Origin of the sequence: Bacillus sp. LBA3-1-1.1 (assembly GCF_040676495.1) — a bacterium.
Lineage (GTDB): Bacteria > Bacillota > Bacilli > Bacillales > Bacillaceae_G > Bacillus_A > Bacillus_A nitratireducens.
Map to the genome: position 1 here is coordinate 1 of NZ_JBEGIB010000012.1, position 57,671 is coordinate 57,671.

Below are 57,671 nucleotides of genomic sequence, written 5' to 3' on the forward strand. Positions count from 1 at the left end.
CCGGTAGCGCCAGTAGCACCACGAAGTCCTTGAGGTCCAGTAGCACCGGTAGCGCCAGTAGCACCACGAAGTCCTTGAGGTCCAGTAGCACCGGTAGCGCCAGTAACGCCACGAAGTCCTTGAGGTCCAGTAGCGCCAGTAACGCCACGAGGTCCTTGAGGTCCAGTAGCGCCGGTAGCACCAGTAGCACCACGAGGTCCTTGAGGTCCAGTAGCGCCGGTAGCACCAGTAGCACCAGTAGCGCCTCCACCAAGGCAACCAGAGCCATATTTAACTAAAATGGTTTGGATTTCTATAATCAGCTTAATAAGTTTGTCTATAGTACAGCAATTAACTTTAAATAACTTAGCGATATACAGTAAAAAATTAAGCAGGCTTTGTAGTTCAACGTATAATGCTCCGCACGAGAAAGGTTTTGTTTTTAGAATAGTTAATAGGTGAGTAATAATAGAAGTTCCGATTTTTTCTTGTGCAGGTGATAAGTCTAAACATTTGAGGAATTTTTGTAGATTATCTAGGGTAGCTATAAGTTTATCAATATTACTTTGGGAAGGATTTTGGAATATATCTTTAATATTTTGTCCAAGAGCTTGAAGGATTTTAATAAATTCTTTAAGTTCAGATTTAGAGATGTTAATAAAACTACAAGCACGGACTTCGCAACAATCGTTACCGAAGAATACTTTCCCTCTATTTTTATTGTTCATCTTTTCATTCCTTTCTTTTATAGAATAAATAGTCTCAATATAATAAAATGAAAATAAAACTAAATTCGTGATGGACAAACTACTATTTCAAAAAAATAAGGGTTTTACCTACTTAGTAAGGGGAATTAAAGAGATTGAAGGATTTCTATCTAGCAAAAGGCTGATTAGTTAGGGTTAATAAGCAGTAGGAGATGCAAAAAACGCTGATTAAAGTTTCATTTTGTATAGTTTTTTAGGAAAATGATGAGTTAAACAAAAACAGTGGGGGCAGTTTTTAACTGCCCCCACTGTTTTTGTTTATCGACACTTTAATTATCTCTTTTGGGCAACGAGGGGATAGATATTGTAAAAGTTGTCCCACTGAGATCACTAGAAACTTTTAATGTGCCGTTATGATTTTGAATAATTTTCTTCGTTACTGATAATCCCAGTCCCGTTCCTGAGTCTTTTGTAGAGAAAAACGGATCAAATATATATTCTTGAATAGCTGGAGGAATGCCGGTTCCATTATCTTTGAAAGTAATACGAACAAAATTATCTAAGCGATAACTAGTAATTTGAATAGAAAGAGGTTCTTCACCTTGAGCATCGACAGCATTTTGAAATAAATTTAAAAAAACTTGCACGAGTTCATGGCGATCAATATTGACGAGTACGCCATCTAATTCCGTAGAAAAATCATAGTCAATAGAAATGTTGTGCAAAAAAACTTCACTAGCAAGTAGTTGTTGAATATATTCGCGTAAAAACGTATTGATCCGAAAAGGTTCTCTAGTAAATTCACGCGTTTTTGAAATGGCTAAAAATTTTGTGATAATACTATTTGCACGATCTAGTTCAGGAATGAGTAGACTTTTAAACAATTCTTTATTGGATGGAGAAACGCTATCTTGTAGAAATTGCAAGTACCCACGTACCGTTGTAAGGGGATTTCGTACTTCATGAGCAATCCCAGCTGCGATTCGTCCTGCTAATGAAAATTTTTCTGCATCACGTTCTGTGTTTAAATAATGGAAGACACTAATAACTCTAAAAATCTCTCCGTTATAATCCCGAATAATTCGATTGTTTAAAATACCATAGTTTTTGTCTAACACTTCTTCATTATATATTTCTGTTCCTGTTCTTAATGTTTCAATCGCTTTAATTTGTTCTTCTGGCAAGTTTAGTAATTGTTGAATTGGCTTTCCAATTATATCATTTCGTACTACACCAAAATCATCTGCTGCAGCTTGATTACATAAAGTTATATTTCCTTTACTATCAACAAAGGTGACGTGATGTGAAAAAGCATCAAAAATATGAACAAAGTATGTTTCAAGTTGTTCAAATAAAAATAATGAATCGCAAGTAAGTTGGAAATCAGCCTTTTTATTCTCTTTTTGTATGTTTTGAATAGAATGAGTCGTTCTCGTTTTCTTTATTTGTAAACCAATATGTGGATTTTTGTATGTGAAATGATGTGGTAATTGATTCACAAGCTCTTCATATAACCGCACTTTATTTTCTAGTTCTTCTATTCGTTTTTCATAAGATACAATACCATCGTTTGGAAGCATAAATAAATAACCCCTCAATTTAAAAATTCTTCCATTTAGTATATCATATTTTTATACGGATACTCTTAAAGAAAGAGCTACTTTGTGAAATTGGTCGGATGGTATTTTTGTGAAGTAATATAGAATGAGTGTAGGCTGAAGTTGAGAAGGGAGGAATTCGTTTGCTTTTTATTGGAGTAACGGGATGGGGAGATCATGATTCTTTATATATAAATCCCTATGAAAATAGAAATAAATTGCGAACTTATAGTGAACATTTTCCCATTGTGGAAGTAGATAGTTCATTTTATGCGATGCAACCTGCGCGGAATTATACAAAATGGGCGATGGAAACGCCGAAAGATTTTTCTTTTATAGTAAAAGCCTATCAAGGAATGACAGGACATATGAAAGGGGAAATCCCTTTTTCTACGTTCGATGAGATGTTTGATGTGTATAAACAATCCATTCTTCCTTTAATAGAAGCGAATAAATTAAAAATGATTTTATTTCAATATCCACCATGGTTTGATTGTAAAGTGAAGAATGTAGATTTACTTCGATACACGAAAGAAAAAATGGAAGATTTACCGTGTGCAATAGAATTTCGAAATCAAACATGGTTTTATCCAGAAATGAGAGATAAGACGTTACAGTTTTTAGAAAAAGAAAAATGGATTCATACAATTTGCGATGAGCCTCAGGCAGGAATAGGATCAGTACCACTTGTATTAGAGGCAACAAACTCGGACATGGCGTTATTACGTTTTCATGGCCGAAATGTTCATGGTTGGCTGGATAAAGGGGAAAATTGGAGAGCGGTTCGCTGTTTATATCGCTACAACAATAAAGAACTAGAAGAATGGGTAGAGAGACTAGAGCAATTAAAAAAGAAGACAAAGGGCATATATGTACTATTTAACAATAATTCGGGCGGAGATGCAGCGGATAATGCGAAACAGCTTATGAAAATGATGAACATTACATATGGTGAGCCGAAGCCTGAGCAATTAAATTTGTTTGAATGATGATAAACAAGAAAGGCACTGTACAAACAGGGGGAATGTACAGTGCCTTTCTATATGAAAAAGAGGGGTAACAATGTTACTGAGCGTTTGGTTGATTCATCAATTGTTGGCTTCGTAATAAATGATAATGGTTATCATTATCATTGTCAATGGTTTTTCGGAAAATAAGTAAAAAACTTTTTATCCTGCTATTTGTGGGCAGTAAAACTCCTACCTCAAAATTCGGCTGGAGCAAAGAAGTTAGGTGGGAGCCCTGCTGCCCGTAAACGCCTTCACTTTATATTTTAAATAGTAATAAAAAAAGAACAGCAATTACTGCTGTTCTTTTCCATTGATGATTTGTTGTAAATCAAAAGGAGTTATCGCTTGGATAAATTCCTTTGAGATAAGTGTTTGAACGAGAGTGCTTTCAGAAATAGTAGCACCCGTTTTCTTTTGATAAGCTTTCTTTAATAAATCAAGTTTTTCAGCCGTTTCTTTCGGTAATTCAATTGTTAATGTGTTCATAATTTCTCCCCCTTACTATTAGAGTACCACTACAGTATAGGAGAGACAAGAAAAGAGAATATGAAACATAAAAAAGGTTACCAGATTTATAAATGGTAACCTTTTTTATGTATAAGAGTTATTAAGCAATACCGATATACTTTAAAGTTTTTGATGGAGTACTGTGGTCAAAGAAGTGTTGTAAAAATGCGATATCAACACCTGATTTGTATGCACAATAGCCCCAAGTTTTTCGAAGTGTATGTGAGCTAATCCCTTCTAATCCAACTTCTTTTGCAGCTTTGTTTAAAATGTACCATGCATGCTGTCTCGTAATAGACTTTGTCCCTTTTTGAGACTTTAATAATGGCTCATTACGTTTCCAAGTTTTACGTTCTTTCATGTAGTCTTCGATTGCGTGCTGTAAGTCTTCATTTACAGCAAACCATTTATGTTTCTTTACTTTTTCATTGTAAAATAAAATGGAATGGCGAACATTTTCGTCTTCATCAATTACATCACTAACTTTTAATTGTAAGATTTCACTTACTTTCAAGCCAGAATTTACAGCTAATACGAATAATAAGCCATCACGTTTCGAAGATTGTAAAAGTATATTTTTGATAGTTTCTAATTGTTTTTCGTTTTGAATTGGTTGTCCTGCTTGTTTCATTTCACGCACTCTCCTCTTTTGTATGTGTAAAGGAAAGGATTAACTTGTTTCTAACTATAAAGGGAGAGTGTGAATTTCATGTGAACTCCTAGTGAAATTAAGACAAATTATTTGACTTCTTTTACTTTTTGTAAATTAAAATAAAATACAACACTATTAGTTGTATTATACACACCGTATTCAGCGCGGTGTAAGTCTAAAATGTTTTTTACAATAGATAACCCAAGGCCGGTACCTCCAGTATGACGGCTACGAGAAGCATCTAAACGGTAGAAGCGATCCCAAATTTTTTCAAGACTTTCTTCTGGAATAGGATTGCCTGTGTTTTCAATTTCGATTTTCACTGTATCTTCCGTTTCTACAACAGAGACGTGTATTCTTTCACCATCTGGAGTATATCGAATTGCATTGCTAAGCAAGTTCACAACTACTTGCTCAATACGGCTACGATTTGCTTTAACAAATAGAGAAGAGTCAGCGTGGATGTCCACTTGTAAATGTTTTTCCTCCATGCTAAATAATAATTTTGTATAGACTTGTTGAATTAATTCACCGATTGAGAATGTCGACATTTCTAGTTTGTACGTACCAGATTCAAGTTTTGCTAATTCTAACATTTCAACAATAAGCCTGTTCATATTTTCTGTTTCTTCTAAAATAACATTTGTATAATATGTCGTATCTTTACTTACGCCATCTTGTATACCTTCAGCGAAGCTACGAATAACACTAAGCGGTGTTTTTAATTCATGAGATACACCAGAAATGAATTCTTTTCTCGTTTTTTCCAATTGACGTTCACGTTCAATATCTTGTTGTAATTTTGTATTGGCAACATTTAATCGGTCGATTCGATCTTTTAAATTTACAGAGAGTGTATTAATACTACTTGATAATCCACCAATTTCATCATCTGCTGCAACAGGTAACTTCTCGCTAAAATCAAAGTTGGCCATTTTTTTTGTAACTCGATTTATCTTAATTAATGGTTTAACGATGATTTTTGAGTAGTAGAAGGATAACAAAATAATAACGAGAAACACGATAATTAAGGCATAGACATAATAATCTTTTAAAACGAGCATCGCTTCATTAACAGGTTGTAAAGATGCTATCGCAAAAGCGTATTCCTTAATTTCTCCGTTTTTCATAATAGGCTTTACAAAGACACTGTTTTTTATATTTTCCCCACTATCTAAAATATACGTGTTTAATTGATTTGAATTAGAAGTACCTTGCCTAATAGTTCTTGCAAAATATTGAACAGCTTGTAATGTTTCAAAATCCTTTGCAAGACGAATCTCAGTCTTGGAAGGTAGCTGTAATTTAGATATTATCCCAGTGAACTCGATTGGAGAACCCGTATTATCATATCGATTTTTAAGTTTATTTTTAGATGGATTACCACTAATGGATTGAAAATCTGAATTGAATTGTTCATTTACCCATCTAGTATTATTAGTTATTAATTCTTGAGGTGTTATTATATCATTCGGTCGGAGTAGTCCGTTTACATAAATTATTCCATCTTTTTTTAATCCTAAGTTTACGAATTTATTATATTCTTCAGGTGTTAAAAGGTTGTTAAGGGGGATGGAATAGGTTTTATTATTTTTAGGGTTAATCACATCAATGGAAAAACTGTAATCACTTTTAATAATCCCGTTAGAATCTAAAAATTGGATTTCAGCATTTGTTTTATCATGAAATTCTTGTTTTAATTTTCTAGTGTCCTCAAAGTCTTGGGCGCTTTTTTCGTAATTATCTACGAATTTTTCAAAAGCCGTTTGAACGGTTTTTACTTTCTTATTAATATAAAATTTCTCTAAAAATAGAGATTGTCCAAGGAAAAAAAGGAGAAATATAATTGTAAATAAAGTTGACGTTAATAAAAATAGTTTAAAGACGATGCTTCTGTTCTTCACTGTTTCACCTCGTATGAAAAATACTGTAATTTAAATGATTTCTTAATTATAACAAAGGTTACAAAAAAGTAGAGGGGAGAAATCTGTCTCTCTCTAAAGTAGTTTTTTATAGAAAGTCACATAAAGAGAAGGTGCGGTGACTGTCGAAGTATTGTAGCATAAAAAGAACTCGCCAGACGTATGACGAGTTCTTTAGTGTACTATTGCTGAATTGCTGCATCTAAAGCGATTTCAATCATTTCGTTAAATGTAGTTTGACGCTCTTCAGATGTTGTTTCTTCACCAGTGAAGATATGGTCGCTTACCGTTAATACAGATAATGCATTTACACCGTATTTAGCTGCTAATGTGTAAAGAGCAGTTGTTTCCATTTCTACTGCTAGTACACCGTAATCTCCAAGTTTTTTAACCATGTCCATGCTTTCACGGTAAAATACATCTGCTGTTAAAACGTTACCAACACGAACGTGTAAGCCTTTTTCAGTTCCAGCATCGTAAGCTTTCTTTAAAAGGTCAAAGTTTGCAGCTGGTGCAAAATCAAAACCAGGGAATGTTAAACGGTTCATATTAGAATCCGTACAAGCCGTCATCGCAATAATAACGTCACGTACTTTTACGTCTTTTTGAATGGCACCGCAAGTTCCAACGCGAATTAAATTTTTAACTCCGTAGCTTTGGATTAATTCGTTTACATAAATAGAAATAGAAGGAACACCCATACCTGTACCTTGAACAGATACACGTTTTCCTTTATAAGTTCCAGTGAAACCTAACATACCACGCACGTTATTATAGCAAGTAACGTCCTCTAAAAATGTTTCAGCAATGTATTTTGCACGTAATGGATCACCAGGTAATAGAATAGATTCAGCGATTTCGCCTTGTTTTGCTTCAATATGTACACTCATGAAAAGTCCTCCTTATTATGTATTGATAGAAATCAATATCATTTGCATTATACACTACGAATCCTGTCAATCAAAACCTTTTTAATATTTGTAATGTGTACAAAATAGGAGGATTTCATGAATCATCACCTAGAATATATACTTAAGAGGTTTTGCATGGATAGAGACAATAAAAATGGTAGGTGATATTTTGAAAAATCTTGTCATTGGGCTTATTGCACTAGTACTTATTGTGGCAGGAGGATTTTACATAAAAAAATATCAAGAAACTGTAGAAACGACCGGAGATGTTCAAGAAGTGAAATGGGATGTGAAAAATAAAAAGGGAAATGAAAAAGCCGATATTTCGTTTCAATTGCTAAATAAAATGAATAATGAAGTTCGTGGTGTGAACGATCAAATTCGAGCAGTGATAGTAGATGGGAATTTGAAAAACATACAACAAACGAAGCCTATATTTGCTGGAAATGGATCGTATAAGCTTTCTTCAGATGTAGCGAAAGGTGAAGAGTACACGATATTTTTGTATGAAGATGAAAACAAGTCCGTAGAATCATTTTCTAAGAAAGATTTTGGTGAAGAAAAAAAGGAGAAAAACAAGGACAAGAATAAAAAGAAACTACCTGTTGATACTGTGCTTACAAAAAATATAGGCGAGCATCAAGTGTCTCTTTTATTTGGTGCATTACACCCGAATGAGGCAACAACATTAACATTTCAGTTTCAAGCGAAAAAGGGAGAAAAGCTGAAATTAAATTCAGGGAGAGGTGAAGTCAACGCTCTTTATATCGTTGAGGAGACGAGGGAGCATTTTTTATACGCCATTCCTGTTGATACGGATGAACAATTACAATATAGAATTACATTTCCTGAAGAAGGAACATATAAAATATGGGGAGATTTCTATATAAATGGTAAGAAGTATACAAAAGAGTTTAGTATACAAGTGCAAAAAAGAAAAAACAGCTAAGTACTTAGCTGTTTTTTCTTTTTCCTATTAATTTTGTTACAGAGAGCATTGTAATTGGTAAAGAATGATTCTTTCGAAATGCTAAATATTTTCCACTCCATGCAGGTTTGTATTTTTCTTTGAAATGTCGTAAACCGCTGAAGCTATATGTGTAACGAACGTTATTAAATATTGCAGCGGCAACTCGTTCAGACCAGAACGATTGCGTTGATAAACCGACATTTGAGAGTGGTGCCATACCAATATTAAAGGAATGGTATTCATTTTCTTTTGCCCAGTGGAACAAGTGGATAAAAATTGCATCCATGATGCCGCTAGGAGCGTCTGGATAATAACGCATTAAATCAACAGATAATATGCCATTTTGATATACTGGCATAAAGGTTGTAAAGGCAATTATTTTACCTTCTGCATCAGATAAAGTAGCGATAGGGGCACGGCTAATATACTCACGATCGAAGTACCCAAGTGAAAATCCTTTTTCTTTTTTTCCGCCAAGCCAAGCATCAGACACTTTCTTTAATTCCTCGTATAATTCGTCTGAGAATGGTGGCTCATGAATAGAGAATGTATAACCTTCTCGTTCAAAACGGTTGAAAGTAGCTCGCATACCAGCACGTTTTTTCCCTGTTATTGTAAACGTATTTAAATCAACGACAGCCTCTTCGCCAAGTTTAAAGAAGTTATAGCCGAAATCGTGGTATAAGCTCATCCATTTACTTTCAATTTGATAAAATACGCAAATATACCCAAATCGATCAGCTTCAGCTAAAAATTCTTGTAACACAGTACGGTAGGAGGATGGATCACCAATTGGATCACCAAGTACAACAAGACGTTTCCCAGTAATTGAAAAGAGAAGAAGTGCTTTTCCATCACTACTAAAGAAGAACTGTTTATCTCCTAAAAAACCTAAATGACTAAGTACATTCCCGCCATGTCCCTCTAAGAAGTTTTCTAACCTTTTATCATTAGCTGGTTGCCCGGGAAATTCACTACGATAACGATTGGCAATTAGTGAACCGATAAGTAAAAAAGTGGGAACGAAAAAGGCGGCTGCTAATGCACTTCGTTTAACCTGTGTAATATTTCGAACGACAAAATCGGGTTGGAATGCTTCTTTTGCGCCTGCAAATAAAATGCCTAAGTTTTTATATAAATATAACGTAAGCAATAAGAAGATAAATACTTTTACGATATCAGAAAGAGAGACTTCCATTTTCTCGCGTACAAATCTTTTACGAAGCATATACAACACAGCAAGTACGATTAATAAAATAAAGGTTTCTTCAATATCAATTCCTTTTAGGGTATTAAAGATTGCTGCTCCAATTAAAGAAACAATCGTCATATAGTAAGAACGCTTTGTTCCGTAATATATTCCTCGCGAAAGAATCAGGAGGAGAATACCGAATGTTAATGATAAGCTAAAAGAAAATTGAATAAGGTGCTTGGGAGCTAAAATATGTAAGGCGTGAGCTCGGTTAATACTAGTTGGTAATATTGTTGATAGAATAACCATCAAGCCAGCGAAGACTGTCAAAGCGGCGGATGCCCATGAACCTAATTTTCCTAGAAAATCACGCTGTAAAGTCCAAATTACACCAGTTGTTTCTAATGCAGGTGCAATAAATGGTTTATCTTCAATTTTTTTAATGGCTGCTCCTGTCATTTCAAAGGCTGCAAAAATGAGACCAAGGCAGAATGGTAAGATGTAATAGACAAGGCGATATAATAACATAGCAGGTAGTAATACACCTGTATCAATGCCGTATTGTCCGAGTCCAGTTAAGAAAACAAGATCAAATGAACCAAGGCCACCAGGAACAAGACTTACGACACCGGCTAAAGCTGCAATTACATAAACACCTAAAAACTTTTGAAATTCAATATCAATTCCAAACAATATTAAAATGACGTACATAACGATACCAGCAGATACCCACTCAACTAATGAAACTAATGAATATAATACAGTTGGATTTTTCTCTTCTTCTTCATCCTCTTGTCCGTCTAGCTGTTTTGTTTTTCTATTTTTAATTTTAGAAAATCCAATATATATAGGAACGAAAAGAGCAAAGAAGATAAGAACAGGCCATAACCACGGTTTTTCATGCAGAATAAAACTAGTGTCTAATATTCCAATAAGGCCGAGGAATGAAAGAATGGCTAATCCGTTAATAAAAGCGGTTGTCATCCAAGCGATGCTTTTAATAAGTTTTCCATTATCTTTTATATGCGGACGATATAACATTGTACGTACACCAGCACCAACAAGACCACCAAAACCGATAAATCCATTTAAAGTGTTTGCAATCCATGAGATGCGGAAAATCTTTTGTACAGGTATATCGGCTTTTAAGTAACGAAGCATAACAAAGTCATAAAAGAACATTGTTGAAACGGCAAATGCACCGAGTGTAATCGCTAAAAATACTCCACCAGTTGGAATGTTTTTAATTGTTTCAATCGCTTCTAAAAAAGAAATGCCTGCTAATTCTTTTTTGGCCTGAAAGAAAACAATTGTTAAGACAACAAATGGGAAGAGTATTTTCCCGATTTGTAAGAAACGTTTCCATGAAAACGACATAAATACAACTCTCCTTGTGTAAGAAAACTGAGACAATAATATTATTATGACAAACTTCAAGAAAAATAAAAAGGTAAATTCCTGTATAGGGAAGCTATTTTTTATATAGGTTATACTTAAAAGAATATTTCGTTTATCAGAAAATTAGGTTAAAATAAGGTGGAAGAAGGAAGAGAGGGGAAGTTGATGATTATAATAGGTTATGCAGGATATGAGTTAGAAAAAGCAAAACCGAATACATCAGAAGATTTTTTTAATAGATCTGAAGTGACATATGTATTAAATAATCAAGAGAAAACCTTTTCTGTCTTATATGTTAGATATTTTGAAGAAATATTACAAGAAATTACCCCTTTTGAAGGAAATCCAGTTTATAAAGTAGAAGAACAAGACGTATATTTACGAGATATTGTAGCAATCGCTTGTTTAGTGAACAATAAAGAGCTACGCGCGCAGAAGCGCTTGTATCTCAATGAAGTAACAGACTTTCAACGATACTTTGACGAAGGAACAGTGGTGAAAGTACAAGAAATATTAGCTGAATTACATAAAAATAAAAGAGTAGAAATAGCGTAAAACGGCAAAGGAGAGAGAAGCCATGTCTAATTTGATGGTTGAAAATCAAACAGAACAAGTTTCTATATTTTTAGAAGATGTTATTTCCTTAATAACTAATTATGTAAATTATCATACGTTACCTTCTTTATTGGAGGAAACACCAACAGGAAACGAGCAATATTATAAAGGGATATTAGGGTCAATAAGAAGACTTCTTGTTTTTTGTGAAGAAGGACTTGATGCGTGTTTTGTTTTGCTGAATAGCCAGCCATTTCGAAAGACAGCAGCTGAAAAAGTTTTATATAAGATTTATCATCAAGTAATTGCAGAGTTTTTTTCGCCAAAGAATGATCATTGGTATGAAAATAGTCGTTCCGCTTATACAGGGAAAAATTCTATTGTTTTTCAGCAAACACCACCTGGATCTATAGAACGAATGATGAAGGATTTAGAAGGGAAATTTCAATTGATGCGTGAAGAACTAGAATATTATGAGACAGATTATCAAACAAAAATGCTGCACAAATATTAATTAAGGAAAAGAAGCTAAGGATACTTAGCTTCTTTTCCTTTTGTCCAGTTATATAAGGGATTTTAATTGAATATAGTTAAAGTGGATAGCAACAAGGAGGTGTGACATGAGTCAGCAAGGTGTATTTACAGATTACTTTCATGAAGTAGAAAGCTGGTGTGAAAGTGTTCTTCAAGTATTAGATAGCCGTGCAATGGAAGTGTATGATGTCCATATGCTTGCTTATAAAATTCAAACGTTATTAGAGCGTATGAAAGAGCATGAATACGACACAGATGCCGAGTTTATGTATGAAATAAGTGATGATGTAGAACATATTCAACACCATTTACAGGAAGTATTTGTGCAAGAAGGAGAGGAATATGAACTATGTGAAAGAGGGGATAGCGAACGAGCTGTTCCGATTGGGGGGCATACACTCCCGCCATTACCTTATCCATATAATGCGTTAGAACCGTACATTTCACGAGAAATTATGATGTTACACCATGATAAACATCATCGTAGTTACGTGGAAGGATTAAATAAAGCAGAGAAGATGATGGAAGAAGCGAGAAAAACAAATCAATTTGATTTAATTAAGCATTGGGAAAGGGAAGCCGCTTTTCATGGATCAGGTCATTACTTACACACGATATTTTGGAATAACATGAAAAAAGATGGTGGTGGAAGTCCGAGAGGGGCTTTTTCACAACAAATTGAGCAAGATTTCGGAAGTTTTTTACGTTTTCAAAAGCATTTCACGGAAGCCGCTTCTAAAGTGGAAGGTTCAGGATGGGCGATTCTTGTATGGGTACCCCGTTCAGGAAGGTTAGAAATTTTGCAAAGCACGCTTCATCAATTGTTTACACAGTGGGATACGATACCACTCCTTGTACTTGATGTATGGGAACATGCGTATTATTTACAATATCAAAATCGAAAAGATGAATATATTAAAAATTGGTGGAATGTTGTAAATTGGCCTGATGTAGAAAAGAGATTTGAAAGTGCAAAGCAAATTGAATGGACGCCGTATTAGACGCATATCCCATGCGTCTTTTTTATTGGAGGTGGAAGGAAGATTTCGTTCATATTTTAAAAGGCCAAGCATACACTTGTACAAAAAGTGCCAAAAGGACGTGGGGGGGAAATATGAGACGAATTTGTATAATAATTACGCTAATTATAATGTACGCAAGTGTTATGCCGATTCCTACATATGCAAAATTGAACGGTGGTGTCAGTGCTCGTAACGCAGTTTTAATGGAACAGCAATCTGGTCGTGTACTTTATGGGAAATTAGAACATGAGCCACAAAAAATTGCTAGTATAACAAAAATTATGACAGCATTGTTAGCTGCTGAATCAGGAAAAATGAAAGAACTAGTATCGGTTAGTAATGAAGCGGTACGAGTAGAAGGATCAGCAATTTATTTAAAACCTGGACAAAAAGTGAAGTTAGAAGATTTAGTCTACGGGTTAATGCTTAGATCAGGTAATGATGCAGCACAAGTAATTGCTGAAAATGTGGGAGGGAGTATAGAAGGCTTCGTATATTTAATGAATGAAAAAGCGAAAGAAATCGGAATGAAAGATACGCACTTCTCAAACCCGCATGGCTTGGATGGGGATGGATCGCATTATTCGTCGGCTTATGATATGGCATTATTAACGAAATATGCAATGGGGAACGAGACCTTTAAGAAAATTTTTGGAACAAAAACGTATAAATCAGATTCTTGGGATTATCCATGGAAAAATAAACATAAGCTTGTGACATCTTATTATGAATTTGCAACAGGAGGAAAGACAGGTTTTACGAAGAAAGCAGGACGGACACTTGTTACAACAGCTTCAAAAGATGGACTAGATTTAATTGTCGTAACTTTGAGTGCTTCTAGTGATTGGGATGATCATATGAATTTGTTTGACAAAGGTTTTGAACATTTCAAGCAAACTACAGTTTTAGGACAAGGAGCGTTAGCTGAAATAAATGAAAAGAAATACGCCAATCATGTTTATACGAAAAATAGTTTTTCTGTTCCTTTAACTGAAGAGGAAAGAAAAAGCGTGTTATTAAAAGTTGAGCTCGATAAAAGTGCAAAACTTACGGATGGGGTAAAGATTGGAAAGACCGAAATTTATGTAGGAAATGAAAAAGTTGGAGAACGTAATTTGTTTTACAGTAAACGAAAGTTAGTAGCTACAACGGGAATGTATTGGAATAACGTAAAAGAAATCTTTTCTTATATGATAGGTGTTGGGATAGATGGTTAATCTCGTCTGGGCAGCGATGGCGGTCATAGGGATTGTGTATGCCATGATAAACGGAACGATGGAAGAAGTAACTAAAGCTGTATTTGAAGGGTCAAAAGATGCGGTAACGATTTGTATTGGACTTATTAGCGTTTTAGTATTTTGGCTTGGCTTAATGAAAATTGCAGAGGAAGCAGGGTTGTTAAAAAAGTTAGTTACACTTTTTATGCCGATAGTAAAAAGATTGTTTCCAGAAATACCGAAGGATCATCCGTCAATGGGATTTATTCTATCAAATATGATGGCGAACTTTTTTGGACTAGGTAATGCAGCAACCCCTCTTGGTATTAAAGCGATGGAACAATTGAAAGAGTTAAATGGAGGGAAGGATTCGGCCAGTCGCTCTATGGTGACGTTTCTAGCATTAAATACATCAGCTATTACTTTAATTCCTACTACCGTCATTTCGATTCGAATGACTTATGAATCAGCAAATCCTACTGAAATTGTTGGCGTAACATTTATAGCACAAGTGTTATCGATGATCGGAGCAATTTGGATTGACCGCTATTTTTACCGAAGAAGGAGTAGAAAGGGGCGGAAAAAATGAGTATTGTAAATACAATTTCATTATGGGTAATTCCTTGTGTAATTGGTTTTATCCTTTTATATGGCACGATAAAGAAAGTTCCGACGTATGAATCGTTCGTAGAGGGCGGAAAAGAAGGAATTCAAATTGCAGTTTCCATTTTGCCATTTATGGTAGGAATGCTTGTATCTATTTCTATTTTCCGGGCATCGGGTGCTCTAGATGCGATGATATCGGTAATGAAGCCGATGTTAGATTTAATTCATGTACCAGCCGAAATTGTCCCACTTGCACTTATTCGTCCGATTTCTGGCTCTGCTGGTTTAAGTATTACGACTGATTTAATCGCTACATATGGGCCAGATTCGTTTATTGGAAGATTAGCTTCAACGATGCAAGGTAGCACAGATACGACCTTTTATATTTTAACAGTATACTTTGGGGCTGTTGGTATTAGAAAAATGGGAGATGCATTAAAGGTAGGACTTTTTGCAGATTTAATCGGAATTATTTGCTCGATTGTGTTTGTTTCTCTATTGTTTCAGTAATGCTATTCATTTTTTGCGCTATTTCGCTTATAATACGTATACGACCACTATTAACGTGTAGTTTAATAGTGGTTTTTTTATGCGGTATTTTTGACAAAATGATGAACTTTTATTGTGAGAAATATGAAAAATATGGACAATAATAAAGGGTAAAAACATGATTTGCCCTTTATATGTTTATTATCATCGCTATGTTGTTTAAGTGAGAAGGAGCGAATAGCCGTAAAGCGTATGCGGTTGCCAAGTCTTTCTAATGTAAGGTAAGATAAATTCGAGGTGAAAAAAAGAAATGGAACGATTACAAAAAGTGATTGCGCAAGCAGGTATTGCATCGAGAAGAAAGGCTGAGGAATTAATTCAGCAAGGGAAAGTGAAAGTTAATGGGAAAATAGTGAAGGAGTTAGGAACAAAAGTAACTCCTCAAGATAAAGTAGAAGTAAATAACATCCCTCTTGAGAAAGAAGAACCTATTTATTTTTTACTATATAAACCAACTGGTGTAATTTCGAGTGTATCAGATGATAAAGGAAGAAGTGTTGTAACAGACTTTTTCCCTGAAATCAGACAACGTTTATTCCCAATCGGGCGTTTAGATTATGATACGTCTGGCGTATTATTGATGACAAACGATGGAGATTTCGCCAATGTATTAATGCACCCGAGATATAAAGTTGAAAAAACATATGTTGCAAAAATTAAAGGGCCATTAACAGGTGAGAAAATTCGCATGTTAGAACGAGGTGTTATGTTAGAAGACGGGAAAACAGCACCAGCAAATGTGAAAATTACTTCTTGGGACAAGCGTAAAGAGACGGCAATTGTACAATTAACGATTCATGAAGGACGTAACCGTCAAGTACGTCGTATGTTTGAAGCGTTAGACTGTAAAGTAGTAAAATTAAAGCGTGAACGTTATGCTTTCTTAGAAGTAGGAAGTCTGCGACCTGGTGATGCGAGAGAATTGACACCTCATGAGGTGAAACAATTACGCGCACTTGCTTCTACAAAGCCAAGATAAGTTATAGAGTTAAAATTTCACCAGTGGAGTACTCTGCTGGTGATTTATTCAATACAACATTTACAGAAGAGAATACATATCATTTACCGAGGAGAGGAGAGGTAATATGAAAAAAAATCGCTTATTATTTCGCGTTATTATTCTGCTCATTTTAAGCGGTGCTGTAGGATTTACACTTTATCAAGGATTCTTTGCTGATAAAGAGAAAATGCAAATTGGAAAAGAAGCACCCAACTTTGTTGTGACAGATTTAGAAGGAAAGAAAATTGAATTAAAAGATTTAAAGGGAAAAGGTGTATTTTTAAACTTTTGGGGCACTTGGTGTAAACCTTGTGAGAAAGAAATGCCTTATATGAATGAACTATATCCAAAGTATAAAGAAAAAGGCGTTGAAATTATTGCGTTAGATGCAGATGAAACGGATATTGCTGTTAAGAACTTTGTGAAACAATATGATTTGAAATTCCCAGTTGCTATTGATAAAGGAACAAAAATCATAGGCACATATGGGGTAGGACCATTACCGACAAGCTTTTTGATTGATAAAGATGGAATAGTAGTCGAACAAATTATAGGTGAACAAACGAAAGAACAGTTAGAAGGATATTTAAAGAAGATTACTCCGTAATAAAGAAAGCCTTTACATAAGAGGTGCTTACCTATAGCGCCTTCGGTTTAAAAATTCTGAGTATTGCGGTAACTTGAGGTTAGAATATACAATAGTACATATAGATACAGGGGCGGTGAGAGTGTTGAAAGAAATTAAGTGTGAATGTGGACATGTTAATCCAATAGGAACTGTTTTTTGTGAAGCTTGTGGGAAACCATTTGAAAGCAATGAAAATATAAAACTATTGGATATGCGCTATGAGGGGAGTGCTCGGAGATCTCTCACGCAAACAAAAACGATAGTTGATAAAATTTGGAGCTTTTTCTCTTCTGTAAAAGTGGGTGTATGGCTCATTGTAATTACTTTAGCTGCATCGGCGATTGGAACTATTTTTCCGCAAGAAATGTACATAACTCCAGGGATTGCACCAGCTGAATATTATAAACAAGAATACGGATTTTTAGGGCAATTGTACTATCAATTAGGATTTAATAATTTATACGGTTCATGGTGGTATATGATTTTAATTGCTTCAATTGGTATTTCACTTGTGATATGTAGTTTAGATCGTGTCATTCCCCTTTATAAAGCTTTAAAGAAGCAAGGGGTGAAAAGACACCCTAGCTTTTTAAAGAGGCAGAGATTATACGGCACTGGTACACCGCAAGATGGTGATTTGGAAAGAGTCCAAATGAATTTAAAGAAAACGAACTATAATGTGAAAGTGGAAGACGGAAACATTTTAGCTGAAAAGGGACGGTTTTCACGCTGGGGTCCATATGTGAATCATATAGGTCTCATTATCTTTTTATTCGGTGCAATGCTCCGTTTTTTACCGAGTATGTACGTAGACGAAGCGCTTTGGTTACGTGATGGCGAAACGAAAGAAATACCGGGAACGCATGGTCAATACTATTTAAAAAACGAGAAATTTATAAAGGAAGTTTATGATAAAAGTAAGGACAAGGAAGTTTTTGATGAAGCAATTGACCGTGTAGGTGATAAAATGATTGCGAAAAATTTCCAAACAAATGCTGTATTGTATAAAGCAGTCGGCGAGAATATAGCAGGACAAAAACCGAAACTGGAAAAAGTAAAAGAAGCGGAAATTCGAGTGAATGAACCACTGAAATTTGATCAATTTGCTGTTTATCAGGTGGATTACAAAGAAAGTGAATTTAAAAGCATGTCCTTCCATTTGCAAAACAAAGATAATAATCAAAAGTGGGGACCAATTAAAGTGAATTTAGCAGACCCTACAGAAAAATACGATTTAGGAAATGGGTATTCTCTAGAACTATTAAGCTATTTCCCAGATTTTTATTTTGATGAGAATGGAAGACCAAATACAAAAACGAAATTACCAAACAATCCTGCATTTGTGTTTAAAATGTTTACGCCAGAAACACCAGATGGTGAAGTGAGTTTTGTTGGAATTCAGCAAAATATAGAACCTGATGGAAATAATAAATATAAAATGTCCTTTGCAGGTGTGGAAATGCAAAATGCAACAGCGCTTACTGTAAGGAAAGATTTAACGCTTTGGATTCTTGGTATAGGTGGATTTATATTTATGGTTGGTGTGATTCAAGGTATGTATTGGAATCATCGCCGTATTTGGATACAACGTGTTAATGATGAATGGTGGATTGCAGGCCATACGAATAAAAATTGGTTCAGTTTAAAGAAAGATATTGAAAGAGTACTAGAAGGAACAGCGATTCCACAACCAAACGATAAAATGAATGATAAAAAAATTAGTTAAGGTGGGGAAACGATATGGTGCAAATAAGTAGTAATTTTCTGTTCGCTGCGTTCATCTTATATTTAATTGCAACTTTATTTTTTGGAGGAGCAATTAAAGAAAAGGGTAATAAATGGGCAAATATAGGAATAACGATTACAATTTTAGGGTTTATTGCACAAACAGTATATTTTGTTACAAGATGGATTGCATCAGGGCATGCGCCAGTTAGTAACTTTTTTGAATTCGGTACATTTTTCGGCATGATGCTTGTCGGAGCATTTATTGTCATGTATTTTATGTACCGTGTAAGTATAATCGGATTATTTGCATTACCAGTTGCTCTTTTATTAATTGCTTATGCGAGTATGTTTCCAAGGGAAATATCTCCGCTTATTCCATCTTTAAAAAGTAATTGGTTACATATTCACGTGACGACGGCGGCAGCAGGACAAGCGATTTTAGCAATTAGTTTTATTACGGGCGTAATGTACTTACTGAAGAATGTAGATCAATCGACAAGAAGTAAGCGAACTTTTTGGTTAGAGACAGTAGTATATACGCTTGTTTGTACAGTTGGATTTATTGCAATCACAACGGTATTCTCTAGTATGAAATATGAAGCGAATTTTCAATGGATTGATAAAAATGAACAACAAGTGGAGATGAAGTACAATCTTCCGGCTTTAGTTGGACCGCATGAAGGGAAATTAATGACAGAAAATAAATTAGAGCCAACAGTTGAAGTCCCTGCGATTGTAAATGCGAAAAAATTAAATACTGTTATTTGGTCAGTGTTAGTCGGAACACTACTTTATATTGTATTAAGACTTGTTTTACGTAAGCGAGTATCAGCGGCACTTCAGCCGTTAGTAAAGAATACGAATAGTGATTTACTAGATGAAATCGGATATCGTTCTATTGCGATAGGGTTCCCAGTGTTTACGTTAGGAGCGTTAATCTTTGCAATGATCTGGGCTCAAATTGCTTGGACGCGCTTTTGGGGTTGGGATCCCAAAGAAGTTTGGGCACTTATTACATGGCTCTTTTATGCTGCGGTATTACATTTACGTTTATCTAAAGGATGGCATGGAGAAAAGTCTGCTTGGCTTGCAGTAATTGGTTTTGCAATCATTATGTTTAACTTTATTGTAGTAAACTTAATTATTGCGGGTTTACATTCATATGCATAGAGAAATAAAATAGGAGAGTGTATGTCACTTTCCTATTTTATTTTTGTCAACTTTTCTTCTTTTTTGAGAAAAACATGACAAAGTAGCGGTCGATTTTGTAAAATGATGTCGAGGACCAAATAGACTGTTCAAAAAAAATACATAGTTTTGGAAAAAAAATGAACAAACTTTATTATTCTTGTGAAGCATAATATGGAAAGTGAAACGTTTAAAAAAATATTTTGTTAAATGAGAATAAGTGCAACATTATATTGTAGAAGGGTAGGTGTGAACCGTTGCGCTAAAATGCGTAGCGGGTAGAAATGGAAAATGAATCAAGAATATTAATTGTAGACGATGAGGATCGTATTCGTCGCTTATTGAAAATGTATTTAGAAAGAGAGCAATACACAATTGAAGAAGCAGATAATGGTGATACAGCTTTAGAAATGGCCTTACAAAATGATTATGATTTAATCTTATTAGATCTTATGATGCCTGGTAAAGATGGTATCGAAGTGTGCAAAGGGGTTCGTGAGAAGAAAGCGACACCAATTATTATGCTGACAGCAAAAGGTGAAGAAGTAAATCGGGTACAAGGGTTTGAGGTAGGAACTGATGATTATATCGTGAAACCATTTAGCCCTCGTGAAGTAGTGCTTCGTGTGAAAGCAGTATTACGCCGTGCTGTACCAACAACATTCTTTACACAAGATACAACGACAAAAGATGTTACTGTGTTCCCTCATTTAACAATTGATAATGATGCACACCGTGTTACAGCAGATGGTAATGAAGTGAATTTAACACCGAAAGAGTATGAATTACTATTATTTTTAGCGAAAGCTCCAGATAAAGTGTTTGACCGTGAGCAATTGTTAAAAGAAGTATGGCAATACGAATTCTTCGGAGATTTACGTACAGTTGATACGCATGTAAAGCGTTTACGTGAGAAGTTAAGTAAAAAATCACCAGATGCTGCGAAGATGATTGTTACCGTTTGGGGCGTTGGTTACAAGTTTGAGGTTGTGAACGACTGATGCTTTGGAGAAGTGTAGTAGGGAAGTTATGGATGACCATATTACTTCTCGTTTCGTTTGTTCTTGGATTTGTTGCGATTTTACTTTCGCAGTTTTTTAGAACATATTATGTTGATATGAGTGAAGCTAGGCTTCAAAAAGTTGCAACTAGTGTTTCAGAGTTAATTGAAGAAGGTGCGGATGTAAAAACGATTGAGAATATCGCGTACAAATTCTCTGATCCACTTTCAAGAATCATTATTGTAGAAGATGGTAAGGAGATTTCCTCTTCACCGAAACAAGAAGGGTTAGTTACTCTAACAATAGATGATTTAAAAGAAGATAAAGAATTAGCTGCTGTATTTAAAGACAAAAAAGAAATAAAAAATAACATTAGAAAAGCTTCTAATAGTAGGAAGAATAAAAATACTGAAAATGATATTATGATCGTCGGAAAACCGGTGCAATCAAAAAATCAAAGTGCAGTGTTCGTATATGAATCATTGCAAGTGCCGATACAAGGTATGGAGAGAACGACTGATTTTATTTTCTTATCGGCTGGGATTGCGATTATATTAACAACCTTCTTTGCGTTCTTCTTATCTACTCGAATTACAGCACCGCTTCGTAAAATGCGTGAGGTTGCTTTTGAGGTGGCACGTGGGAAGTTTGATGCAAAGGCTCCTATGGTTTCTCAGGATGAAATTGGTGAGCTTGCAACGGCCTTAAATCAAATGGGGAAACAGTTGAAGTTTAATATGAATGCTTTGCAGCAAGAAAAAGAACAGTTAGCTAGTATTTTGAGTAGTATGGCAGATGGGGTTATTACGTTAAATCAAGAAGGAGAAGTCGTAGTTATTAATCCACCGGCCGAACATTTCTTACAAGTGTGGCACGAAGAAAAAGAGATAGAGCTAAGTAAAAAACTACCTTCTGAACTTGTTGAGTTATTCCATCTCGTTGTAGAAAGTGAGCAACAACAAGTTGTTGAAATTAATTTGCAAAAAGGTAACTACGTAGTTCTTATGACGCCGCTTTACAATCAAACGAAAATTCGTGGGGCTGTAGCAGTGTTGCGTGATATGACGGAAGAACGTCGTCTTGAGAAGATGCGTCAAGACTTTATCGCGAATGTATCACATGAACTTCGTACACCGATGGTCATGCTTCAAGGGTATAGTGAAGCAATTTTAGATGATATTGTGCAAACGAAAGAGGAAATTAATGAGTTTGTTCAAATCATTTATGATGAATCCGTTCGTTTAGGTAAGCTTGTAAATGAATTATTAGATTTAGCTCGTATGGAAAGTGGTCACGTAGAGTTACATATTGGTGAAGTAGATATTCATCCATTTGTCGAAAAAATTGGCCGTAAATTCCAAGGGATTGCAAAGGATAAAGAAGTTCAATTAACAGTTGATTTCCAAAGCCCAATTGAACAATATCCGTTTGATGCAGATCGTATGGAGCAGGTATTGACGAATTTAATTGATAATGCAATCCGTCATACAAATGCGGGTGGACATGTTACACTTGTAATTAATACGGAAAATAGTGGCCTTACTTTTGAAGTGCAGGATTCAGGTGCGGGTATTCCAGAAGAAGATGTTCCATTCTTGTTCGATCGGTTCTATAAAGCTGATAAAGCGAGAACGCGTGGGAAAAAGGTTGGAACTGGACTCGGACTTGCGATTGCTAAAAATATTGTTCAAGGTCATGATGGAAAGATTTTTGTATCCAGTGTCGTTGGAGAAGGAACTACATTCTCTGTATATTTACCAAATCGTATAATTTAGATATGTATGTTTTTTAAAAGTGATAATGAATAAAAGCTCTACTGTTTTTTATTTTTTTGTAAGTTCAATTAAATAAAGAATGGTAGAGTTTTTTTCTTTAATAATCAGTATGAAAAAGAGAGGTGTCATAATGAAATGAAACTTTATACAAAAACAGGAGATAAAGGGGAAACGAGTGTAATAGGTGGCCGAGTGGATAAAGATCATATACGTGTAGAAGCTTATGGCACAATTGATGAGGCGAATTCTCATATCGGATACGCGCTGTCAAAATTGCAAGAGGAATGTTTTCGTGACATTTATAACGAGCTTGAAAATATTCAACATGAACTATTTGATTGTGGAGGAGATTTAGCAATAGTAGAGAAGAAAATCCCCTATAAAGTAACGATAGAGATGGTCGAGTATTTAGAGAGAAGAATTGATTCTTATACAGAAGAAGCGCCGCCATTAGAACGTTTTATTTTACCAGGTGGTAGCGAGGGATCAGCCGCAATACACATTGCACGTACAGTTATAAGAAGAGCAGAACGTTGTATAGTGTCATTGCAAAAAGAAGGAGAAACCAATGGCATTGTTCTAAAGTATGTAAATAGGTTATCTGATTATTTGTTTGCGGTAGCTAGAGTAATAAATGCGCGTTTACAAGTGAAAGATGTGGAATATAACCGCAGTGCACTTGTTTTTCGCAATAAAAAAGAGAAGGAAGTGGAGTAATTCACTTCCTTTTTTGTATACTTTCTTCTGTAATATCCCACAATAGAGAAGGTATGACGGTTATTAGAAAACGGAGGATGTATATGAAAGCGTTAAAATGTGGCGTGGTGATATTGAGTATATTATTTTCATCTCAATTACATGTTTACGCTGAAGAGAATCAGTGGATATGGCCTGTTGATGGGCAGGTAAGTGATTATTTTGGGACAAGACATGGGAAACACTATGGTATTGATATAGCTGCGTCCATTGGAACGCCTGTTGCAGCTATTCAAAATGGTAAGGTGACAAAGTCTTATTTTTCAAGTAGTTATGGAAATGTTGTGTTTATTAAACATGGAGAATATGAGGCTGTTTATGCGCATTTAAATAAGAGATATGTAGTTCAAGGGGATAATATTTCAAAAGGAGAGCGAATTGGAGAGGTAGGGAATACAGGAGAATCGCGAGGAGCGCATTTACATTTAGAAGTGCATCAAGGAAGATGGACGATGGAGAAAAGGAATGCGATGGATCCGTTGCTTGTTTTAAATGAACAAAGAAATCAAGTCGTGTCATCATCATTATATGTTGTACAAAAAGGTGACACTTTAGTTAGTATTGCTCGGAGATTTAGTATGACAGTTGAGGAAATCAAAGTGAAAAATGGATTGCGACAAGAGCGAATCTATCCGAACCAACAACTATACGTTAAGTAAAGGAAACTTCCCAAAGTATAACTTTTGAATAGATTTTTAAGAATACGATAGTAAATGAATTTATATCGACGTTTCGACAAGAAATGTTGACTTAGCAATAACATACGAAGATAAGAGTAACCTATTCCTAACGAAAAACCGTCCCAAAAAATCTTTTGGGACGGTTTCTTTTACCAAAAAATAAAGACACATATAAATCCAGAAATAGCTAAGTAGCTATATAAGTAAAAGACTTTTGTTCTTGTTTTTTCTTTTGTCCGAAATAGTACGATAGTTGGTTCGATTAGACCAATTGTAAGACAAAGTAAACCAAGAAGCATAAAGCCAATTGAAAGAGAATACAGGGCGATTTGTGGTGCTTGAAATGGAATCATCCATTTTAATAAAAATGCAATAAGTGCAGTGTAACAAATGCTACCGATGTATTTATTCAATGGTGTATTAGAACGGAAACCAGGAAGTTTCTTGGAAAAAGGACGGGAAACAACTTCAATTTGTAAAGATGTATGTTCTTCAATTATTTTTTGAGCTTCTTTTCCTTTTTGGAAAAGGGATAAAATCCAGTTTCGCTCACCTTGGAAAATAAATTGAGAAGTTGTTAAATAGTGATCAACTTTTACCTTATTCCAACTCTTCCATGGATGACGCTCACACAATTTTAATTTACTTTCTGTTTTTTTATCGTACTGATAAATACTTATGCCATCTTGGTCAAAAGTAGCGTAGTATGTCTCTCTTGAGAATGTGCCTAGATCAATTGGACAGTAGAAAAGTAATTCTTTTTTCAAATAAAAGTATTCTTTTCTTAAGTTCTTTTTCATTGCTTCTCGAATAGAGTGTCTTTTATCTTTCTTCATGACATTTCCTCCATAATTCAGAAAATGTTCTTATCTTAACAATTCAACATCTTATCACTTTTAACGATATATGACTAGGGGGATTCATAAGAGAAATACCGAATTATAAAGTGAAACTTTAATTAGTGGGGGTTTTTTCCATCCCCCACTGATTATTAGTTGAACCAATCGGGCTTTTACGGGCAGTTGATCTCCTGCCTAACTTCCTCGCATTAGCCGAATTTCGAGGTGGGAGTCTTACTGCCCGTTAATGCGGGATAAAAAATATGGGTTGTATTGTAAAATATATTGATTGTATTTTTGGTTATATAAAGTTAATAACTTATTTTTAATAAGTTACGCTTTTTTTGTTCACAATACGATCATGTTGTTGTATAATGAAATGGAAAATAGAATATCGGTCTATCTTCGGGGCAGGGTGAAAATCCCGACCGGCGGTGATGAACAGTTAATAATTTCGTTCTAAGCCCGCGAGCCGTTAAGGCAGGATTTGGTGTGATTCCAAAGCCGACAGTATAGTCTGGATGGGAGAAGATGGAGGTTCAAGCGTTCAAAAAAGATAAGTATTTGAACGTCTGTTTGATGTGCCTTAAAACTCTCCCTTTGTGTAAATCGCAAAGGGGTTTTTTCGTTCTATGAAAAAATAGGCATAGCAGAACCTTTCCACTTTCCATGAGAAGATCGATGGAAAAGGAGAGAGAAAGATGAAACAAAAAAACAGTGTAGTGCAGATGGTGAGTGTAGCGATGCTAAGTAGTATTGCGTATTTACTAATGATGTTGGATTTTCCATTCCCAGGGCTTCCGCCATTTTTAAAAATTGATTTTAGTGATGTGCCAGCTTTAATTGCGGCGATTATTTTTGGTCCGATTGCAGGAGTAATTGTAGAAGCGATAAAAAATATTTTACATTACGGGATTCAAGGAAGCTTAACGGGAGTGCCAGTTGGAGAAATTGCAAACTTTATTGCAGGATGTTTATTTATTGGACCAGCGGCTTTCTTATTTAGAAAGTATCGTACTGTAAAGAGTTTAACGACAGGATTAATGCTAGGGACAATTACAATGGCGTTAATCATGAGTGTATTAAACTACATCATCATATTCCCAGCTTACACTTGGTTTTTAAATTCACCAGCTATGTCTAGTGATGCTATAAAAACAACGGTTGTAACGGCAATCTTACCATTTAATTTGATTAAAGGAATTGTAGTGACAATTGTATTTGTAGCGTTATTCTCACGCCTGAAAGTATGGGTGTTTGCAAAAATGAATAATGCATAAAATATAAAGTGAAACTTTAATCAGTGGGGGGGTTGTTCATCTCCCACTGATTATTAGCCTTCACCAATAGGGCATTTACGGGCAGCCCGACCCTCACCTAACTTCTTTGCTTTCGTTGAATTTTGAGGTAGGGGTCTTACTGCCCGCAAATAGCGGGATAAAATAAAACCATTAGTAGTATGGACTACTAATGGTTTTTTATTAAATAGAATGAAAATAGAAAACAAAAAATACCCCTCATCCATATGAGGGGCATTTTTTGAAGTTAATAAAAGACTATTCGAATTTTAAAGAGTCGCCATCAAATGATTCGTCAGCAACTTTAATTGAGTCAGTTGGACAGCCTTCGAATGCATCCATCATATCTTCAATTAATACATCTGGAATTTCAACGATACCTTGGTTATCGTCTAATGTTACAAATGCAATACCTTCATCATCATAGTCATAAATGTCTGGTGCAGCAGCGCCACAAGCACCACATGCAATACAAGTATCTTTATCAACGATTGTATATTTTGCCATCTTTTTTCCCTCCTGATAATATGTATGTGAAAAGTTCGTCAAAAAATTATAACCTTATTGTAAAACGGTTTTTAAAACTTTTCAACATAAAATTATAATGATAATGCTTATCAATTAGGGTGTCAACTTGTTTTTGAATTATTTCATAAGATTTTCAAAATACTTAAATGTTATTTCGTTTGATACAATAGAATATATACAAGCATGTAGTGTGAATATGATAAGTTAAATGCGATCGTATTGAAAAAGGAATGAAGTTAGACTGAAAGGTGGAAGCGGTAATGCAGCTACAATATACTTTATTATATTGTTTAAAACAATTGAATGGTGAAAGAACCGTTTCTTCGATTTATTATTTGTTAAAAGGAAAGAGATCGTCGCAAACATTACAAGATGGGAATATGTTTCAAATTTCTTTTTTGTTTGGGATTTATAAATCATTAAATAGAACTGATTATGATCAAGAAGTTGCAAAGTTATTACAGACGGATTTAGTTCAATTTATACATGATAATACATACGTGTTAACGACTGCGGGTATCATGCAATTAAACAAATGGGAAGATGAATTTGCCTTTCCGACGTATTTACATGGTTTACACTATGGTGAAATAGGTGAAACGTTTTGGAAGAGATTATCATTAATCGTTCAAACCATTTCGAATATACAACAGGCGAATGCGAAATTTATTCCAATTCAACAGGATACAGAAATAATGATGTGGGTAAAACGTTTTCTCACGGGAATACCATATACGAGAAATGAATTGGCTAAAAGATTGTGGAAGGAGATGCATACTCTTTTACAAAAAAATAATTCAGTAGAAGCGACAATCGTAACATATCGGTTAACTGGCTATGAACGTATCGGGTGTACTTTACAACAATTAGCGGAGATTACGAAACAAGATGTATTTCGAGTGTACTTTTTATTTTGGGGTACAATTCATTTCCTTATTCAAGAAGTTCGCAATAAAGAAAATGAATTTCCATTATTAGCTGAAATTATTTCTTATCCAAATGAGAAAGCTGATTTATTTAGCTTATCAACGAAAAAAACATATAATTTTTGGAGACAAGGACGCTCTTTAGAAGAAATAGCGACAATTCGGAATTTAAAGGTTGCCACGATAGAAGATCATTTTGTGGAGATTGCTTTACGAGAAAAAGGATTTTCTATTGAGATGTTTATGGAAAAAGAAAAAATAGAAAAAGTATCAAAAGTAATTGAAGCATTACAAACACGTAAATTGCGTGTGTTGAAGCAAGCGGTTGGAGAGGGAATCTCTTATTTTGAAGTCCGTCTTGTATTGGCACGGATGGAGGGTATTAATGAAGCTTGAGGAATATTTATATAAGTGGTTTGGATATTCTGAATTTCGTCCGGGACAAAAAGGAGTTATTACGGACTTATTGGAAGGAAAAGATGTTGTAGCAATGCTTCCGACTGGAAGGGGAAAGTCAATGTGTTATCAACTTCCGGGGCTTCTGCAAGAGGGTACGGTGCTTGTTGTATCACCATTATTATCTTTAATGGAAGACCAAGTTACGCAATTAAAGTATGTCGTGAAAAATCGAGTTATTGCATTTAATAGTTTTCGGACGTTAAGTGAAAAAAGAGAAGCAATGAAAAAGCTATCTTTTTATAAATTTGTTTTCGTATCACCAGAGATGTTGCAGTCGGAGCTTCTAATAAGAGAATTGAAAAAAATACATATTTCATTATTTGTCGTAGATGAAGCGCATTGTATTTCACAATGGGGATATGATTTCCGGCCAGATTATAAAAAATTAGATAAAGTAATTGAGAGTATCGGATCTCCAAATGTACTAGCATTAACAGCAACTGCTACAAAGGATGTACTGCGAGATATAGCGGAAAGTTTAAATCTAAAAAACATCGCTGAGCATGTGTATTCAATTGATCGTCCAAATATTGCGATGGAAGTGCAATTTGTGGAAACAATAGAAGAAAAAAAAGAGGCGCTTTTTGAGCATATAATGTATTTGCAAGGGCCTGGTATTGTTTATTGCTCAAGTAGGGCCTGGACAGAGCGTTTAACCGAGTATTTAAGAGGAAAAGGAATTACAGGTGTAGCTTTTTATCATGGTGGTATGGAACATGAAGAGCGTATGTTAATTCAACAACAGTTTATGAATGACCAGTTGCAAATTGTAATATGTACAAGTGCTTTTGGGATGGGGGTCAATAAGGCGAATACAAGATATATTATTCATTTTCAATATCCGACAAATGTAGCTTCCTATTTACAAGAAATTGGAAGAGCGGGGAGAGATGGTGAACCGAGTATAGCCATTTTGTTATGTAGTCCATTGGATCATGATTTACCAATTTCAATCATTGAAGATGAATTGCCAAGTAAATCACAAATACAATTTTTATTTTCGTTACTACAAGAAAGAATGTTTCAAACGAAAGTATTACCAATAGAAGATGTAGAAGAAATTTGTTATAATGCAGCAAGATTTAATGAACAATATTGGCGTTTTATCCGTTATCATCTCGAACATCTTGGAATCATACAACAGCGAAATCTTCTGCTAGAGAGCTTGTCAGATGAAATAATGCACAGATTAATAGCGGAAGTGGAAGTAAGACTGCGTAATAAATATAGTGAGCTAGAAAATATGAAGTCATGGATACAAGTTCAAGGATGTAGGCGTGAATATTTATTACAACAGTTCGGTTATAGAAAGGAAAAAGAGATAGAAAACTGTTGTGATTACTGTGGTATTGCAAAAACAGATTATAAAAAAAGACGAGCGCAACAGTCAGTTTTCGACTATAATTGGGAAACAGAGTTACAAAAGCTTTTCGGCCTAGGGAAGATGGAGGAATGATGAACATTCAAAGGCAAAATGTTGAAGATATGAGTCCGAGGGAAATAAGACTGAATCTATACATAACACAACTAATTATTATTGGTATCGGTTGTTTACTAGCATACATATTATTTCAAGATAAAAGAGAAGTTTATAGTTTGTGGAAATGGGAACCGATTTCTATACTTGTACTAGGTGGCTTATTAGCGATATGTATTGTGTTATTAGATTATGTTGCAATGCGAGTGTTTCCAGAATCTTGGTTTGATGATGGTGGCATTAACGATAGAATGTTTCAAGGAATCTCTGTCATGCATTTACTCGTTATCACGTTTATTATTGGCTTTGCGGAAGAGTTTTTATTTAGAGGTGTAGTGCAGACTCATTTTGGAATTGTAATAGCGAGTTTAATTTTTGCCGTGTTACATATTCGGTATATAACGAAGCCTTTTTTGTTTTGTTTCGTCTGCTTTATTAGCTTTGTTTTTGGTTATGTATTCGAGTGGACAGGAAATTTGTTTATTACAATCTTTGCACACTTTCTTGTTGATTTTATAATGGGACTCCAATTAAGAAAATAAATGGAAGGTGGTGGTGAACAACATGAGAAAACGAATTCCTGATTTTGAAGAGGAGTTAGAAGTTGAGCGAGTGGAAGAAGATGAAGGTTTACCGCCGCGTAGTGAAATTCGTAGAAATAAAGAGAAAAAACCAAAATTTAAAATGAATCATATTTTCGTCCGAGTTTTAACATTTTTATTCATATTGTTACCTATTAGTATTCTATGGTATACAGATAAATATACACAGGTGAAAAGTGATAGTAATAATGCTGGGAAAAGTGCGTTTGAAGTAATTTTCTTTGATTCAGCTAAGACTGAATCTCAAAAGCAGTCTGAGAAAGTAGCAACTCATATTGTGAAAGATGGAGAAAGTTTAGAAAGTATAGCGAAGCAATATTTCTCAGATGAAAACGGGATGGAAGTAATTAAAAAATATAATGATTTACAAGAAGACGAAGTGAGAGTAGGACAAGAATTAAAAATTCCTATAAAAGATAAGTCTGAGAAGTAAGAGAGCTAGTTAAATGAGTGATATATAATAGCTGCATATAAAATGAAGGACTATACTTTACGAGGAGGGAGAGTAAAAAATATATGACATGGATTATATTATTATGTACTCTCATATGCATTGGTTTTGTATGTCTTCTTGGAATGTATAAAGAAGCGATGCGTAATACTGTGCTGGAACATACATTAGTATTCGAAGAATTTCCGGAAAGTTTTCAAAAAGTTAATGTTTTTTTTATTTCGGATATTCATAGAAGGGTCATTTCTAGCTCGCTAATTGAACGAGTGAAAGGGAAAGCAGATATCGTAATTATTGGCGGTGATTTAGCTGAAAAAGGAGTACCTTTATCGCAAATCTCTTTAAATATTCAAAAATTAAGAGAAGTAGCCCCTGTATATTTTGTATGGGGAAATAATGATTATGAAATTGAATATCACGAATTAGATGCTTTATTGTTAGAGAATAATGTGAAGGTATTAGATAATACAAGAGTTGTATTTGAGTCTGAATTAGGTGAGAAAATTTGCTTGCTCGGTATCGATGATGTTGGATTAGAACGAGATCGTTTAGATTTAGCATTGGCTGATTGTAAAGAAGAAGGTTTTCGCATTTTAATTAGTCACAACCCTGATATAATAAAGAAAATGTCCGGTAAAGAACAAATTTCGCTCGTGTTAAGTGGACATACACATGGAGGACAAATTCGGTTGTTTCCATCTGAAAAACATTTAAAGGGTGGTATATATAAGCATTTTAATATGACACTCTTTGTTAGTAATGGGTATGGAACAACATTGTTTCCTCTTCGTTTTCGGGCACCTTCTCAAACACATATCATTACATTGTGTGGAGGGAAATAATGCCAACTTCAAATGGAAACTATAATATAAAAGCTGTTTCGAATATACTCGGAATTCAACCGAGTACACTCCGCGCATGGGAAAGACGTTATCATATTATTGCCCCAAAGAGAAATCATGCGGGGCATCGTTTGTATACAGAAGAGCATATTCATATTTTGAAATGGTTAATGAACAAAGTTTCTGAGGGGATGATGATTGGACAAGCCGTTCAGTTATTAGAAGAGAATCGGTTGCAGAACAACATTCAAATAGAAAAAATTACTGATAAAGAAGTTGTTTTAGTGGACGATATACTACAAGCTTTGTTAGAATTTGATGAAATTACAACTTCTGTATTATTAAACGAGGTTTTTAGTATATATTCAACGGAAAAGGTTGTTATAAGTATCATTCTTCAAGTGGCAAACAAGTTGTTAATTTTAAAAAATAATAATGAGATTACAATGTCACAATTCAAATATGTTGTATCATTCTTACAAACACGTCTAGGAATGATTTATCATAATGCATCAGTGTATTCTTCCGTTAACAAAGTTTTCGTTTTAGAAAATAATATATTAAAAGGATTTATTTTCGCGACGTATTTACGAATAAAAGGATATCAAGCAATGTATATGGGGACAAGTTTAGATGAAGAAGGTATTTTACAAGCTATTGAACAATTGCAACCTAAGTATTTGTTTATATCTTTTGATGATGAGCGAGAACTTGAAGAGGCAGTAAGATTTATTGATTTGTTGCAAGCGAAAAATAAAAATCTCTTTGTTGGTTTTATAGGAAGAAAAAGCATTGGGGATCAATTAAATCTTCAAAATATCCTTATTGGTAACACGAAAGAAGAATGGGATGGATGGTTAAGAATGTCAGAATAGTTGTTCGAAAAGAACCATCTATTTTCTATTTCATATAATAAAAATTAGATGCAATGGTTACGTAGGGAGGGTATGAGATGAGACTGGAACGTTTAAATTACAATAAGATCAAAATTTTCCTAACATTTGATGATTTATCAGAACGAGGATTAACGAAAGAAGATTTGTGGAGAAATGCACCGAAAGTACAGCAACTGTTCCGTGATATGATGCAAGAAGCAAATAAAGAATTAGGGTTTGAAGCGGATGGTCCGATTGCTGTGGAAGTATTTTCTCTACAAGCTCAAGGTATGGTTGTAATTGTAACGAAAGAAAATCAAGAAGTGGACACAGAAGATGAGTTCCGTGACGAGTTTATTGAAATGCAAGTGACTCTTGATGAAAGTGAACATATACTTTACGAGTTTGCTACATTAGATGATGTAATTAATTTGTCAAATCGCTTATATAACCTTGGTGTAACTGATGGGAAGTTGTATACATGGGATAATCGCTTTTATCTTTGGATAGAAGAAGAAGAGCAATTTCAATTATTGAAGGCGGATTTTATAGCTATTTTAGCGGAATACGGTAATCCGTCAACAGCAACAATTTACCGCATAATGGAATATGGTAAAGAATTAATGGATTCTCAAGCAATTGAACAAATATACAATTACTTTGTGAAAAAGCAAAACCTCAGCTAATGTAACGTAGCTTGAGGTTTTATTTTTATTCAGCTGAAGATTGGAAAATCTAAAAATCTATAAAGCGAAGTTTAGGCAACAAGACTAGCCGACCTGTATTTGAAGATTTGATCAGTATTTTTTGATGAAAATAAAAAATATTTAAATATTTAAGTATTTTACTTTTCTAAAAGCAATAAAAGGACTATAATAATAGTGAAAACGCTTGCAACACGAAAAAGTTTGTATATATTTGTTAGCGTTTTCTATTGCATTCCAAGTTTAACGGTGTATACTAGGCAATGAAGGTTTACTAAACAAGTGAAATTACAGGGGGTTTACTTACTATGGTAGCCGAAAAGGGAACTCAAACGAAAACACAACAACAAGGGGAACAACATTTTGAATTGTTAAATTCAACACAAATTGTAATTAATGAAGCATTAGAAAAATTGGGTTATCCAAACGAAGTATATGAATTATTGAAAGAACCAATTCGTATGATGACAGTGAAAATTCCAGTTCGTATGGATGACGGGACTGTTAAAATATTTACAGGATATCGTGCACAACATAATGATGCTGTTGGTCCAACGAAAGGTGGAATTCGCTTCCATCCAAACGTAACAGAAAATGAAGTGAAAGCACTTTCTATTTGGATGAGTTTAAAATGTGGTATTGTTGATTTACCATATGGTGGAGGTAAAGGTGGAATCATTTGTGACCCACGTGAGATGTCTTTCCGTGAATTAGAAAGATTAAGCCGCGGTTATGTACGAGCAATTAGCCAAATTGTTGGTCCGACAAAAGATATTCCGGCTCCAGACGTATTTACAAACTCACAAATTATGGCATGGATGATGGATGAGTATAGCCGTATCGATGAATTTAATTCACCAGGATTTATTACAGGTAAACCACTTGTATTAGGTGGATCACACGGACGTGAAACAGCGACTGCAAAAGGTGTAACAATTTGTATTCGTGAAGCTGCGAAAAAACGTGACATTGATATTAAAGGTGCGCGCGTTGTTGTTCAAGGATTCGGTAACGCAGGTAGCTTCTTAGCTAAATTTATGCATGATGCAGGCGCGAAAGTAATTGCAATTTCAGATGCTTACGGTGCACTACATGATCCAAATGGATTAGATATTGACTACTTACTAGATCGTCGCGATAGCTTCGGTACTGTAACAAAACTATTTAATAATACAATTTCAAATACAGAACTGTTAGAACTTGATTGTGACATTTTAGTTCCTGCTGCAATTGAGAACCAAATTACAGAAGAAAATGCTGATAAGATTAAAGCGAAAATTGTGGTTGAAGCTGCAAATGGTCCAACTACATTAGAAGCAACAAAAATCTTAACAGATCGTGGTATCTTACTTGTTCCAGACGTATTAGCAAGTGCTGGTGGCGTTACGGTATCTTACTTTGAGTGGGTACAGAATAACCAAGGTTACTACTGGACTGAGGAAGAAGTAGAACAACGTTTAGAAAAAGTAATGGTAAAATCATTCGATTCAATTTATGAAACATCACAAGTTCGTAAAGTGAACATGCGCTTAGCTGCATACATGATTGGTGTTCGTAAAATGGCTGAGGCTAGTCGCTTCAGAGGTTGGGTATAATATATAATGTTTTGAGAAAACGTGATTTCCTTTCGAGGGAATCGCGTTTTTTTGTTGAAGTATTAAATGAGGTGTTGTATATGGGGAATGAAATGATGGAACGGGTAGACCAATTAGAAGAAAAGGTTAAGGTGTTAGAGGGTGAACTTGCAAGAGTTAAGAGAGCCCGAAAAACAAGTATCGTTCGGGTGTTCGGCGAAGGATTATTGTTTTTAATATTTGGTGCATTTGTAGTTGGACCAATTATCGCGTTTATATTCACAATTATTACTTGGCTTGTTGAAAAATAGAATAAAAAATAAAAAAAGAACGCTTGTTCTACACGAACAAACGTGCTATACTTTCCTTAGATAAGCAAAACGGAAATGATTTTAAGGAGAGATAAATGATGAAAATGACAGTAGACCAAAGATTTATGATGCCAGCGGATGTTGTAGAACGAGTGGAAGTATTACGAAACAAACAAAGTAAGCGTGGCACATTATTACAATCGGTTAATAAATTTTTCGGTTTAGATACGAAAGAAGATTGTGTTTGGTTTTACGGTTTTTATGGAGTGGCTGTAAGTATTTTATTATTTATGGTATTCACATCAAATATTTTCGATTTTATCTTCGCATAAGAAATATGCGATAAGGACATTGCTACCGAATACATATAAGGAAGTAAGGTAATTTTCTACAGCGGGAGTTGGTAGTAATGGCGATGTTTCCTATAGAGCGTAACTATATTGGATATGGAAGTTCACGACCGGGAATTCCTCTTTCTAAAGTAAGGTTTATTGTAAGTCATGATACGGGGAATCCTGGTAGCAATGCGATAGGGAATCGAGATTACTTTAATGAAATACAACCGAAAGCTTCGGCGCATACATTTATAGATGACAAAACGATATTGGAAATTGTTCCTATAAATGAAGTTGCGTATCATGTTAGATATGGTGTGCCGACGGATAATGACTTATATGGTTATGATGCGAATAAGGCTGCCATTGGGGTAGAACTTTGTTATGGCGGTGAGGTTAACTTTTGGGAAGCATATACTCGTTTTACGTGGTATCATGCGTATTTATGCCAAAACTTCGGTTTGAATCCGAAAAAAGATATCGTATCACATAAAACACTTGATCCAGCTAGAAAGATTGATCCTGAGAATGTATTAGGGAAACAAGGCATTAAATTTCAGCAGTTTTTAGCAGATGTCTATCGGATGTACGTTTCGTTTAGATGACAAATATATGAAAAATGAATACAATAAAGATAGGTGCCTACTGCTGTAAGTAGGTTTTTTCTTGTTTTTATAAATAGTGTATTGGTAGAAGACTAGGAGTGAGCTGAGTATGCAGAAAGAAACAGCTATCATAATTGGAGGCGGTCCGTGCGGATTAGCAGCAGCAATTTCGTTGCAAAAGGTAGGGATAAATCCGTTAGTAATTGAAAAAGGAAACATTGTAAATGCGATTTATAATTATCCAACTCATCAAACATTTTTCTCTTCTAGTGAAAAATTAGAAATTGGTGATGTAGCTTTTATTACAGAAAATCGTAAGCCAGTTCGAAATCAAGCGCTTGCGTATTATCGTGAAGTAGTAAAGCGTAAATCTGTACGTGTAAATGCTTTCGAGCGAGTGGAGAAAGTACAAAAAGATGGAGAAGTTTTTCATGTTGAGACAACAAAGCGTGACGGAAGTAAAGAAATATATATAGCGAAATATGTTGTTGTAGCCACTGGATATTATGACAATCCAAATTATATGAATGTTCCCGGCGAGGAACTGAAGAAAGTAGCTCACTATTTTAAAGAGGGACATCCTTATTTTGATCGAGATGTAGTAGTTATAGGTGGGAAAAACTCGAGTATAGATGCCGCGTTAGAACTTGTTAAAACCGGTGCGCGTGTAACGGTTTTATATCGCGGAAGTGAGTATTCACCAAGCATTAAGCCGTGGATTTTGCCGGAGTTTGAGGCGTTAGTACGAAGCGGCACAATTCAAATGCATTTCAGGGCTCACGTGAAAGAAATTACTGAACATACATTAACGTTTACAGTTGATGGTGAAGCCTTTACAATCCAAAATGATTTTGTATTTGCAATGACTGGTTACCATCCTGATCATAGTTTCTTAACGAAGATGGGTGTTCGGATTGATGAAGAAACAGGACGTCCGATTTATGCAGAGGATACAATGGAAACAAACGCTGAAAATATTTTCATTGCAGGTGTAATTGCTGCTGGGAATAATGCAAATGAAATATTTATCGAGAACGGTAGATTTCATGGGGATGCGATTGCGCAAACCATTGCATCAAGAGAAAAATAAAAAGCAGCTGTCGAAAAAACTTCGACAGCTGCTTTTTTAATCGTGCATATACATATTTTGGATTATTTCATGAGAGCTTGTATTCTCTAATGCGACTAACAATTTAATACGTGCTTTTTGAGCGTTTAAACCGTATGTGAATATAACACCCATATCTTTTAGTTGTTTGCCCCCGCCTTCATACGAATATACATCTTGAACGATACCGTTAAAACAGCGAGACACTAATACAACAGGGATTCCTTTGCTTATTAATCGTTCTAAACTAGGAAGTGTTCGTGGAGGTAAATTACCTTGTCCAAGTGCTTCAATGACAATTCCATCTACTGGAAGGTTTTCAATCGCTGCTAACAATGTATCGTCCATACCAGCGTATGCTTTTAGAACAACTACGTTTTTAGAAACTTTATTTACTGAATATGTTTCGTGATGTACTAAAGCGTGATGGAATACAACGCCGCGCTTTGTTACCATACCGATTGGTCCATACTGTGGACTCTGGAATGTTGCTACATTACTTGTATGTGTTTTCGTTACATTTGTAGCGCAATGAATTTCGTCGTTTAATACAACTAGAACACCTTTTTCAGCAGCTTCACTACAGCTAGCGACTTTTACGGCCGATAAGAAGTTATATAGACCATCAGCACCTAATTCATTACTAGAACGCATTGCGCCTGTTACAACGATTGGAATAGTTGCTTGCACTGTTAAATCTAAGAAATAGGCTGTTTCTTCTAATGTATCCGTACCATGCGTAATGACTACGCCATGAATGTTGTCTTGTTTTACTCTTTCATCAATGATGACTTGTAATTGTAACATTTCGCTCGGTGTCATATGAGGAGATGGTAGATGGAACACATCTTCAACGATTAAATCAACATCGCCTTCTAAATCAGGAATGAATTTTAAAAGAGGATTTTTTTCACCTGGTTGTACGACCCCAGTTTCTTTATCTTCCTCCATTGCAATTGTTCCACCTGTGTGTAAAACTAGGATTCTTTTCAATGCTTATACCCCTTTCAAGTTGAAAAATACATTTAGAACATAACATGTTTTGAGTAAATTCGACAATGGAAATGTATAAAAGTATGCCTCGAAAATGACAATAAAGTTAGCTGCTATATGTACGATGCATAAAATCACGAAACGAAATGTGTAAATATAGGATAGGAGGTAGCAATTACGTTGAAAAAGATGGAGAAAATTTTTATTCGTATATTAGTAATACAATTCATTTGTCTTTGTGTTGTGCAATTGTTATTTATACATAAATCATCAGTGAAATATTTATCTAAAATTGTTTATTACGAAGGTGTAGTCACAAAAAATAAGGTGGAAATCTTACAGGTGAATAAGTAGTTTTCATTTTCTTCTATGGTGGATTATGCTACAATAATTGAGGATTTAATGACGTGAAGCAAATGGGAAGAAGCAGGGGGAGAATACCTGCTTTTCGTTTTGTTTTATAAGTGAAAAATGAGGTGTTACAATGGATAAACGAATTTCAATTGCTATAGATGGTCCAGCAGCTGCTGGGAAAAGTACAGTTGCAAAAGTTGTTGCAAAAAAACTTTCATATGTTTACATTGATACAGGCGCAATGTACCGTGCTATTACATATGCAGCCCTTGAACAAAAAGTGGATATTGAAAATGAAGAAAAGTTAATGGAAGTTGTAAAAAATGTGAATATTGAATTTCAACAAGGGGAAAATACACAACTTGTATTTTTAAATGGACAAGATGTTTCTGAAGTGATTCGTACACCTGATGTGACGAATCGCGTATCTATTGTAGCAAAGCATCGTCTTGTTCGTGAAGAAATGGTACGTCGTCAACAAGAATTGGCTGAAAAGGGCGGCGTAGTAATGGATGGTCGTGATATTGGTACACATGTACTACCAGATGCTGAAGTGAAAATCTTTATGCTTGCTTCTGTAGAAGAAAGAGCAGAAAGAAGACATTTAGAAAATATGAATAAAGGTTTCGATTCTAATTTAGAGCAGTTAAAAGAAGAAATTGCTAGGCGTGATAAATTAGATTCAGAACGTGAAGTTTCTCCTTTGAAAAAAGCTGATGATGCATTGGAATTAGATACAACTTCTTTATCAATTGAAGAAGTTGTCCAAAAAATTATGGGTATTGTTTCAGGAGTATTTGCGAAATAAAGAAAGAGGACTATCCTCTTTCTTTATTTTTTTTGAAATGTAAAGGATACGTGAATTATAAGTCTCTTTTCTTGACAAATGGGCTAATTTGTAAGAAGTTAGTTACAGAGGAAAAAAACTGTCAGAATATATTCGCTATTATATTTCAAATCATACTTTCTTCAAGATGATTTTGCTGTATACTATTTATATAGATTTAATATAGTTTCTTGTGAACTGTATTGAAACAGAATATGTGATGATAAATTCTTAAACATGCAAATGAAAACATTTGTTTTCATTTCGTATATACATAAAAATGCTTTGTCAATTCTGTAGGGAGGTATTTCCATGGTAGAGAAAATGAATGAAGAAGTTATGAATTCAAAAGAATTACAAGTTGGTGACGTTGTTACAGGTTCTGTAACGAAAGTTGAAGAGAAACAAGTTCTTGTAAATGTTGGATACAAAACAGATGGCGTAATTCCAATTAGTGAATTAGCTAACGTTCATATTGAAAAAGCAAGCGATGTTGTAGAATTAGATCAAACACTTGAATTAAAAATTATTAAATTAGAAGAAGATGATCTTGTCTTATCTAAACGTGCTGTTGACGCAGAAAAAGCGTGGGTAGAATTACAAGAGAAATTTAATTCTGGTTATGTATTTGATGTTACTGTAAAAGATATCGTGAATGGTGGATTAGTTGTGGACCTTGGTGTTCGTGGTTTTATCCCAGCTTCACTTGTAGAAGTACATTATGTAGAAGACTTTGCTGACTATAAAGGGAAAACATTAGCGGTGAAAATTGTTGAATTAGACCGTGAAAAAAATCGTGTAATCCTTTCGCATAAAGCCGTAGTAGAACTAGAACTAGATTCTAAGAAAAAAGAAGCCATCTCTTCGTTAAAAGAAGGAGATGTTGTTGAAGGGACAGTACAACGATTAACGGATTTTGGTGCTTTTGTTAACGTTGGTGGTGTGGATGGTTTAGTTCACATTTCACAAATTTCACATGAACGTGTAGAACAACCTTCTGAGGTATTAGAGCAAGGTCAAAAGGTAAAAGTAAAGGTGCTATCTGTTGATGCCGATACACAACGTATTTCTTTATCAATTAAAGCAGCTCAGCCAGGACCTTGGGAAAATGTTGCTGGCGAAATAAAAGCTGGAGATATTCGTGAGGGAGTAGTAAAACGCCTTGTTACATTCGGTGCGTTTGTTGAAATTTTACCTGGTGTTGAAGGGCTTGTACATGTATCTCAAATTGCAAATCGTCACGTGAAAAATCCAAATGAAGTATTGGAAATGGGACAAGAAGTAAAAGTGAAAGTGCTTGAAGTCCATGTAGCAGAAAAACGTATTTCTTTAAGCATAAAAGAAACGCTTGAAGAAAATAATGTAACAGAAGATTATAGCCAATATGAGCCAAATGCTGATTCGGCTACTTTCCAGTTAAGTGATATTATTGGTGAACAACTGAAAAAATTAAAGAAATAAAGAGGGGTACAAGTGGTAAGGGCAAAACGTAAATTAGATCATATTGAATATGCTCTTTCTACTGGTCAGTCTCGTACGCATGGCTTTCATGATATTGATTTTGTGCATCAAAGCTTGCCAAATTCAAGTTATGACACTATAACATGTGAAACAAAAATCGGCGAACTTTCACTAAGTTCGCCGATTTTTATCAATGCGATGACTGGTGGTGGAGGAGAGCAAACATTACATATTAATGAGCAATTAGCATATGTAGCGAAACATCATAACCTTGCTATGGCTGTAGGTTCGCAAATGGCAGCCTTAAAAAATGAAAGTGAGGCGGCTTCGTATAAAATCGTCAGAAAGGTAAACCCAAATGGCATTTTCTTTGCTAATTTGGGGAGTGAGGCAACTGTCGAACAGGCGGAGCGTGCCGTTGATATGATTGAAGCGAATGCACTGCAAATTCATTTGAATGTCATACAAGAGTTAACGATGCCAGAAGGAGACCGTGATTTTACGGGTGTACTTCGGCGAATTGAACAAATTGTGTTAAAAAGTAAAGTTCCTGTCATTGTAAAAGAAGTGGGATTTGGAATGAGTAAGGAAACAGTACAGCAGTTAGCGAGTATAGGTATAACAGCAATTGATATTGGTGGACAAGGTGGTACGAATTTTGCTGCCGTTGAAAATGAAAGAAGACAGCGAATGCTTTCTTATTTTAATAACTGGGGCATACAAACAGCTACCTCGATTATTGAAGCAACCTCTACAAATAATAACCTCTCTTTTATTGCATCTGGGGGTATACAAACAGCGCTTGACGTGGCAAAGGCAATCGCATTAGGGGCGAATACAACTGCGTTTGCTGGGTACTTTTTACGTGTTTTAATGCAAGATGGTGTCGAGAAGTTAATGGATGAAATCGATCTTTTACATACAGATTTAAAATTTATTATGACAGCGCTTGGCGCGAAGACGATAGAAGAGTTACAATCTGTACCTCTTGTTGTAAAAGGCGAAACGTATCATTGGTTAATGCAGCGTGGTATTGATACTACGCATTATAGTAGGAGATAAAAAAATCAACCGTGTGGTTGGTTTTTTTTTATAAAATGAAGAAGTGAGATATTGCGCTATATAATTCTACGAATGAAAAAAGAGAATATCTTGTGATTGAGATATTAATACGAAAACAAAAGAATTATATTATGAATAGAATTTATTAAAAAAATTACGAAAAAAGACGGTTTCATACAATGTTGAAACCGTCTTTTTTATTTTTAGTGCTGATTTTGCTTTCGAGCTTGCTCCGGTGTATCGAGACTAGTTGCACCAGGATATTGAAGTGATTGGTCGCGATCAGATTCAACGCGGCGTGATTCTCTTAGCTTTCGTTCTTGGCGATCTTTACCCATTGTGAGTTCCACCTCCTTATTAAAAGTTTTGCTGTTATGAGAAAAACTATGCACAAAGAAAAGGTAGGATTAACTTTCATAAAAAGTTCCCATAATGGAAAACATAGGAGGTGAAATGATGGATGGGAGTACTTTTTATTTTGTGGCTTGGATAGGGTGGATTGTCGTGACCTTTTTTATGAAAAAAGAACCTATTCGTTGGAAGATAAGTGCTTGTATATTAATTTTTATTATTTGTTCCCCGTTAAATGTGACGATTGCTTCTTTTACTGTATCGGTAAATGCCCTTTTGCTTTGTGTTATTTCTTTTGTAGGCATCACGCTATACTCTATTTGGAAAAAATTATACGCCTTACTTTCGGCACTTATTATTGCAATGTTATATACAAGTTTCCATTTGTTAGAAGTATATGATCCGATTTGGATTGTGGTTGATAGGTTGTTGCTGCTAAGTGGTGCACTTGTGTATGCATCAATTTTATTGTACGGGGATCGCATATTAAGATTGTGCACCTTGTATATAGGGATGTTACAAGGAGAATTGTTGGTGACGCTTATTTTTCATAAATTACATTTTCCTTATGAATATGGCAGTTTAGCCTTTTTTGATGTTGTTGCTGTTTCTACTTTATTTATGGCGATTTTACTATGGATTACAAAAGTATCAGTATATATGGAACAATTTAAGAGGAAAACGCGTAAAAGAAGGGCGAGGGTAATACATGACTGAATATACACCAGCCATTTTATGTGGCGTAATTGCCGGGACGGTAACTAGGGTGTTAATGCTTCGTACCGATACGAGGCAATATCCGACGAGGCTTCACGGGAAAATTATTCATATTGCGATGGGGTTAATTGCGGCTGCCTTAGGGGCAATTGCGATTCCGTCTATTTTGAAAAAAGATTTTTCTGCAATTACATTTCTTACGTTAGCGGCGACGCAATTTCGTGATGTGCGTAATATGGAAAGAAATACGCTTCAACAATTAGATGGATATGAGCTCGTACCACGTGGTAATACATACATTGAAGGGATTGCATTAGTCTTTGAAAGTCGTAACTATTTGGCGATGTTAACGTCGTTTGTAACAACGTTTGCGTATATAGGATTCCATTCATGGATTGCTGGGGTAATTACTGGTATGGTAAGTTTTTTCATTGCGAGAAAATTAATGTCAGGTAAAAGGCTTCATGATCTTGTAGAAATTGAGCACGTCCCACTTCGTTTTGAAGGGGCGGGACTTTATATTGATAATATTTACATTATGAATATTGGATTACCAGTAAGGCAAGAAGAAATTATGAAATATGGAATGGGATTTATTTTAAAACCGAAATCGATAGATGCGATGGTTACAATCTCGAACTTAGGACAACGTCAAGCTATTTTACATGATGTTTCTGTTGCTTTAGGAATATATAGAGATTCTGGAACGCCGGCACTTGTACCGTTAGCGAAGCGTGATTTAGAGGATGGGAGAGTTGGGATTTTTGTTCTGCCGCAAGATCAAGATGTAGAAAAAGCGATAGGGGTAATTGGAAATGTACCAACATTAGAGAGTGCTGTTCATATGTCATCAGAAGCTCCGAAAGGAAGGGGAGATAAGAGATGATGTTAGAAAGTGTTATTCTCGCGGTTATTACAACAAAACCGGAGAAATTTGCAGGTGGTGCTCCTTTGTTTACTTGTGAATCGACAGAGGAACTAGAATTTGTTGCAAATAATTTAGAGGCGATTTTAGATGGTATTGCGCATCGCTTACAAGAGAATGTATATATTATTGTGAAACATTAGCAACGTGTGGTATAATATGAGGTGTTTTGATACGTTGAGAATTATTCTGGAATGCAAATCCCTTCTTGCACAAAGAAGGGTTTTTTACATAATAAACAGAAGCAAGTTGAAAGGATGAAAGTATATGCCGAAACCAGTAATAGCAATAGTAGGCCGCCCGAACGTAGGAAAATCTACTATTTTTAATAGGATTGTTGGAGAAAGAGTTTCAATCGTAGAAGATATACCAGGAATAACGCGAGACCGTATTTATAGTGCGGGAGAATGGTTAAATCATGAGTTTAACATTATAGATACAGGTGGAATTGATATTGGGGACGAGCCGTTCTTGACACAAATTCGTCAACAGGCGGAAGTAGCGATTGATGAAGCAGATGTTATCATTTTTATGACGAATGGTCGCGATGGTGTAACTGCAGCGGATGAAGAAGTTGCTAAAATTTTATATCGTTCTAAAAAACCAATTGTACTTGCGGTAAATAAGGTTGATAATCCAGAAATGCGTAGTGATATTTATGATTTTTATGCATTAGGATTTGGCGAGCCATTCCCGATTTCTGGTACACACGGTTTAGGACTTGGTGATTTGTTAGATGAAGCTGCAAATCATTTTCCAAAGATTGAAGAAGAAGCGTATGACGATGAAACAATCCGTTTCTCTTTAATTGGACGTCCAAACGTTGGGAAATCATCACTTGTAAATGCACTTCTTGGTCAAGAACGTGTAATTGTAAGTAATATAGCAGGAACGACGCGTGATGCTGTCGATACACCATATAGTAAAGATGATCAAGATTATGTAATCATCGATACAGCTGGTATGCGTAAAAAAGGAAAAGTATACGAAAGTACAGAAAAGTATAGTGTACTTCGTGCACTTAGAGCGATTGAACGTTCAGACGTTGTTTTAGTTGTTTTAGACGGAGAAGAAGGAATTATTGAGCAAGATAAAAAAATCGCTGGATATGCCCATGATTCAGGACGAGCTGTTATTATCGTTGTAAACAAATGGGATGCAGTGAAAAAAGATGAAAAAACAATGAAAGCATTTGAAGAAAACATCCGTGCTCATTTCCAATTCTTGGATTATGCACCAATTGTATTCTTATCTGCGAAAACGAAAAAACGTACACAAACGTTATTACCGGTTATCAATGAGGTAAATGAAAGTCATAGCATCCGTGTACAAACGAACGTATTAAACGATGTAATTATGGATGCGGTAGCGATGAATCCAACACCAACTCATAATGGTAGCCGTCTGAAAATCTTCTATGCGACACAGGTTGCGGTAAAACCACCAACATTTGTTATATTTGTAAACGATACAGAATTAATGCACTTTTCATATGAGCGCTTCTTAAAGAATCGTTTACGTGAAGCGTTCGGTTTTGTAGGAACGCCGATTCACATTATCGCTAGAGCAAGAGACTAATGGAGAGGATGTGATTTTATGACAAAAATCACAGTAGTAGGAGCAGGTAGCTGGGGAACAGCGTTAGCGATGGTATTAGCTGACAATGGACATGATGTACGTATTTGGGGAAATCGTCCTGAACTCATGAATGAAATTAATACGAAACATGAGAACAGTAAATATCTTCCAGGGATTACATTGCCAAGCACAATCGCAGCCTACTCTTCTTTAGAAGAAGCGTTAGTAGATGTAAATACAGTCCTGCTAGTAGTACCGACGAAAGCGTATCGTGACGTATTGCAAGAGATGAAGGGGATTATTACGGAACCAATTACTTGGATTCATGCAAGTAAAGGAATCGAACCAGGTACGTCAAAACGTATTTCGGAAGTGATTGAGGAAGAAATTCCAGAGAACTTGATTAAAGATGTTGTTGTACTGTCTGGACCGAGTCATGCTGAAGAAGTAGGTTTGCGCCAAGCGACGACTGTTACGTCTGCAGCCAAACGTATGGAAGCGGCTGAAGAAGTACAGGATCTGTTTATGAATAGCTATTTCCGTGTATATACAAACCCAGATATCGTTGGAGTTGAGCTTGGTGGTGCGTTAAAAAATATTATCGCATTAGCTGCTGGGATAACGGATGGTCTAGGGCTAGGTGATAATGCAAAAGCGGCATTAATGACACGTGGTTTAACGGAAATTGCTCGTTTAGGAAGAAAAATGGGTGGGAATCCGTTAACGTTTGCTGGTCTAACTGGTATGGGAGACTTAATTGTAACTTGTACAAGTGTTCATAGCCGAAATTGGCGCGCTGGAAATATGCTTGGAAAAGGGCACTCTTTAGAAGAAGTGTTAGAAAGCATGGGTATGGTTGTAGAAGGTGTAAGAACAACGAAAGCTGCTCATGAATTGGCAGAGAAAATGGAAGTTGAAATGCCGATTACAGCTGCTTTATATGACGTGCTATTCAATGGGAATAATGTGAAAGATGCAGTAGGCTCATTGATGGGACGTGTTCGAAAACATGAGGTTGAGGCGATACCTGATTTGTTATAAAAAAAACGGTAGAAGTACATTTTGTACTTCTACCGTTTTTTTATTTTCTGGGTTTTTTCACCAATTTTTCATTTCTGCATAGGATGAAGAGTAACTTGAGGAGAGGGTGAAAAAAATGGATAACAACATTTTTAGTAACATTGAAAAAGAAGCGAAAGTGAATAAAGAAGATATTTTTAAACTAGCATCATCTGTACAAAATGCGAACTTGCGTGATGAGCAAGTGCTTCGTCAATTGATTCATCAAGTTGCTCTAATGGCAGGACGTGAAGTGCCGAAAGAGCAAGAGGATCAAATTGTAAAAGCTATCATTAACAATAATATGCCAGCGGATTTTGGTTCGTTAAGTAAAATGTTTAAAAAATAAATTATGAGAAACAAAGAGTTTAGAGAATGCATATGATAGTCATGAAAGAATGGGAATAGAGCTGGTAAGGGCATATTTGGTCAACCGAAGCGCATCATTTCGTGCTTCGGTTTTATTATTTTAAATAAATTTCGTCAATTCACGGCAAAATGATGAAATTTATTTGTTTAAAGATTTTAATTTGTTAAAATAGTATAAAAATAGATTGAAAGTAAAGGGGTGTATATATGTCGGAAGGGCTTATGAAAATGTGGTTTGCTTTAGGGGCAATTGGATTTATGTTTCTTGCAGTAAGTTTTATTTTATTAAGTAGGCATAAAATGAAGAATAAAATTTTGAAAGGGATTACAGCTTTAGTAGCCTACACCCTCATGATTGTATCTGGAATTATTATTTTCCTTGTTGTATTTAGTGGCCCTATTGAGCAGTAGAGGATGTGTAGTCTGTAAATGTTACAAAAGGAACAGTCCATACTAGCAGGAAAAGGTGATTACCAGTGAAAAAAATCCATATTATTTTAATATTTTGTTGCATAAGCATTTTGACAGGGTGTATGTATCCGAGAGAAAATATGAAACAAAACGCTATTCCTTATGAAGATCAGTTACAAGTTGTTCAAAAAGCTATTACTACATATAAGGAACAAACGAATGGTTTATTGCCAATTAAGACGCGTGATATGAGTACGCCGATTTATCAAAAATATCCAATTGATTTTCAAAAAATTGCTCCGAGATACATACAAGAGGCACCAGGGAATGCGTATGAAAGTGGGGGAGTGTATCAATATGTATTAATAGATGTTGAAACAAATCCGACAGTAAAGTTAATTGATGTTAGGATGGCGGAACAAATTCAAGAAGTGGCATTAAAGTTAAGGATGTATCGTGATGAACATCAATATCCACCTTTTAAAAAAGTGATTACAGATGGTGTTTATGAATTAGATTTCAAAAAACTAGGGTATAAAGAGGTACCTCAAGTGACAAGTCCGTACTCTGGAAAAAGTCTCCCTCTTGTAATCAATGAAAAAGGAGAATTATTTGTTGATTATAGAATTGATTTATATGAAACGTTGAAAAAAAATGAAGGGCAATTTAAAGAAGGGGAAGATATCCGGAATATACTATTAAAAGATTCCCCGTTTGTCCCTGCATATTCTTTACCTTACACAGTGGAAAATGGCGAACCAATTTTTTTAAAATCATAAGTCATGAACCTTTCTTTTAGTGAATAAGTTCTAGAAGAAAGGTTTTTTATGTTATACAACTTGCGATGCAAACAAAAGGTATTTTTTAAATAGTCATATGAAATTGGACAAAATTATATGATATATTGTCCGAACTTCTTGAATACCATTATATTATATCAGATATTATAGGCAACGTTAGAGAAGGTATTAGTTGACTATAAACGTGGAATTATTCCCAAAAATATTGAGGGAGGGAATCACTTGGAAAAGGTAGATATTTTTAAAGATATTGCGGAACGCACAGGCGGTGATATTTATTTTGGAGTTGTAGGAGCTGTTCGAACAGGGAAATCAACATTTATAAAAAAATTTATGGAACTTGTTGTTATTCCCAATATTGAAAATGAGTCAGACCGTCAAAGAGCGCAGGATGAACTGCCTCAAAGTGCTGCTGGTCGTACAATAATGACGACGGAACCGAAGTTTGTTCCAAACCAAGCGGTTTCTATCGAAGTAGATGAAGGTCTTGAAGTGAATATTCGATTAGTAGATTGTGTTGGATATACGGTTCCAGGAGCAAAAGGCTATGAAGATGAGAATGGTCCGCGTATGATTAATACTCCTTGGTATGAAGAGCCTATTCCATTCCATGAAGCTGCAGAAATCGGAACACGTAAAGTAATTCAAGAACATTCAACAATTGGTGTCGTTATTACAACAGATGGAACAATTGGTGAAATTCCAAGAAGAGATTATATAGAGGCAGAAGAACGCGTTGTAAATGAGTTAAAAGAAGTAGGAAAGCCTTTCATTATGATTATCAACACTGTACAGCCATATCATCCAGATACGGAGCAGTTACGTCAAAGTTTATCAGAAGAATATGATATCCCAGTAATTGCGATGAGTGTAGAGAGTTTAAGAGAAACAGATGTGTATAACGTACTTCGAGAAGCGTTATTCGAGTTCCCGGTTTTAGAAGTGAATGTAAACCTTCCGAGCTGGGTAATGGTGCTAAATGAAGGGCATTGGTTACGCCAAAGTTATCAGGAAGCGGTTCAAGAGACTGTAAAGGATATAAAACGTCTTCGTGATGTGGACCGTGTCGTTTGGCAGTTTAGTCAATATGAATTTATTGATCGAGCAAGTCTAGCTGGCATCGATATGGGGCAAGGTGTGGCAGAGATTGATTTATATGCGCCAGATGAATTGTATGATCAAATTTTAAAAGAAGTAGTAGGAGTAGAGATTCGAGGGAAAGATCATTTATTAAAGCTTATGCTTGATTTATCTCATGCGAAAACAGAGTATGACCAAGTGGCGGATGCCCTGCGTATGGTAAAACAAACCGGATATGGAGTAGCAGCGCCTGCATTAGCTGATATGAGCTTGGATGAGCCGGAAATTATTCGTCACGGTTCAAGGTTCGGTGTTAAATTAAAAGCGGTTGCGCCGTCTATTCATATGATTAAAGTGGATGTAGAATCAACATTTGAACCAATTATCGGTACTGAAAAACAGAGTGAAGAACTAGTTCGTTACTTGATGCAAGATTTTGAAGATGACCCGCTATCAATTTGGAATTCTGATATATTTGGGCGCTCTCTTAGCTCTATTGTTAGAGAAGGAATTCAAGCGAAGTTATCTCTAATGCCAGAAAACGCTCGTTATAAATTAAAAGAAACGCTAGAAAGAATTATTAATGAAGGATCTGGCGGATTAATTGCGATTATATTATAAGAAAAAATCCCTCTAATTGCAGAGGGATTTTTTTCTTTTTGGGTACGTAATAGAAAAATAAACAGTCATTATCTAATATTTTGTTGTAAATTGTCAAGTTTCATCAGAATTTCACATTTTAAGAGTAACAATTTCCTTAAAAATATTGAATTATAAAGGAGAATCGTATAATATAGGCGTTGATAATGATTTATCTACATCTTTGTAGTATAGAATTTGTAAAAATTGCCTACAAATGAAAGTAAGACTCATTTTATGATCATTATACAGTCTTATCTTTGGGAGGAGGTGAATGGCATGAACAAGACAGATTTAATCAATGCTGTTGCAGAAGCAAGTTCCCTTTCTAAAAAGGACGCAACAAAAGCAGTGGACGCTGTTTTTGATTCTATCTTAGAAGCTTTAAAACAAGGTGATAAAGTACAACTAATCGGATTCGGTAACTTCGAAGTTCGTGAGCGTGCGGCTCGTAAAGGTCGTAACCCACAAACAGGTGAGGAGATTGAAATCGCTGCAAGTAAAGTACCTGCATTCAAACCTGGTAAAGCGTTAAAAGATGCGGTTAAATAATCCTTACATATTAACAGGGAAGAAGAGTTTCCTTTTTGGAAACTCTTCTTTTTGCTTTTAAAAACATAAATATGCTAGAATGTGTTCGTATCACTTTTAGGTTTTTCGGGAGGGCTAGCGGATGGCAAAAGTTAATTTAGAACAAATTGAACACGCAGTACGTCTTATTTTAGAGGCAATCGGAGACGACCCAAATCGCGAGGGAGTACTTGATACACCGAAACGTGTTGCGAAAATGTACGCAGAAGTATTCTCAGGGATGCATGAGGATCCAAAAGAGCATTTACACAAAGTATTCGGAGAAGATCACGAAGAGCTTGTACTAGTAAAAGATATACCATTCTATTCGATGTGTGAGCATCATCTTGTTCCTTTTTATGGAGTTGCTCACGTTGCATATATTCCGCAAGGTGGAAAAGTAACGGGACTAAGTAAATTAGCTCGTACTGTAGACACAATTGCGCGTCGTCCGCAACTACAAGAACGTATTACATCAACAGTAGCTAACTCTATTATGGAAGTACTAGAGCCGCACGGTGTAATGGTAGTAGTAGAAGCAGAGCATATGTGTATGACGATGCGTGGTGTGAAAAAGCCTGGTGCAAAAACAGTAACGACTGCAGTGCGCGGCGTGTTAGAAAATGATGCAGCAGCACGTAGTGAGATTTTATCGTTTATTAAGACGAAGTAAAGAAAAGCGGGAAACTGCTTTTCTTTTTTTTATATGCAAAAAAATGATATATTTTTAGTATGAAAGAGCAAGAATATAAAGGTTGAAAATTATTTCTGCCTTTTGTGGAAATGAATGTTTGTAGTTGTTAGTGATGAAGATGATTCGTATGAATGAAAGTGGAGGCTGCATTCGGTGACAGTTTGGCAGAAGTAGCCAAGTTTTGGTTATAGAAAATAGAATGTATGTGTTATAATAAATTTTATGAATTAGAAAACAAGGGTGATTTTTTGTGTGTGACATCTACGGAGGGTATGCGGGTATTAAAGAGAAATTGATGGAGAAATTACGCCATCCTTATTTTATAAACTATATTGAAGAACCATTTATTGATGAAGAAAAAATAGCGCTGTTATACGGTGCATTAAAGGATGCAAATATACATAAAGAACAAATTGATCATTATGTAGTAACGATTATGCTTGTACAAATTGCTCTTGATACACATGAAAAAGTATCAAATAAAGCAAACGAAGAGACGAGTGGATTCCATAAGCGTCGTCAATTGACAGTGCTTGCAGGCGATTATTATAGTGGTCTATACTATTACTTATTGTCAATGAATTGTGATATTATCTTAATTCGCGCACTTGCTGAAGGAATTAAGGAGATTAATGAGCATAAAATTATGCTATATCAAAAAGCCCATGTGACGATTCAAGACATAATGGAAAGTGTAGTAATAATTGAATCTGCGCTGTTGCAAAAAACATGTGATCATTTTCATTTATCCAATTGGAAACCATATATAACTTATGTATTAGGAAAAAATCGTCTTCAAAAAGAGTGTCAATTGTATGCTGATAAACAAAATTCACCTGTTTTTCAAGCGGTTCAAAAAATCTCATTGGATGATGATAAAAATCTGAAAACAGTTATTAATGAATGGCTTATGGAAATGAAAAAGCAGGAAGAAAAATTTTTAGAGAATCATACAGAAGTTAATGAAATAATTTCTATGTTAAGAGATAAATCAAGGACATAAGCAACTTTACATTGGAAGAAGGTACGAGCATGCAACAATCAAAAGAAGAAAGAGTACATGACGTATTTGAGAAAATTTCTGATAAATACGATGTGATGAATTCTGTAATTAGTTTTCAAAGGCATAAGGTATGGCGCAAAGAAACGATGCAAATTATGGATGTGAAACCTGGGAGTAAGGCACTCGATGTTTGCTGCGGAACAGCTGATTGGACAATTGCGCTAGCAGGAGCTGTAGGAGAAAATGGAAAGGTTTACGGATTAGACTTTAGCGAAAATATGCTAGCTGTCGGTAAACAAAAGGTAGAAGCTTTAGAATTAAAGCAAGTAGAACTTATGCATGGAAATGCAATGGAACTTCCTTTTGAAGATAATACGTTTGATTATGTAACGATTGGTTTTGGGCTACGTAACGTTCCGGATTACATGCAAGTATTAAAAGAAATGACGCGTGTAGTAAAGCCTGGTGGAAAAGTAATTTGCTTAGAAACATCTCAACCAACAATGATTGGTTTTCGTCAAGGGTATGTCTTATACTTTAAATATATCATGCCGTTATTTGGAAAGATGTTTGCAAAAAGTTATAAAGAATATTCATGGCTTCAGGAATCCGCTAGTACATTCCCAGGGATGAAAGAGTTAGCGAGTATGTTTGAAGAAGCTGGGCTTAAGAATGTGCAAGTGAAACCATTTACTTTTGGTGTAGCAGCTATGCATTTAGGCTTTAAACCAGAATCAAAATAGAAAAAAGACGTTTTAGGTTAAGGTGAACAATATGAAGTTACAACTTATGTACTCTTTTTTACGATCGGATATTAATGTTATAGAAAAAGAATTGAAGAAGACAGTTGCTTCTGAGCAGCCGTTAGTAGAAGAAGCGGCATTACAGCTTATTGAAGCAGGTGGGAAGCGGATTCGCCCTGTTTTTGTTTTGCTTGCAGGGAAATTTGGTGATTATAAGTTAGATGCAATTAAGCATGTTGCGGTTGCATTAGAACTTATTCATATGGCTTCTCTTGTTCACGATGATGTCATTGATGCTGCGTTTTTACGACGCGGTAGCGCGACAGTGAATGCGAAATGGGGAGATCGTATTGCAATGTATACAGGAGACTACTTGTTTGCGAAGTCTCTTGAATGTATAACAAATATAGAAATTCCAGATGCACATCAGGCACTATCTCATACAATTTTAGAAGTTTGTAAAGGTGAAATCGAACAAATTAAAGATAAGTATAACTATGATCAAAATTTAAGAACGTATTTAAGAAGGATAAAACGAAAAACAGCATTATTAATCGCTGCGAGTTGTCAGTTAGGAGCGATTGCTGCTGGTGCTAATCGTGATACTGTAAATCGTCTATTTTGGTATGGATATTTTGTTGGTATGTCTTATCAAATTATTGATGATATTTTAGATTTCGTATCGACAGAAGAGAAGCTTGGAAAGCCTGCTGGTGGTGATTTACTACAAGGTAACATTACATTACCTGCTTTGTATGCCATGGAAGATCCAGTTCTTCGTGAGAAAATTATTTCTGTGAATGAAAATACAGCAGCAAGTGAAATGAAAGAAATTATTGATGATATTAAAGCGAGCGAAGCTATTGATAAAGCATTTTCGTTTAGTGAACGTTATTTACATAAAGCATTAGAAATAATAAAACCACTCCCACGTGGACAGGCGAAGTATGCTTTGCAAAATGTCGCAAAGTATATTGGAAAACGAAAATTTTAGTGTTTTTTCTAAAAAATAAAATAATCTCTCTATTTCAAAACTATTGCACAATTGTGATAAGGGTGTTAATATGTGTGTGGGGATATACAATTACATACATAATTCAGAAGTGGAGAGATTTTTTATGGAAAAAACATTTCTAATGGTAAAACCAGACGGTGTACAACGTGCCTTCATTGGGGAAATTGTAGCTCGTTTTGAGAAAAAGGGCTTTCAATTAGTTGGTGCAAAATTAATGCAAGTGACTCCTGAAATTGCTGAACAACACTACGGTGAGCATAAAGAAAGACCTTTCTTTGGTGAATTAGTAGACTTTATTACATCTGGCCCTGTATTCGCGATGGTATGGCAAGGTGAAGGTGTAGTAGATACAGCACGTAATATGATGGGTAAAACACGACCACATGAAGCTGCTCCTGGAACAATTCGTGGAGATTTTGGTGTAACTGTTGCGAAAAACATTATCCACGGTTCGGATTCTTTAGAAAGTGCAGAGCGCGAGATTGCTATTTTCTTTAAGGAAGAAGAATTAGTAGACTACTCAAAATTAATGAATCAATGGATTTACTAATTATTTTAAAATAATTTGTAAACGCTTTAATAACTGTGATAATAGTAAAAAGTGCAAGAAGAATAGGGGTATTCTTCTTGCACTTTTTTTATTTTGATTTGTTACGAAGTTAGGACTGTTATGATATATTGGTATGTAAAGTAAAAGGTATAACGTTATGAAAATGATAGGATGATTACAAGTAGGATAAAGCAAGTAGTCGATTTACTATATAATTTCAATGTTTTCTTATAGAATGATGAAAGATACCATTGCTACTTTATGTAGCGGGATAAATACATATGCGAAAAGAGGAATAACGTATGCGATATATTACAGCTGGTGAATCCCACGGTCCGCAACTTACGACAATTTTAGAAGGTGTTCCGGCAGGATTATCTTTAGTAGCGAATGATATAAATGAAGAATTAGCTAGAAGACAAAAAGGATATGGACGCGGTAGACGCATGCAAATTGAGAAAGACCAAGTGCAAATTGTAAGTGGTGTTAGGCATGGGAAGACGATGGGATCTCCAATTGCACTTGTTGTTGAAAATCGTGATTTCACCCATTGGACAAAGGTTATGGGCGCAGAGCCGTTAACTGAGCAGGAAGAGAAAGAAATGAAAAGGCAAGTTACGAAACCTAGACCTGGACACGCAGATTTAAATGGTGCGATTAAATATGGTCATAGAGATATGAGAAATGTATTAGAGCGTTCTTCAGCACGTGAAACGACAGTTCGTGTTGCAGCTGGTGCAGTTGCAAAAAGGATATTAGCAGAATTAGGTATACAAGTAGCGGGACATGTTATCGAAATTGGTGGTGTACAGGCAGAAAATATTACGTATAACTCTATTGCGGAATTACAAAGTACTACAGAAGCATCTCCTGTACGTTGTTTAGATGAAGAAGCAGGTAAAAAGATGATGCAAGCAATTGATGATGCGAAGGCAAATGGTGATTCTATCGGCGGTATTGTTGAAGTAGTTGTAGAAGGTATGCCAATTGGAGTAGGTAGCTATGTACATTATGATAGAAAATTAGATGCAAAATTAGCAGCGGCAATTATGAGTATTAACGCTTTTAAAGGTGTTGAAATTGGAATTGGTTTTGAAGCTGCGCATAGACCTGGAAGTGAAGTGCATGATGAAATCCTTTGGGATGAAGTGCAAGGGTACAGAAGAAAAACGAACAATGCAGGTGGAGTAGAAGGTGGTATGACAACTGGTATGCCGGTTATTGTGCGTGGTGTGATGAAACCGATACCGACATTATATAAACCGCTTCAAAGTATTGATATTGATACGAAAGAACCTTTTACAGCGAGTATTGAACGTTCAGATAGTTGTGCAGTACCGGCAGCTAGCGTTGTGGCTGAAGCTGTTGTCGCTTGGGAGCTCGCGACATCTTTAATTGAACAATTTGGATTAGATCGTATCGATCTTATACGTGAAAATATTGAGAAACATAATGAATATGCGAGGGGATTTTAATGGAGAACATACATATTCAAACGAAATCAAAAGAATATGATGTACATGTTGGAAAAGAAGCGTTGTCACAGTTAACAACGCTTATTCAAAAGATGAATCCTGCTGTATCTAACATAATGATCATTTCTGATGAAGCTGTTTCATCACGACATTTACAGACCGTTGTTGATGCATTACAAGTAGAGCAGGACGTGTTTTCGTTTGTTGTACCGAGTGGCGAAAAAGAGAAGTCTTTTGAAAATTTTTATGCGGCTCACACTTCGGCTCTTGAAAATAAATTAGATAGAAATTCTTTAATTATCGCACTTGGAGGCGGAATGATTGGGGATTTAGCTGGCTTTGTTGCCGCGTCGTTTATGCGTGGTATTCGCTTTGTCCAAGTTCCAACGACTTTATTAGCTCACGATAGCGCGGTAGGCGGGAAAGTAGCAATTAATCATCCACTAGGAAAAAATATGATTGGTGCATTTCATCAGCCAGAAGCTGTTGTATATCATACGCCATTTTTACATTCACTTCCTGAAAAAGAGTGGAGATCAGGTTATGCAGAAGTGATAAAGCATGCTCTTATTGGTGATGTAAAGCTATATCATTGGTTAAAAGAAGAAGTGCAAACATTAACGGATCTTCGTGATGAAAAATTAATTCACATATTAACGAAGGCGATTCCTGTAAAAGCGAACATTGTGTCGCAAGACGAAACAGAAAAAGGTGTACGGGCCCATTTGAATTTTGGGCATACGTTAGGACATGCTCTTGAAAAAGAGTTAGGATATGGAAATATTACTCACGGTGACGGAGTAGCGGTTGGGATGTTATTTGCCTTATTTTTAAGTGAGCAAGTGTACAAGGTTGATCTTGCTTATGAAGAGATGAAGCAGTGGTTCTTGAAATACGGCTATCCGAAAATGCCAAGTGATTTGAATGTAGAACGCCTCGTTCAACTGATGAAACAAGATAAGAAAGCGAATGCAGGAACAATTCATATGGTACTTATGCAGGAATATGGGGTAGTGAATGTCGTATCTATTTCAGATGAGACTGTTCATATTGCGTTAGAAGCATTTCAAAAAGATATGGTCTAGAAAAGTTGTAGAACAGGTATGAAATGCATATGTAGAGGTATTCTCGTAATGGTGACGGTTATGATTAAAGGTGACAGTAAGGAATTATAAATCATATCAATGACTGGGGGAAGAAAAGTGAGAGTAAAAGAGCAATTGTTAACTTTGAGAGCATATGTACCTGGGAAAAATATTGAAGAAATAAAAAGAGAATATGGATTGTCAAAAATTGTGAAGTTAGCGTCGAATGAAAATCCATTTGGCTGCTCTGCGCGTGTGACAGAAGCATTAACTTCGTTAGCCAATCAATATGCACTCTACCCGGACGGGGGGGCTTTTGAGCTTCGGGAGAAAGTAGCAGAGCATTTAGGTGTAAAAGCGGAACAACTGCTATTTGGTAGTGGATTAGATGAGGTCATTCAAATGATTAGCCGTGCATTACTACATGAAGGAACAAATGTTGTAATGGCAAATCCTACGTTCTCGCAATACCATCACCATGCTGTTATTGAAGGAGCGGAAGTTCGGGAAGTACCACTTGAAAATGGTATTCACAATTTAGATGCAATGTTACAGCAAGTAGATGAGAAAACGAAGATTGTATGGATTTGTAACCCGAATAACCCGACAGGTACATATGTAGAAAAACAAAAATTACTTTCATTTTTAGAATCAGTTCCAAAGTCAGCGCTCGTTATTATGGACGAAGCATATTATGAATACGCTGGGGCAGAAGATTATCCGCAAACATTGCCTCTTCTTGAAAAATACGAAAATCTTATGGTGCTACGCACATTCTCAAAAGCATATGGATTAGCTGCTTTTCGTATTGGATATGCGATTGGGGATGCAAAGCTTATAGGGCAGCTAGAGGTAGCGAGACTGCCATTTAACACATCAACTATCGCCCAGG

At 35.4% G+C, this 57,671-nt stretch carries 63 protein-coding genes and 1 riboswitch (1 of these 64 running past the window's edge); of the genes, 52 read left to right on the plus strand and 11 right to left on the minus strand.

Annotated features, from left to right (window positions below):
* Together MRBLBA3_RS10955 and MRBLBA3_RS10960 are read right to left on the minus strand one after the other, a co-directional pair.
* Window positions 1-707: collagen-like repeat preface domain-containing protein (locus MRBLBA3_RS10955; RefSeq protein ID WP_363381657.1), on the minus strand; the 707-nt coding region annotated here is incomplete at its 3' end.
* 308 nt (window positions 708-1,015) lie between these two features.
* Window positions 1,016-2,266 carry an ATP-binding protein gene (locus MRBLBA3_RS10960; RefSeq protein WP_000937267.1) on the minus strand — a complete coding sequence of 417 codons (1,251 nt, stop codon included), beginning with the start codon at window positions 2,264-2,266 and terminating at the stop codon, window positions 1,016-1,018.
* Window positions 2,267-2,427: 161 nt separating this feature from the next.
* Here MRBLBA3_RS10960 and MRBLBA3_RS10965 point away from each other — a divergent pair, with 161 nt between their 5' ends.
* Complete coding sequence (locus MRBLBA3_RS10965; RefSeq protein ID WP_000897351.1) at window positions 2,428-3,273, plus strand: DUF72 domain-containing protein; 846 nt, start codon at window positions 2,428-2,430, stop codon at window positions 3,271-3,273.
* A gap of 42 nt (window positions 3,274-3,315) precedes the next feature.
* Window positions 3,316-3,441, plus strand: coding sequence for a hypothetical protein (locus MRBLBA3_RS10970; RefSeq protein ID WP_001117482.1), 126 nt, complete (start codon window positions 3,316-3,318; stop codon window positions 3,439-3,441).
* A 144-nt stretch (window positions 3,442-3,585) separates the two neighbouring features.
* Here the strand turns inward: MRBLBA3_RS10970 and MRBLBA3_RS10975 are convergent, their stop codons facing one another.
* The 4 genes from MRBLBA3_RS10975 to deoD form a co-directional block, all read right to left on the minus strand.
* Entirely contained in the window at window positions 3,586-3,780 is a 195-nt protein-coding gene (locus MRBLBA3_RS10975; protein ID WP_001094855.1) for a DUF3924 family protein, read from the minus strand.
* Between the two features lie 121 nt (window positions 3,781-3,901).
* Window positions 3,902-4,432, minus strand: a complete 531-nt coding sequence (locus MRBLBA3_RS10980; protein ID WP_000806230.1) for a tyrosine-type recombinase/integrase — start codon at window positions 4,430-4,432, stop codon at window positions 3,902-3,904.
* Window positions 4,433-4,539: 107 nt separating this feature from the next.
* Entirely contained in the window at window positions 4,540-6,357 is a 1,818-nt protein-coding gene (locus tag MRBLBA3_RS10985; protein WP_000797523.1) for a sensor histidine kinase, read from the minus strand.
* Window positions 6,358-6,557: 200 nt separating this feature from the next.
* Window positions 6,558-7,265: a purine-nucleoside phosphorylase gene (gene deoD, locus MRBLBA3_RS10990; RefSeq protein WP_000110707.1), complete on the minus strand. Its 708-nt coding sequence runs from the start codon at window positions 7,263-7,265 to the stop codon at window positions 6,558-6,560.
* Between the two features lie 175 nt (window positions 7,266-7,440).
* Here deoD and MRBLBA3_RS10995 point away from each other — a divergent pair, with 175 nt between their 5' ends.
* Complete coding sequence (locus MRBLBA3_RS10995; protein ID WP_000232586.1) at window positions 7,441-8,235, plus strand: hypothetical protein; 795 nt, start codon at window positions 7,441-7,443, stop codon at window positions 8,233-8,235.
* 4 nt (window positions 8,236-8,239) lie between these two features.
* Here the strand turns inward: MRBLBA3_RS10995 and mprF are convergent, their stop codons facing one another.
* Entirely contained in the window at window positions 8,240-10,825 is a 2,586-nt protein-coding gene (gene mprF, locus MRBLBA3_RS11000; RefSeq protein ID WP_000010887.1) for a bifunctional lysylphosphatidylglycerol flippase/synthetase MprF, read from the minus strand.
* 186 nt (window positions 10,826-11,011) lie between these two features.
* Here mprF and MRBLBA3_RS11005 point away from each other — a divergent pair, with 186 nt between their 5' ends.
* The 14 genes from MRBLBA3_RS11005 (at window position 11,012) to MRBLBA3_RS11070 (ending at window position 24,064) form a co-directional block, all read left to right on the plus strand.
* Window positions 11,012-11,401 (plus strand): hypothetical protein, encoded by a 390-nt coding sequence (locus tag MRBLBA3_RS11005; RefSeq protein WP_016129016.1) that lies wholly within the window; start codon window positions 11,012-11,014, stop codon window positions 11,399-11,401.
* A 22-nt stretch (window positions 11,402-11,423) separates the two neighbouring features.
* Window positions 11,424-11,915, plus strand: a complete 492-nt coding sequence (locus MRBLBA3_RS11010) for a YpuI family protein (protein WP_000067564.1) — start codon at window positions 11,424-11,426, stop codon at window positions 11,913-11,915.
* A gap of 106 nt (window positions 11,916-12,021) precedes the next feature.
* Window positions 12,022-12,936, plus strand: coding sequence for a superoxide dismutase (locus MRBLBA3_RS11015; protein WP_000082677.1), 915 nt, complete (start codon window positions 12,022-12,024; stop codon window positions 12,934-12,936).
* A gap of 113 nt (window positions 12,937-13,049) precedes the next feature.
* On the plus strand, window positions 13,050-14,174 hold the full coding sequence (locus tag MRBLBA3_RS11020; protein ID WP_001252604.1) for a D-alanyl-D-alanine carboxypeptidase family protein: 1,125 nt from the start codon (window positions 13,050-13,052) through the stop codon (window positions 14,172-14,174).
* Window positions 14,167-14,763 (plus strand): spore maturation protein SpmA, encoded by a 597-nt coding sequence (gene spmA, locus MRBLBA3_RS11025; protein ID WP_000247803.1) that lies wholly within the window; start codon window positions 14,167-14,169, stop codon window positions 14,761-14,763. The genes MRBLBA3_RS11020 and spmA overlap by 8 nt, the downstream gene beginning before the upstream one ends.
* Window positions 14,760-15,290 (plus strand): spore maturation protein SpmB, encoded by a 531-nt coding sequence (spmB, locus tag MRBLBA3_RS11030; RefSeq protein WP_000029515.1) that lies wholly within the window; start codon window positions 14,760-14,762, stop codon window positions 15,288-15,290. Before spmA ends, spmB begins: the two co-directional genes overlap by 4 nt.
* A 289-nt stretch (window positions 15,291-15,579) precedes the next feature.
* Window positions 15,580-16,308, plus strand: a complete 729-nt coding sequence (gene rluB, locus MRBLBA3_RS11035) for a 23S rRNA pseudouridine(2605) synthase RluB (RefSeq protein ID WP_000440549.1) — start codon at window positions 15,580-15,582, stop codon at window positions 16,306-16,308.
* Between the two features lie 106 nt (window positions 16,309-16,414).
* Window positions 16,415-16,936 (plus strand): thiol-disulfide oxidoreductase ResA, encoded by a 522-nt coding sequence (resA, locus tag MRBLBA3_RS11040; RefSeq protein ID WP_000742204.1) that lies wholly within the window; start codon window positions 16,415-16,417, stop codon window positions 16,934-16,936.
* 121 nt (window positions 16,937-17,057) lie between these two features.
* Complete coding sequence (gene resB / locus MRBLBA3_RS11045; RefSeq protein WP_000910542.1) at window positions 17,058-18,683, plus strand: cytochrome c biogenesis protein ResB; 1,626 nt, start codon at window positions 17,058-17,060, stop codon at window positions 18,681-18,683.
* 14 nt (window positions 18,684-18,697) lie between these two features.
* Window positions 18,698-19,855, plus strand: coding sequence for a cytochrome c biogenesis protein ResC (resC, locus tag MRBLBA3_RS11050; protein WP_000250068.1), 1,158 nt, complete (start codon window positions 18,698-18,700; stop codon window positions 19,853-19,855).
* Between the two features lie 302 nt (window positions 19,856-20,157).
* Entirely contained in the window at window positions 20,158-20,874 is a 717-nt protein-coding gene (gene resD, locus MRBLBA3_RS11055; RefSeq protein ID WP_000426861.1) for a DNA-binding response regulator ResD, read from the plus strand.
* Window positions 20,874-22,649 carry a sensor histidine kinase ResE gene (gene resE, locus MRBLBA3_RS11060; protein ID WP_000964655.1) on the plus strand — a complete coding sequence of 592 codons (1,776 nt, stop codon included), beginning with the start codon at window positions 20,874-20,876 and terminating at the stop codon, window positions 22,647-22,649. Before resD ends, resE begins: the two co-directional genes overlap by 1 nt.
* Before the next feature lie 135 nt (window positions 22,650-22,784).
* Window positions 22,785-23,366 carry a cob(I)yrinic acid a,c-diamide adenosyltransferase gene (locus tag MRBLBA3_RS11065; RefSeq protein ID WP_000781250.1) on the plus strand — a complete coding sequence of 194 codons (582 nt, stop codon included), beginning with the start codon at window positions 22,785-22,787 and terminating at the stop codon, window positions 23,364-23,366.
* Window positions 23,367-23,449: 83 nt separating this feature from the next.
* Window positions 23,450-24,064 (plus strand): peptidoglycan DD-metalloendopeptidase family protein, encoded by a 615-nt coding sequence (locus tag MRBLBA3_RS11070; RefSeq protein WP_000645528.1) that lies wholly within the window; start codon window positions 23,450-23,452, stop codon window positions 24,062-24,064.
* Between the two features lie 170 nt (window positions 24,065-24,234).
* Here MRBLBA3_RS11070 and MRBLBA3_RS11075 read toward each other — a convergent pair whose 3' ends face one another.
* Entirely contained in the window at window positions 24,235-24,921 is a 687-nt protein-coding gene (locus MRBLBA3_RS11075) for a hypothetical protein (protein WP_000710841.1), read from the minus strand.
* A gap of 400 nt (window positions 24,922-25,321) precedes the next feature.
* Window positions 25,322-25,461, plus strand: a riboswitch (FMN riboswitch).
* 164 nt (window positions 25,462-25,625) lie between these two features.
* Between MRBLBA3_RS11075 and MRBLBA3_RS11080 the strand changes: the two genes are divergently transcribed.
* Window positions 25,626-26,204, plus strand: a complete 579-nt coding sequence (locus tag MRBLBA3_RS11080; protein WP_000810848.1) for an ECF transporter S component — start codon at window positions 25,626-25,628, stop codon at window positions 26,202-26,204.
* Between the two features lie 276 nt (window positions 26,205-26,480).
* On the opposite strand, the gene MRBLBA3_RS11085 is transcribed toward MRBLBA3_RS11080, so the two are convergent.
* Window positions 26,481-26,729: a ferredoxin gene (locus MRBLBA3_RS11085; protein WP_001151994.1), complete on the minus strand. Its 249-nt coding sequence runs from the start codon at window positions 26,727-26,729 to the stop codon at window positions 26,481-26,483.
* A 281-nt stretch (window positions 26,730-27,010) separates the two neighbouring features.
* On the opposite strand from MRBLBA3_RS11085, the gene MRBLBA3_RS11090 reads away from it, so the two are divergent.
* The 12 genes from MRBLBA3_RS11090 (at window position 27,011) to MRBLBA3_RS11145 (ending at window position 37,001) form a co-directional block, all read left to right on the plus strand.
* Window positions 27,011-28,072, plus strand: coding sequence for a helix-turn-helix domain-containing protein (locus tag MRBLBA3_RS11090; protein WP_363381256.1), 1,062 nt, complete (start codon window positions 27,011-27,013; stop codon window positions 28,070-28,072).
* Window positions 28,062-29,591, plus strand: coding sequence for a RecQ family ATP-dependent DNA helicase (locus tag MRBLBA3_RS11095; RefSeq protein ID WP_000762982.1), 1,530 nt, complete (start codon window positions 28,062-28,064; stop codon window positions 29,589-29,591). Before MRBLBA3_RS11090 ends, MRBLBA3_RS11095 begins: the two co-directional genes overlap by 11 nt.
* Window positions 29,591-30,154, plus strand: coding sequence for a CPBP family intramembrane glutamic endopeptidase (locus MRBLBA3_RS11100; RefSeq protein WP_001025786.1), 564 nt, complete (start codon window positions 29,591-29,593; stop codon window positions 30,152-30,154). Before MRBLBA3_RS11095 ends, MRBLBA3_RS11100 begins: the two co-directional genes overlap by 1 nt.
* 22 nt (window positions 30,155-30,176) lie before the next feature.
* Window positions 30,177-30,647 carry a LysM peptidoglycan-binding domain-containing protein gene (locus tag MRBLBA3_RS11105; protein ID WP_363381258.1) on the plus strand — a complete coding sequence of 157 codons (471 nt, stop codon included), beginning with the start codon at window positions 30,177-30,179 and terminating at the stop codon, window positions 30,645-30,647.
* An 83-nt stretch (window positions 30,648-30,730) separates the two neighbouring features.
* Window positions 30,731-31,507: a metallophosphoesterase gene (locus MRBLBA3_RS11110; RefSeq protein ID WP_000219851.1), complete on the plus strand. Its 777-nt coding sequence runs from the start codon at window positions 30,731-30,733 to the stop codon at window positions 31,505-31,507.
* The gene (locus MRBLBA3_RS11115) at window positions 31,507-32,382 is read left to right on the plus strand and encodes a MerR family transcriptional regulator (protein ID WP_001143288.1); all 876 of its coding nucleotides are present in this window, start codon (window positions 31,507-31,509) and stop codon (window positions 32,380-32,382) included. Before MRBLBA3_RS11110 ends, MRBLBA3_RS11115 begins: the two co-directional genes overlap by 1 nt.
* Window positions 32,383-32,459: 77 nt before the next feature.
* Window positions 32,460-33,068, plus strand: coding sequence for a genetic competence negative regulator (locus MRBLBA3_RS11120; protein WP_001235405.1), 609 nt, complete (start codon window positions 32,460-32,462; stop codon window positions 33,066-33,068).
* A gap of 326 nt (window positions 33,069-33,394) precedes the next feature.
* Complete coding sequence (gudB, locus tag MRBLBA3_RS11125) at window positions 33,395-34,681, plus strand: NAD-specific glutamate dehydrogenase (RefSeq protein WP_000225168.1); 1,287 nt, start codon at window positions 33,395-33,397, stop codon at window positions 34,679-34,681.
* Between the two features lie 80 nt (window positions 34,682-34,761).
* Window positions 34,762-34,971 carry a hypothetical protein gene (locus MRBLBA3_RS11130; RefSeq protein ID WP_000526180.1) on the plus strand — a complete coding sequence of 70 codons (210 nt, stop codon included), beginning with the start codon at window positions 34,762-34,764 and terminating at the stop codon, window positions 34,969-34,971.
* 95 nt (window positions 34,972-35,066) lie between these two features.
* Window positions 35,067-35,303: a DUF3961 domain-containing protein gene (locus tag MRBLBA3_RS11135; RefSeq protein WP_002075213.1), complete on the plus strand. Its 237-nt coding sequence runs from the start codon at window positions 35,067-35,069 to the stop codon at window positions 35,301-35,303.
* A gap of 77 nt (window positions 35,304-35,380) precedes the next feature.
* Window positions 35,381-35,911 (plus strand): peptidoglycan recognition protein family protein, encoded by a 531-nt coding sequence (locus MRBLBA3_RS11140; RefSeq protein ID WP_001240649.1) that lies wholly within the window; start codon window positions 35,381-35,383, stop codon window positions 35,909-35,911.
* A gap of 109 nt (window positions 35,912-36,020) precedes the next feature.
* Window positions 36,021-37,001 (plus strand): YpdA family putative bacillithiol disulfide reductase, encoded by a 981-nt coding sequence (locus tag MRBLBA3_RS11145; protein ID WP_363381261.1) that lies wholly within the window; start codon window positions 36,021-36,023, stop codon window positions 36,999-37,001.
* A 36-nt stretch (window positions 37,002-37,037) separates the two neighbouring features.
* Here the strand turns inward: MRBLBA3_RS11145 and ansA are convergent, their stop codons facing one another.
* The gene (ansA, locus tag MRBLBA3_RS11150; protein WP_097811188.1) at window positions 37,038-38,012 is read right to left on the minus strand and encodes an asparaginase; all 975 of its coding nucleotides are present in this window, start codon (window positions 38,010-38,012) and stop codon (window positions 37,038-37,040) included.
* 180 nt (window positions 38,013-38,192) lie between these two features.
* On the opposite strand from ansA, the gene MRBLBA3_RS11155 reads away from it, so the two are divergent.
* The 4 genes from MRBLBA3_RS11155 to MRBLBA3_RS11170 all read left to right on the plus strand — a co-directional run bounded on the left by MRBLBA3_RS11155 (window position 38,193) and on the right by MRBLBA3_RS11170 (window position 41,715).
* Window positions 38,193-38,366, plus strand: coding sequence for a YpfB family protein (locus MRBLBA3_RS11155; RefSeq protein ID WP_000738045.1), 174 nt, complete (start codon window positions 38,193-38,195; stop codon window positions 38,364-38,366).
* 130 nt (window positions 38,367-38,496) lie between these two features.
* The gene (cmk, locus tag MRBLBA3_RS11160) at window positions 38,497-39,174 is read left to right on the plus strand and encodes a (d)CMP kinase (RefSeq protein WP_000361260.1); all 678 of its coding nucleotides are present in this window, start codon (window positions 38,497-38,499) and stop codon (window positions 39,172-39,174) included.
* Between the two features lie 330 nt (window positions 39,175-39,504).
* Window positions 39,505-40,653, plus strand: coding sequence for a 30S ribosomal protein S1 (rpsA, locus tag MRBLBA3_RS11165; RefSeq protein ID WP_000229578.1), 1,149 nt, complete (start codon window positions 39,505-39,507; stop codon window positions 40,651-40,653).
* A 12-nt stretch (window positions 40,654-40,665) separates the two neighbouring features.
* Entirely contained in the window at window positions 40,666-41,715 is a 1,050-nt protein-coding gene (locus MRBLBA3_RS11170; protein WP_000251052.1) for a type 2 isopentenyl-diphosphate Delta-isomerase, read from the plus strand.
* 203 nt (window positions 41,716-41,918) lie between these two features.
* Here the strand turns inward: MRBLBA3_RS11170 and MRBLBA3_RS11175 are convergent, their stop codons facing one another.
* Window positions 41,919-42,053, minus strand: a complete 135-nt coding sequence (locus MRBLBA3_RS11175; RefSeq protein ID WP_000513901.1) for a YpzI family protein — start codon at window positions 42,051-42,053, stop codon at window positions 41,919-41,921.
* Window positions 42,054-42,171: 118 nt separating this feature from the next.
* Here MRBLBA3_RS11175 and MRBLBA3_RS11180 point away from each other — a divergent pair, with 118 nt between their 5' ends.
* From MRBLBA3_RS11180 to hisC, 18 genes are all read left to right on the plus strand, one after another.
* The gene (locus tag MRBLBA3_RS11180; RefSeq protein WP_000349107.1) at window positions 42,172-42,783 is read left to right on the plus strand and encodes a YphA family membrane protein; all 612 of its coding nucleotides are present in this window, start codon (window positions 42,172-42,174) and stop codon (window positions 42,781-42,783) included.
* The gene (locus tag MRBLBA3_RS11185) at window positions 42,776-43,669 is read left to right on the plus strand and encodes a YIEGIA family protein (RefSeq protein ID WP_000141600.1); all 894 of its coding nucleotides are present in this window, start codon (window positions 42,776-42,778) and stop codon (window positions 43,667-43,669) included. Before MRBLBA3_RS11180 ends, MRBLBA3_RS11185 begins: the two co-directional genes overlap by 8 nt.
* Complete coding sequence (locus tag MRBLBA3_RS11190) at window positions 43,666-43,851, plus strand: capping complex subunit for YIEGIA (RefSeq protein WP_000979049.1); 186 nt, start codon at window positions 43,666-43,668, stop codon at window positions 43,849-43,851. Before MRBLBA3_RS11185 ends, MRBLBA3_RS11190 begins: the two co-directional genes overlap by 4 nt.
* 124 nt (window positions 43,852-43,975) lie before the next feature.
* Window positions 43,976-45,286: a ribosome biogenesis GTPase Der gene (gene der, locus MRBLBA3_RS11195; RefSeq protein ID WP_001125886.1), complete on the plus strand. Its 1,311-nt coding sequence runs from the start codon at window positions 43,976-43,978 to the stop codon at window positions 45,284-45,286.
* An 18-nt stretch (window positions 45,287-45,304) separates the two neighbouring features.
* The gene (locus MRBLBA3_RS11200; protein ID WP_000161767.1) at window positions 45,305-46,327 is read left to right on the plus strand and encodes an NAD(P)H-dependent glycerol-3-phosphate dehydrogenase; all 1,023 of its coding nucleotides are present in this window, start codon (window positions 45,305-45,307) and stop codon (window positions 46,325-46,327) included.
* A 115-nt stretch (window positions 46,328-46,442) separates the two neighbouring features.
* A complete protein-coding gene (locus tag MRBLBA3_RS11205; RefSeq protein ID WP_000369757.1) occupies window positions 46,443-46,694 on the plus strand; it encodes a stage VI sporulation protein F in 252 nt (83 codons plus the stop codon).
* A 227-nt stretch (window positions 46,695-46,921) separates the two neighbouring features.
* Window positions 46,922-47,125, plus strand: a complete 204-nt coding sequence (locus MRBLBA3_RS11210; protein WP_001289003.1) for a DUF2768 domain-containing protein — start codon at window positions 46,922-46,924, stop codon at window positions 47,123-47,125.
* Between the two features lie 65 nt (window positions 47,126-47,190).
* Window positions 47,191-47,904 (plus strand): hypothetical protein, encoded by a 714-nt coding sequence (locus tag MRBLBA3_RS11215; protein WP_000719826.1) that lies wholly within the window; start codon window positions 47,191-47,193, stop codon window positions 47,902-47,904.
* A 243-nt stretch (window positions 47,905-48,147) separates the two neighbouring features.
* Complete coding sequence (spoIVA, locus tag MRBLBA3_RS11220; RefSeq protein WP_000416521.1) at window positions 48,148-49,626, plus strand: stage IV sporulation protein A; 1,479 nt, start codon at window positions 48,148-48,150, stop codon at window positions 49,624-49,626.
* 297 nt (window positions 49,627-49,923) lie between these two features.
* Entirely contained in the window at window positions 49,924-50,196 is a 273-nt protein-coding gene (locus tag MRBLBA3_RS11225; protein ID WP_001043860.1) for an HU family DNA-binding protein, read from the plus strand.
* A gap of 121 nt (window positions 50,197-50,317) precedes the next feature.
* On the plus strand, window positions 50,318-50,887 hold the full coding sequence (gene folE / locus MRBLBA3_RS11230; protein ID WP_001151482.1) for a GTP cyclohydrolase I FolE: 570 nt from the start codon (window positions 50,318-50,320) through the stop codon (window positions 50,885-50,887).
* A gap of 271 nt (window positions 50,888-51,158) precedes the next feature.
* Window positions 51,159-51,911 carry a heptaprenyl diphosphate synthase component 1 gene (locus MRBLBA3_RS11235; protein ID WP_000332839.1) on the plus strand — a complete coding sequence of 251 codons (753 nt, stop codon included), beginning with the start codon at window positions 51,159-51,161 and terminating at the stop codon, window positions 51,909-51,911.
* A gap of 29 nt (window positions 51,912-51,940) precedes the next feature.
* Complete coding sequence (locus tag MRBLBA3_RS11240) at window positions 51,941-52,654, plus strand: demethylmenaquinone methyltransferase (protein ID WP_097831722.1); 714 nt, start codon at window positions 51,941-51,943, stop codon at window positions 52,652-52,654.
* 31 nt (window positions 52,655-52,685) lie between these two features.
* Window positions 52,686-53,648 carry a heptaprenyl diphosphate synthase component II gene (hepT, locus tag MRBLBA3_RS11245; protein WP_000776069.1) on the plus strand — a complete coding sequence of 321 codons (963 nt, stop codon included), beginning with the start codon at window positions 52,686-52,688 and terminating at the stop codon, window positions 53,646-53,648.
* Window positions 53,649-53,772: 124 nt separating this feature from the next.
* Entirely contained in the window at window positions 53,773-54,219 is a 447-nt protein-coding gene (gene ndk / locus MRBLBA3_RS11250; RefSeq protein ID WP_000415879.1) for a nucleoside-diphosphate kinase, read from the plus strand.
* A gap of 302 nt (window positions 54,220-54,521) precedes the next feature.
* On the plus strand, window positions 54,522-55,694 hold the full coding sequence (gene aroC, locus MRBLBA3_RS11255; RefSeq protein WP_363381269.1) for a chorismate synthase: 1,173 nt from the start codon (window positions 54,522-54,524) through the stop codon (window positions 55,692-55,694).
* Complete coding sequence (gene aroB / locus MRBLBA3_RS11260) at window positions 55,694-56,779, plus strand: 3-dehydroquinate synthase (protein WP_000427693.1); 1,086 nt, start codon at window positions 55,694-55,696, stop codon at window positions 56,777-56,779. The genes aroC and aroB overlap by 1 nt, the downstream gene beginning before the upstream one ends.
* 117 nt (window positions 56,780-56,896) lie before the next feature.
* Window positions 56,897-57,671, plus strand: the 5' portion of a protein-coding gene (gene hisC / locus MRBLBA3_RS11265; RefSeq protein ID WP_363381271.1) for a histidinol-phosphate transaminase. It continues 338 nt past the right edge of the window; 775 of the gene's 1,113 nt are visible here — the first part of the coding sequence; it begins with the start codon at window positions 56,897-56,899; the stop codon falls past the right edge of the window.

Coding starts and splice junctions, on each gene's coding strand:
- MRBLBA3_RS10960 (WP_000937267.1), bottom strand. CDS start 2,266: ATGCTTCCAAACGATGGTATTGTATCTTATGAAAAACGAATAGAAGAA.
- MRBLBA3_RS10975 (WP_001094855.1), bottom strand. CDS start 3,780: ATGAACACATTAACAATTGAATTACCGAAAGAAACGGCTGAAAAACTT.
- MRBLBA3_RS10980 (WP_000806230.1), bottom strand. CDS start 4,432: ATGAAACAAGCAGGACAACCAATTCAAAACGAAAAACAATTAGAAACT.
- deoD (WP_000110707.1), bottom strand. CDS start 7,265: ATGAGTGTACATATTGAAGCAAAACAAGGCGAAATCGCTGAATCTATT.
- MRBLBA3_RS10995 (WP_000232586.1), top strand. CDS start 7,441: ATGGTAGGTGATATTTTGAAAAATCTTGTCATTGGGCTTATTGCACTA.
- mprF (WP_000010887.1), bottom strand. CDS start 10,825: ATGTCGTTTTCATGGAAACGTTTCTTACAAATCGGGAAAATACTCTTC.
- MRBLBA3_RS11005 (WP_016129016.1), top strand. CDS start 11,012: ATGATTATAATAGGTTATGCAGGATATGAGTTAGAAAAAGCAAAACCG.
- MRBLBA3_RS11010 (WP_000067564.1), top strand. CDS start 11,424: ATGTCTAATTTGATGGTTGAAAATCAAACAGAACAAGTTTCTATATTT.
- MRBLBA3_RS11015 (WP_000082677.1), top strand. CDS start 12,022: ATGAGTCAGCAAGGTGTATTTACAGATTACTTTCATGAAGTAGAAAGC.
- MRBLBA3_RS11020 (WP_001252604.1), top strand. CDS start 13,050: ATGAGACGAATTTGTATAATAATTACGCTAATTATAATGTACGCAAGT.
- spmA (WP_000247803.1), top strand. CDS start 14,167: ATGGTTAATCTCGTCTGGGCAGCGATGGCGGTCATAGGGATTGTGTAT.
- spmB (WP_000029515.1), top strand. CDS start 14,760: ATGAGTATTGTAAATACAATTTCATTATGGGTAATTCCTTGTGTAATT.
- rluB (WP_000440549.1), top strand. CDS start 15,580: ATGGAACGATTACAAAAAGTGATTGCGCAAGCAGGTATTGCATCGAGA.
- resA (WP_000742204.1), top strand. CDS start 16,415: ATGAAAAAAAATCGCTTATTATTTCGCGTTATTATTCTGCTCATTTTA.
- resC (WP_000250068.1), top strand. CDS start 18,698: ATGGTGCAAATAAGTAGTAATTTTCTGTTCGCTGCGTTCATCTTATAT.
- resD (WP_000426861.1), top strand. CDS start 20,158: ATGGAAAATGAATCAAGAATATTAATTGTAGACGATGAGGATCGTATT.
- resE (WP_000964655.1), top strand. CDS start 20,874: ATGCTTTGGAGAAGTGTAGTAGGGAAGTTATGGATGACCATATTACTT.
- MRBLBA3_RS11065 (WP_000781250.1), top strand. CDS start 22,785: ATGAAACTTTATACAAAAACAGGAGATAAAGGGGAAACGAGTGTAATA.
- MRBLBA3_RS11070 (WP_000645528.1), top strand. CDS start 23,450: ATGAAAGCGTTAAAATGTGGCGTGGTGATATTGAGTATATTATTTTCA.
- MRBLBA3_RS11075 (WP_000710841.1), bottom strand. CDS start 24,921: ATGAAGAAAGATAAAAGACACTCTATTCGAGAAGCAATGAAAAAGAAC.
- MRBLBA3_RS11080 (WP_000810848.1), top strand. CDS start 25,626: ATGAAACAAAAAAACAGTGTAGTGCAGATGGTGAGTGTAGCGATGCTA.
- MRBLBA3_RS11085 (WP_001151994.1), bottom strand. CDS start 26,729: ATGGCAAAATATACAATCGTTGATAAAGATACTTGTATTGCATGTGGT.
- MRBLBA3_RS11090 (WP_363381256.1), top strand. CDS start 27,011: ATGCAGCTACAATATACTTTATTATATTGTTTAAAACAATTGAATGGT.
- MRBLBA3_RS11095 (WP_000762982.1), top strand. CDS start 28,062: ATGAAGCTTGAGGAATATTTATATAAGTGGTTTGGATATTCTGAATTT.
- MRBLBA3_RS11100 (WP_001025786.1), top strand. CDS start 29,591: ATGAACATTCAAAGGCAAAATGTTGAAGATATGAGTCCGAGGGAAATA.
- MRBLBA3_RS11105 (WP_363381258.1), top strand. CDS start 30,177: ATGAGAAAACGAATTCCTGATTTTGAAGAGGAGTTAGAAGTTGAGCGA.
- MRBLBA3_RS11110 (WP_000219851.1), top strand. CDS start 30,731: ATGACATGGATTATATTATTATGTACTCTCATATGCATTGGTTTTGTA.
- MRBLBA3_RS11115 (WP_001143288.1), top strand. CDS start 31,507: ATGCCAACTTCAAATGGAAACTATAATATAAAAGCTGTTTCGAATATA.
- MRBLBA3_RS11120 (WP_001235405.1), top strand. CDS start 32,460: ATGAGACTGGAACGTTTAAATTACAATAAGATCAAAATTTTCCTAACA.
- gudB (WP_000225168.1), top strand. CDS start 33,395: ATGGTAGCCGAAAAGGGAACTCAAACGAAAACACAACAACAAGGGGAA.
- MRBLBA3_RS11130 (WP_000526180.1), top strand. CDS start 34,762: ATGGGGAATGAAATGATGGAACGGGTAGACCAATTAGAAGAAAAGGTT.
- MRBLBA3_RS11135 (WP_002075213.1), top strand. CDS start 35,067: ATGATGAAAATGACAGTAGACCAAAGATTTATGATGCCAGCGGATGTT.
- MRBLBA3_RS11140 (WP_001240649.1), top strand. CDS start 35,381: ATGGCGATGTTTCCTATAGAGCGTAACTATATTGGATATGGAAGTTCA.
- MRBLBA3_RS11145 (WP_363381261.1), top strand. CDS start 36,021: ATGCAGAAAGAAACAGCTATCATAATTGGAGGCGGTCCGTGCGGATTA.
- cmk (WP_000361260.1), top strand. CDS start 38,497: ATGGATAAACGAATTTCAATTGCTATAGATGGTCCAGCAGCTGCTGGG.
- rpsA (WP_000229578.1), top strand. CDS start 39,505: ATGGTAGAGAAAATGAATGAAGAAGTTATGAATTCAAAAGAATTACAA.
- MRBLBA3_RS11175 (WP_000513901.1), bottom strand. CDS start 42,053: ATGGGTAAAGATCGCCAAGAACGAAAGCTAAGAGAATCACGCCGCGTT.
- MRBLBA3_RS11180 (WP_000349107.1), top strand. CDS start 42,172: ATGGATGGGAGTACTTTTTATTTTGTGGCTTGGATAGGGTGGATTGTC.
- MRBLBA3_RS11185 (WP_000141600.1), top strand. CDS start 42,776: ATGACTGAATATACACCAGCCATTTTATGTGGCGTAATTGCCGGGACG.
- MRBLBA3_RS11190 (WP_000979049.1), top strand. CDS start 43,666: ATGATGTTAGAAAGTGTTATTCTCGCGGTTATTACAACAAAACCGGAG.
- der (WP_001125886.1), top strand. CDS start 43,976: ATGCCGAAACCAGTAATAGCAATAGTAGGCCGCCCGAACGTAGGAAAA.
- MRBLBA3_RS11200 (WP_000161767.1), top strand. CDS start 45,305: ATGACAAAAATCACAGTAGTAGGAGCAGGTAGCTGGGGAACAGCGTTA.
- MRBLBA3_RS11205 (WP_000369757.1), top strand. CDS start 46,443: ATGGATAACAACATTTTTAGTAACATTGAAAAAGAAGCGAAAGTGAAT.
- MRBLBA3_RS11210 (WP_001289003.1), top strand. CDS start 46,922: ATGTCGGAAGGGCTTATGAAAATGTGGTTTGCTTTAGGGGCAATTGGA.
- MRBLBA3_RS11225 (WP_001043860.1), top strand. CDS start 49,924: ATGAACAAGACAGATTTAATCAATGCTGTTGCAGAAGCAAGTTCCCTT.
- folE (WP_001151482.1), top strand. CDS start 50,318: ATGGCAAAAGTTAATTTAGAACAAATTGAACACGCAGTACGTCTTATT.
- MRBLBA3_RS11240 (WP_097831722.1), top strand. CDS start 51,941: ATGCAACAATCAAAAGAAGAAAGAGTACATGACGTATTTGAGAAAATT.
- hepT (WP_000776069.1), top strand. CDS start 52,686: ATGAAGTTACAACTTATGTACTCTTTTTTACGATCGGATATTAATGTT.
- ndk (WP_000415879.1), top strand. CDS start 53,773: ATGGAAAAAACATTTCTAATGGTAAAACCAGACGGTGTACAACGTGCC.
- aroC (WP_363381269.1), top strand. CDS start 54,522: ATGCGATATATTACAGCTGGTGAATCCCACGGTCCGCAACTTACGACA.
- aroB (WP_000427693.1), top strand. CDS start 55,694: ATGGAGAACATACATATTCAAACGAAATCAAAAGAATATGATGTACAT.